Genomic DNA, 57,671 nt, shown 5'->3' with positions numbered 1-57,671 from the left:
GCAAGCGTAAGCGTCGAGATACGCATTGGCCGCGCAATAGCCGGCTTGGCCGACGCCGCCCAGCGCGGCGGTCAGAGAAGAGCACAACACAAGGAAATCAAGCCGCATGCCGGCCGGGCCCATCACCCGTTCGAGCACCCGGTCCAGCACCCGCGTGCCCTCCACCTTGGCCGCCAGCGCGCGTTCATCCATCTCCCGTGTGCGCCGCTGGATAAGCGCTCCGTCGGAAATTCCCGCCGCGTGGATGACGCCATGAATCGCGCCGAAGCGGGCCACGGCCTCGGCGGCGACCTGCTCCATCCGCGCCTCGTCGCACACATCCGCCTTGCAGACAAGCACCTCGGATCCGTGCCTCTCGAGTTCACCCAGTGCGCCGCGCTTGTCCGCCCCTGCGCTTTCCAGTCCCGAACGGCCAACCAGAATCAGCTTCGCCTGCACCGTCTTGGCCAAATGTTCCGCCAACGTCAAGCCGATGCCGCCAAGCCCTCCCGTGATCAAGTACACCCCGTGCTTGCGCAGGCCGGTATCGGCTGCGGGCTCCGGCAGCCGGGCGTATTTTTGCACCCAGCGGTGCGCCCCGCGGTAAGCGACGAACAGGTCGTCGGAAGGGGCGGCTAGCTCCGCATGCAAGCGCTCGACCAGGGCTTGCTGCCGTTCCGGCTCGCTCGGCCGGAACGAATCCGCGATATCGATGCTGCGGCAGCGCACATGGCCATACTCTTGCGGAATGACCAGACAAGCGCCGATCGCGGCCGCCTGTTCCGGCTGCAGCCGCTCGTCGCCTGTCACCTCCTGCATATGGGAGGTCACGACCGCAAGGCGAACTCCCTCCTGAAGGCCGCAAGACCCGATGGCCCGCGCCAACGCGAGGAGGCTGTAGTACCCTCTGTCAAGCGCCCGGTCTTCAGCCGAAGGGATGCGTGCTTCCGCTTTCCCGGTGTCTGCGGCTTCCGTGGTTTCCGCGGCTTCCGCCGTCAGCCACGCGTGTATGATTCGGTGCGGCGGTCTTCCGGCTTCGGTCAGCGTCCGCAGCAGACGCTCATAATGCTCCGGTTCCCCGGGATGAATCCGGTATGCCCCGTCGTTCAAGGGCGAGAATGAATCAGAAGGATGCACGGCGACGACATCGCGGCCAGCCTCCCGCATGCGGGCAACCAGCCGCGGGATGATCCCGTCCTCCGGCGAGAAGACAACCCAGAGGCTTCCAGGATGCTCAGAGCCCGCCGCTCCCGCTTCCTGCAAAAACGATCGTTCCCACACCGGAGCGTACAGCCACTCGCGGACCGAATTCTTTTTGGCGAACCCGGCGCTGTCCTGCGGGCGCGAATCCGGGTTCCGCTTGCGCGTCAGCCCCTGCTTCAGAATGTCGATCTCGAACGGCGGATCGACCCAATAGCGGCGGCGTTCGAACGGATAGGCCGGCAGGGCCGTCCGCTTGCGCCGCTCGCCCGCATGGAACGCTCTCCAATCCGGCCGGGCTCCTTCCAGCCACAGCCGTCCCACCTGCTGCAGCAAATATTCGTCGTCGCGGGCTTGCTCCTTCGGATGCCGGACGAGATTGACGGCCGCGTGGCGCGCCGTCTTGTCGGGATGCCGGCGCACGAATGCGCTTAACGCGTTGCCCGGACCCGCTTCCACGAACACGGCTTTGCCGTCCCGCAGCAGCTCGCGGAGACCGTCCGCAAAACGGACGGTGCCGCGCAAATGCCGGATCCAATACTCCGGCTCGATGGCTTCCTCCGCTTTAATCCAGGTTCCGGTTACATTTGAAATATAAGGAATGGATGGCGCACGGAGCGTCATTTCGCTGACCTTCCGGCGGAACGCCTCCATGATCGGCTCCATCATCGCCGAATGAAAGGCATGGGAGGTGTGCAGCCTCGAGCAGGCATGCCCCGCTTCGGCAAGCTGCCGTTCCAGCCGGTCAATCTCGTCATGCGGCCCCGATGCGACGCACAGCGCCGCTCCGTTCACCGCCGCGATCGAGACGCCGTCAGCCAGAAGCGGCTTCAGCTCCTGCTCCGGCAGCGGCACGCTGAGCATCGCTCCCGGCGGCATGCCGTGCATCAATCTCCCCCGCAGCGCGACCAGCTCCAGCGCTTCTTCCAGCGTCATCACTCCCGCCAGGCACGCGGCCACGTATTCGCCGGCGCTATGGCCGATCAAGGCGCTTGGCTTCAAGCCCCATTTCATCAGGAGCTGCGCCAGCGCGTAGGAGAAAATAAACATGAGCGGCTGGGTCACGTCGGTCTGCTTGATGCGCTCGGCGCAATCGGCGGCCGCGTCATTCCCGGCCGGATACAACAATTCCTTCAGATCCGCGTCCAGCAGCGGACGGACAATGCCGCAGCACCGGTCCACCGTCTCGCGGAAGTCCGGCTCCCGCATATAGAGGTCAAGCCCCATGTTGACGTACTGCGCGCCTTGACCGGGGAACATGAACACCAGCCGGGCCTGGTCGTTGTCGCAGCTCCGGGTGTGAACCCGTTCCGGGGGCAAGGTCTCCAGCAATTCCCGCGCTTCCTCCGCGGAGGAGCAGACGAACATGCGCCGATGCCGGAACGCCCGGCGGCCGATCTGCAGCGTGTAGGCCACATCGGGCAGCGGGAGGCCCGGATGCTCCCGCAAATGGGCGCGCAGGCGGGCCGTGGCCTGCTCCAGCCCGGATTCCGTCTTGGCGGACAACAGCACGAGCTGCGCCGCTCTCCCCTCGTCTCCGTCCGGCTGCGGCGGGGCTTCCTCAAGCACGATATGGATATTGGTTCCGCCGATGCCGAATGAGCTGACGCCGGCCCGCAGCGGATAGGGTTCGTTCGTCCACGGGATCAGCTCCGTATTGACGAGGAACGGGCTGTTCGCAAAATCGATTTTGGGATTGGGCGTCTCGAAATGCAGGCTCGGCGGAAGCTGCTTGTGATGCAGGGACAGCACGGTCTTGATGAACGCCGCGACACCGGCGGCGCTGTTCAGATGGCCGATGTTCGTCTTGACGGATCCGATGCGGCAAAACCCTGTTTTCTCCGTCTGAAAAGCCAGCTTCAACGCCTCGATCTCGACTGGATCGCCAAGCGCGGTGCCTGTGCCGTGAGCTTCCACATAGCTGATGCTCTCCGGCGCGATCCGGCCCATGCGCTGCGCCGCCCGAATGACCTCCGCCTGGCCCTCGATGCTGGGAGCGGAAAATCCCACCTTGCGCGTGCCGTCATTGTTGGACGCCGATCCCTTGATGACCGCGTAGATGCAGTCGCCGTCGGCGATGGCCTGCTTCAGCGGCTTGAGCACGACGATTCCCGCGCCTTCGCCCCCGACGGTCCCCTTCGCCTTGGCGTCAAACGCCCGGCAATGCCCGTCCGGCGAGCTGACCATCCCTTCTTCATACAGATAGCCTTCCGTGCGGGGAACCGTCACGGTCACTCCGCCGGCCAATGCCATCCTGCACTCGCCCGTCAGCAGCGCCCGGCAGGCCATATGGATCGCCAGCAGCGAGGTGGAGCAGGCGGAATCGACGTTCACGCTCGGCCCTTTCAAATTCAGCTTGTGAGAAATTCGCGTGCTCAAAAAATCTTTGTCCGATAAAGCCAGCGCCGCGAATTGCTCGGCCGTGCTCTCGCTGCGCGACAGCATGGCCACCAGCTGCCAGTAAATGCTTGCCGAAGCGCCGGCGAACAGCCCGATGGCGCCGTTCGTCTGCTCGGGATCATAGCCGGCATGCTCCAGCGCCTCCCAAGCGCATTCATGGAAGATGCGAAGCTGTGGATCAATGACCTCCGCTTCGCGCGGAGAATAATCGAAAAAGTCGGAATCAAACCACTCCGCATCGGGCACAACCGCCTTCGCTTTTACATAGCGCGGGTTGCGAATCAGCTCGGATTCGACCCCGGCCGCCTCAAGCTCTTCATCGGAAAAGAAGCGGACCGACTCTTTCCCGTTTTTCAGATTGTCCCAATATTCCTCTATATTCCGGGCGCCGGGAAACCGCCCCGCCATTCCGATCACGGCAATTTCGAGTCCGGTCGCCGCTTGGGTCTGTTGGCTCTTAGTCATCGTGCGCCCCCTCCAGTAGGAACATCGTCTGCTCCATCGTTGCGAATCCCGCATCTATTTCCTCGTTGTCCGCCATCTCCTGCGGCCTAGGCGCTTCGCCGCTGTCCAGCCGCTCTAGATAACCGCCGAGCGCCGCAATCGTCGTGTATTGGAACATCACCGGCACGGGGATTTCCCGGCCGAACGCTTCTGACAGCTTATTGACCGCCTGCACGAGCTGGAACGAGTTCCCGCCCAGATCGAAAAAGGTATCCTGCACGCCGACCTTGTCCTCGCGAATGGACAACACTTCGGCCCAGATTCGGACGAGCATGTTCTCGATGCCGCCCTGCGGGGCCACATATTTCTTGCCGGTATGAACGAGCTCCTTCGGATTGGGCAGAGCCTTCGCGTCCAGTTTCCCGTTCGCCGTCACGGGCAGCCGCTCCAGACGGACGAAATAGGATGGAATCATATAGGCCGGCAGCTGCGGGGCCAAATAGTCCCGCAGTTCGGCCGCGGACAAGCCGGCCGGGCCGGTGTAGTACGCGCAAAGCATGTTTTGGCCGTTCTCGTCCTCCCGGACCCGGATCACCGCCTCGCGGACTTCCTCATGCGCGCGCAGCAGCATTTCGATCTCCCCGGGCTCGATGCGGTACCCCCGCACCTTCACCTGGTCATCCTGGCGGCCGCAGTACTCCAGCATGCCGTCGGAGAGCCAGCGCCCCAGATCGCCCGTCCGGTACAGACGTTCCCCCGGAACGAGCGGATGGGGCACGAACCTCTCCGCCGTCAGCTCCGGCCGGCCGAGATAGCCGCGGGCCAAGCCGGCGCCCGCGACGCAGATTTCGCCCGGCACGCCCGGCGGGAGCAGCTGAAGATCGCGGTCGAGCACATATACTCGCGTATTGTCGATCGGGCGTCCGATCGGGATGCCGCCATCATCCGTCCTGATTTCCGCGCATGTGGTCACCACCGTATTCTCGGTCGGCCCGTAATTGTTGAAGAGCCGGAAGCTCCCCGGCGCGTATCGCTTCAAGCGGTCTCCGCCCGTTAACAATATCCGCAGCGTCTCCGCTTTCCGTTCCGGCAGCTCTATGAACTGCTCGCACATCATGGTCGGCAGGAAGGCGATCGTAATGCCCTGCTCCGCAAAAAAGCCGTTCAGCTTGCGCGCATCCAGCCGGATGTCCGCAGGCACGATATGAATGGCTGACCCTGCCAGCAGATACGGAAACACCTCCCATACCGAAGCGTCGAAGCCGAATCCGGCGTATTTGATGCTCCGGTCGGCTGGCGTTACGCCGAAGGCGCGAATATGCCAGAACGCCAGATTGACGAGCGAGCGATGCTCGATCATGACCCCCTTCGGCTGTCCGGTAGAGCCTGACGTGTAGATGACGTAAGCCAGCGCTTCGGGATCGGCCGCCGTCCCGTTCTCCGTCTCCCCTGCGAACGGCTCCGCCTCGTCGAAGCACAGCGCTTCGCGGCCGGCTGTCCTTCCCGCCAGAGGCCGCTGCGTCAGCACCACGCGCGCGCCGCTGTCCTCCAGCATGAAGGCGATGCGCTCGTCGGGGTAATCCGGATCTATCGGCAAAAAAGCGCCTCCGGCCTTCAATGCGGCCAGCATGCCGACCAGCATGTCGGCGGAAGGGGCGAGCAGCAAGCCGACGATCTCGCCCTTCTCCACTCCGGCCGCCCGCAGCCTCCACGCCAATTGGTTGGCCTTGGCGTTCAGCTCGCCATACGTCAACTGCCCTTCCCGGCTGATGACGGCCGGCGCGTCCGGCGTGCGCGCCGCCTGTTCCTCGAACAAGCGGTGCACGGCCTGTTCCCGCGGATAGTCGGACGAGCCTCCGGCCAATGGGCCGAGAAGCCGCTCCTTCTCCCCGGGCAGCAGGACGGGGATGCTCCGCAGCGGCTGATCGGGATTCGCCAGCGCCTCCCGCAGCAGGAGCATGTAACGGGAAGCGAGGCTTGCCATGGTGCCGCTGCGGTATAGCCGCGAATTATATTGGATTGCGCCGTCAATCCCGTCCTCTGTCCTGCGGAAGCGGAACAGTGTCTTCCATTTCACGTCCCGGAAGTACCGCTCATCGTGAATATTGTCGAGAAGCAATGCCGTCTCGAACAGCGGATGGGCGAGCGGATCGTCAGCCGGAAGGCCCAGTTGCTGCGCGGCGAGCTCCATCGGATAGCTCTGATGCTCCACCGCCCCCACAATCGTCTCCTGCATTTGAAGCAGACATTGCCTGAACGAGAGAGAGCCATCCAGCTTGGCCCGCAGCGGCAGCACGGCATTGATGAATTCGGCTTCCTCCCGCTGCCTGTAAATCGGAGTCCCGATGACGACGTCGTTCCGGTTCCCCAATCTGGCCAGCAAGGCCGCGAGCGCGGCGGATAACACCACATGCAGCTTCGCATCCGATCCGTTGCTTACTTGCAGCAAGCGGGCCGTCAGCTCCGGCGGAAGGCGGAAGGGGGCTTCTTCCGCCTGCAGTCCGGTTCCGCGCGCATCGTCGCAAGGAAAGCCGCTCTTGTCGTATTCTCCGGATAAGGCCGCCAGCCAATAGTCCCGCTCCTTGCTTTTTTGGGAAGCGGCCACCGCCAATCTGTCCAATCTACTTGCGAACCCCATTGCCATACCTCCCTTATTTCCGCGCAATTCACTCACAGGCCGAATTCCCCCTGGGCGCCGGCGAGGAACACAGCCTCCGGCTCGGCCAGATGATGCGCAATCTCAATCTCCCTTACCTTCTTGTCCGGATGGGCCAGTATGTCAGACACGATATCCTGCAGGTAAGAGGCAAAACGCTCGATCGTATCGCGCTGAAACAAGCGGGTGCTGTATTCGAACTTGAATGCCAGCCGGTCTCCGTCCTCTTCCGCGATGAGCGACAAATCGAAGTGAGAGGCGTCATGAATGAACGGGAATGGCTTCAGCATCAAGCCGGGAATGCTCATCTCCGGATTCTGCATGTTCTGCAAGGCGAACACGACATCGAAAATCGGATTCCGCCCCAGTTCGCGTTCCCTTCCCGCCTGCCGCACCATTTCCTCGAATTGGAAGTCCTGATGAGCGAAGGCGTCCAGTGTCGTCGAGCGCACGGCTTGAAGCAAATCGGTGAAGCTCATCTCTTCCTGCAGCCGGTTGCGCAGCGGAAGCATGTTGACGAACTTGCCGATAATAAGCTGCAACGCTTGCTGCTTGCGGCCGACAACCGGGGTCCCGACCACGATGTCGTCCTGTCCGCACACTTTGGCCAGCAGCAGATTGAAGATGGAGAGCAGGGCCATGAACAACGTCACGTCTTCCCTCAGGCAGAGCGACTTCAAGGCTTGGGTCCGCTCTGCATCCAGCTCGAACGGAACGAGGCTGCCGGCGAAGCTTCTCGTGTCCGGCCGAGGATAGTCCGTGGGCAAGGCCAGCCGCGGAGCGTCCTTCAGCCGCTCCAGCCAGAACGCCCCCTGCCGTCTCATCTCGTCCGTGTCCATCATCCGGTTTTGCCATTCCGAAAAATCTTTGTATTGCAGCGGAAGCCCGGGCAAGTCGCGTCCGGCATACAGAGCCAGGAAGTCGTTGACGAAAATGTCCTGCGACAAGCCATCGGAGACGATGTGGTGCATATCCACCATCAACACATGCCGGTCTTCCCCGAGCTTGATCAGTCCGGCCCGCATCAGCGGCGCCCGGGTCAAGTCAAAGGGGCGCACGAATGCCGCCACCGCGCCGCGAATCCGCTCATCCGCGTCCTCCTCGCCGTCAAGCGGCGTGACGGCGGCGCTGTAGTCCTCGTATTCCAGTTCGATCGCGACCGCTTCGTTGATTTTCTGCATCGGCTTGCCGTTCACGATCTCGAACGATGTGCGCAAGCTTTCATGGCGCTCCACCATCTGCCGCAGCGCCGCTTCCAGGCGCGCCCGGTCGAGCCGCCCCTCCAGCACGCCCGCGACGATTTCGTTGTACCCCGTATGCCCCTGTTCCATCTGCTGAATCAAATAGAGACGCTTCTGCGCCGAGGACAGCTCGTAATAGTCCTTCGCCTCGGCCGGCTCGATGTCGTGATAAGCGCTCCGTTCCGCCCCGTCGATATAAGCGGACAACTGCTGAATCGTCGGCATATTGAAAAAAACGGGCAGGCCAATCTCGACGCTCAGCTCTTTGTGAATCGCGGAGACGACCGTAATCGCTTTGAGCGAGTCGCCGCCCAGTTCGAAAAAGTCGTCCTGCACGCCGATCCGGTCGATGCGGAAAAACTGCTCCCACATTGCGCACAGCTTCCGTTCCGTCTCCGTGGCAGGAGCCTCATATTCGCCGGACAGCGCCGGCCGGGAGTAATAGGAGCCGTCTCCTTGCGGGAATGCTTCCGGTTCCCCATGCTGCCCCTCCCGTCTTACCCACTTGTCGATCCGCGCGCCCAGATCGCCGGTCGAGATGACGATCTGGCTCATGTCCCGCACCGACAGCAAGCGCCGCAGCAGCTCGACTCCCTCGGCGGGGGCAATGAGCAGTTCGGAAATCGAAGTGCCCGCTTGCCCGCGAATCGTCTGATCCGCCTCCAGCTGCCAGCCCTCCCAGTTGACGCTCGTCCACGGCACCGGCTGACGGCGGTTGCGATCATGCACAAAGGCATCCATGAAATGGTTCGCCGCCGCGTAGGCGGAAAAGCCCAAGCCGCCGAGCATCGGAGACAGCGATGATGCGAGCAGGCAGAAATCGAGCTCCTTGCCTTCCAGCACCTGCTCCAGAACGAGCAGACCATACAATTTGGCCCGGAAATGCTGCTCGCATAGCGCTTCATCCGTCTCCTCCAGCATCCGGAAGGCGGCATCTCCCGTCATCCCGGCAGCGTGAATGACCCCGTTCAACGGGCCGAACGCCGCCTCGGCTTGCCGGATAACCGTCTCCATTTGTCCCTGATCGGCCGCGTCCGCGGACAGCACGAGCACTTCCGCCCCTTGGGCTTCGAGCTGGCGCAGCTTGCCGATCTGGACGCTGACGGCATCTTCCCTCCCATGGGCAGACAACCATGCATCCCATTCCTCGCGAGGCGGAAACGGGGAGCGGCTGGTGAGCGCCAGCTTCGCCTGAACGCTTTCGGCGAGATAACCGCCAAGCGTATGGCCCATGTATCCTAACCCGCCCGTAATCAAATAGACGCCGCCTTGGCGCAGCCCCTGCGGCTGGGGCTCGGGCTCGCTTACTTTGAACGGCTCATAGTCGAGCACCCACCGCGCGTTGTCGCGATAGGCTACCGCCAATTCGGTTCCGGCAGCGCCGAATTCGTCCAGCAGGCGGCTGATTAGCCTTTCCCGCTGCCAGCTCCCCGCTTCCGGCAAGACGATATCAATGCTCCGGCACTGAATATGCGGAAGCTCCTGCGGAATAACCCGGCACGGGCCGAGCACCGTCGCCTTCTCCGGATACAGGACGGGCTCGCCCGCGATGGCATGCACGCTGTCGGTTACTACCCACATGCGCATTTCTTCCCGGACCTGCTGCCGCTTCAATGCTTTGGCCGTATAGAGCAGGCTGTAGAACCCAAGATCCTGCGCGGCCCGTGTCCATGGCAGATCCGAATGGGACGGAGCGGTTACGCCCCAGGCATGCAGCATTCGGTTCGGCAGCCGCCCGTGTGCTCGCAGCTCGGAGAACAGCTTCGCGTAATCCTCCTCGTTCCGCGGGTGAACCGTATACTGTGTCGTTCCTTCCTGCTCATATCGCTCTCCTGCCCGTACCGTGACGACATAGGCCCCCCGTTCGGAGAGATGCTTGGCGATGTCCGCGGCGAATCCCGTGCCGTCGGCGAAGACAAGCCAATTGCCGGAAGTGTCTCCCTTCAAGCTTGCGGGAGCGGCAGGCGCCTTTTTCCAGGTCGGCACATAGAACCAGTCGGACATGTCGGCCTGTTTGCCCATTTTTCCGCTTGCCGGCCGGTCCTTGCCCCGGCCCGTTCCCGGCGCCGCCGGCGCGCTTCCGGAACCTTGAGGCCAATAGCGCTCCCGGGCGAACGGATAGGACGGCAAGGAGACAATGGCGCGGGCTTCCCCGTGGAAGGCCTGCCAATCGATGGACTGGCCGTGCAGCCACAGTCTGCCGATCCGGTTGACCAGCAAGGCGCTGTCCGATCCGCCGCGCTGCGCCGGGCGAACCAGGTTAAGAGCCTGCCGTTCGCGGCCGCTGCCGAGGTGCCGGCGCGCGAGCAGCGTTAAATCCTGGCCGGGGCCGATCTCGACGAACAGCCTGCCCGGTTCTTGAACCAGCAGCGCCATGCCGTCGGCGAAACGGACCGTATCGGTCAAGTGCCGAATCCAATATTCCGGGTCAGCCGCTTCCTCCGCGGTGATCCACGTGCCCGTGGTCGTGGAGACATACGGAATGGAAGGGGGACGCAAACGCGCTTGGCGCACGGCGGCGGCGAACGGTTCCTTCACCGCGTGCAGCAGCGATGAATGCCCGGCCGTCGCCACCGGCAATCTCATGCACATGATTTTCTCCGCCTTCATCCGCTGCTCGAAAGCGGCGATATCTTCCTCCGAGCCCGACACAATGCACGACGGTCCGTTCACGACGGCCAGCGACAAGGTGCCGTTCAGACGGAGCCTCAACTCCCGCTCGGGCAGCGGCACGCTGAGCATCGCCCCCGCCGGCGCCTGCTGCATCAGTTCCCCGCGCAAGATGATGAGCCGCATCGCATCTTCGAGAGACAGTACATCCGCGAGGCAGGCGGCCGTAAATTCGCCGAAGCTGTACCCGATCATCGCTTCCGGCTTCACGCCCCACGCCATGACAAGCCGCGCCAGCGCATATTCAAACATGAACATGACCGGTTGGATATGCTTCGTCTGATTCAGCTGCAGGGCCGCCGCTTCCGCATCCGCGGACGGGTACAAGATTTCCTTCATGTCGCGGCCGGACATCTCGCGGTACAGACGGAAGCAGCGATCCATCTCCGCGCGGAACACCGGCTCGTTCCGGTACAAGTCCGCTCCCATATTGACGTATTGCGAGCCTTGCCCGGAGAACATGAACACGACGGAACTGCCCCCGTCGTCCATGGCGCAGGTGACGACTTTCCGTTCATCGAAGCTGTTCCTGCCTTCAGCCGGCGTCAACGCCTCAATCGCTTCCTCGATCGTCCCGCAGGACAGGATGCGCCGATGCTTGAAATGCCGGCGGCCGCTCTGCAGCGTGTACGCGACATCCGCGAGGCTGAGCTCGCGGCGCTCCTGAAGATAGGCGCCTAGATTGGCAGTCATCGCATCCAGCGCAGCCGGCGTCTTGGCCGACAGCGCCAGCAGTTGGCCCGGCCGCCCCGCTCCTGACGCTTCGCGCACGGGAGCCTCCTCCAAAATGACGTGGGCATTCGTCCCTCCGATGCCGAAGGAGCTCACTCCGGCCCGCAGCGGCCCCGCCTCGTTCCGCCATTCGGCGAGCTCCGTGTTCACGATGAACGGACTATTGGCGAAATCAATGTTCGGATTCGGCGTCTCAAAGTGAAGGCTCGGCGGAATCTGTTTGTGATGAAGGGCCAATGCCGTCTTCATCAACCCGGCCACGCCCGCCGCGGCATCCAGATGGCCGATGTTCGTCTTGATCGAGCCGATGCGGCAAAAGCCGGTTCTTGCCGGCCGGAACGCCTTCGTCAGCGCTTCGATCTCGATCGGATCGCCCAGCGGCGTTCCCGATCCGTGCGCCTCCACGTACGTGATACTGTCCGCCGGAACTTGCGCCGCGGCCAGCGCTCTCTTAATGACGTCCATCTGGCCCTCCACGCTCGGGGCCGTATAACCGACCTTGCGGCTGCCGTCATTGTTGATGGCCGTTCCCTTGATGACCGCATAGATCCGGTCTCCGTCCTTCTTCGCGGCCTGCAGCGGCTTGAGCACGACGAAGCCAACGCCGTCTCCGCCTATCGTCCCTTTCGCCTTGGCGTCGAAGGCGCGGCAATGTCCATCCGGCGACTTGATCATGCCTTCCTGATACACGTATCCCGATTTCTGAGGAAGCACGATCGATGCGCCGCCGGCCAGAGCCAGATCGCAATCGCCGCTGAGGATCGACTGGCACGCCAAATGGACGGCCACCAGCGAGGTAGAGCAAGCGGTTTGCAAACTGATCGCGGGCCCGGTCAAATTCAGCTTGTGCGCAATGCGAGTGCTGACGCTATAGGTATCATTGAGTGAATTCACCTCAAACATGTCCGACAAGTTCCCGTGCAGACGCTCGGTTAGCTGCGACAACCAATGGAAGTTGTTCATCACGCCGGCAAACAGCCCGATGGACCCGCCGTGGCGTTCCGGATCGCAGCCCGCGTCCTCCAGGGCATGCCAAGCGCATTCATGCAGCAGCCGTATTTGCGGATCCATAATGGCTGCCTGATCGGGAGTATAGCCGAAGAAGGCTGGATCGAAGTGTTCCATCTCATCCAGCACGCCCTTCGCCTTAACGAAATCGGGCCGCTTCAAAAGATCGCGGTCAAACCCATACTCGGCCAACTCGTCATCCGTAAAGAACGAGATCGACTCCTGTCCCTGCTGCAGGTTGCTCCAGAATTCGGCGATATTGCGCGCGCCGGGAAATCTGCCGGCCATCCCGATCACCGCGATGTCGCGGCTGCCTTCATTGCCTGGCCTTGCCGAACCGGCGGCAGGTCGGGAATGCGGCTCGTCCTCACGGCTTGCCGCTGCCTGATCGCCGGCCCGGCTTTGCGTCCCGTCCGCTTCCCCCGCCAAATAGGCCGCCAATTCATGCACGGTCGGGTACTGGAACAGCGTGACGATAGGCACTTCGCGCTTCAACTGCCTTTGCAACTTGCTCTGGAGCTGAATCAGATTGATGGAATTGCCTCCTACTTCGAAATATTTATCGTGAATGCCTACGCTCTCCAGTTCGAGTACGTCCTGCCACGCTTCGGCGATGAGCCGCTCCAGCTCTGTCCGCGGCAATGCCGCATCCTGAACAGAACAGGCGCGCTCCGCAGGAGCAGGCAGCGCCCTGCGGTCAAGCTTCCCATTCGGCGTCATCGGAATGCGATCCAGTTGCACGAAATGCGACGGGATCATATAATCCGGCACTTTCGCGGCCAGGTAGGCCCGCAGTTCGGATACCGGCGCCTGCCGGGAAGGAACCACATACGCGCACAATTCTGTGTGACCGCCCCGCCGCAGCGCCGTTACCGCCGCTTGTTCAATTGATTGATGCTGGAGGAGCAGCGTCTCGATTTCACCAAGCTCGATCCGGTGGCCGCGAATCTTGACCTGCTGATCGATCCGCCCTAAAAATTCAATGCTTCCGTCCTCCTGCCAACAGGCCATATCCCCTGTCCGGTACATGACGCCCTCGGGACGGAACGGATCCGGCACGAATTTCTCCGCGGTCAGCTCGGGCTGGTTCAAATAGCCGAGCGCCACCCCGTCCCCGCCTACGATCAGTTCACCGGGAACGCCTATCGGCAGCAGGTTATCGTGGCGGTCGACAATATAAGCCGTGGAATTGCTGATCGGCGGACCAATGGGAATAGGATCGGCAAACTCGCGTTCGATTCGAAAACAGGTCGAAAAGACCGTGTTCTCTGTAGGACCGTATCCATTCCACAACGTCAACCCTGGGCATGCCTGGCGGACGGCTTCGATGTGCTTCGGCGACAATACATCACCGGCGACAATGAGATGCCGCAAGCCGGCAAACATCTGCGGCCGCTGCTGCGCCAACTGGTTGAATAGCGCCGGCGTCAGAATTGCGACCGAAATGCTCCGCGAGCGCAAAAAGGCATCCAGCCTGGTGCTGTCCAGCAGTGTATGCTTATCCGCAATGTGCAGGCTTCCTCCATTCAACAGCGCCCCGAACACCTCGAACGTGAGCGCATCGAAGCCGATGGCCCCTGCCTGGAGCATGCAATCTCCCGCTTCCACCTGCACGTAGTTCGTATTGCGGATTAGCCGCACAACATTGCGGTGGCTGACCACCACGCCCTTAGGCGTTCCGGTCGAGCCTGAAGTGTACATTACGTAGGCCGGATGCTCCGGCCCGTTCACCAGCGGCATGTCGGCGGCTTCGCCGCAACCAAGCAGCGCTTCGTTCAACAGCATTGCCTTCGTCTGTTCCGGCACGAGCGACTCAAGACCGGAAGAAGCCAGTACGATGTCTGCCTTCCCATCTTGCAGCATATAGGCGATCCGTTCGGCAGGATGAGCAGAATCCAGCGGCAAATAGACGCCTCCCGCTTTGAGAATCCCGACCATGCCAGCGATCATTTCAGTGGAGCGATTCGCCAGCAATCCGACAACTTGCCCGCATTCCAATCCATCCGCCTGCAGCGCGCGGGCAATCCGGTTGGCTTGTTCATTGAGCTCCCGGTAGGTGCAGGATCTCTGTTCATCCGTGACGGCCGTGCCTTCAGGCGCTAGCCGGACCTGTTCCTCGAACAATTCATGAATGGTCTTCTCACGGGGATAACTGGCGGTTGTCAGATTGAAATGCCGAATTTGTTCCCGCTCTTCCGCGGTAAGGATGCCGATATCCTGCAGTCTCGTCTCGTGGTAGGCCGTAACTTGGGTAGAGGTTTGAATGATTTGCTCGATGATGTAGAGGTAATGACAAGCCAGCCTGGCTACCGTGTCGGATCGATGCGCCTGCTCGTTATAAGCAAACGCCATCTCCAGTTCCTCGGCCGCCGTAATGCGGACTGTCAGATCGAACTCGGTTTCTTCTTCAATATGATGGGAAGCAATCGCAAGCGGCCCCTCGGAGCTGGTGACCGCCTTATCCAAAGGATAGTTCTCCACCACCAACAGCGAATCGAACGGGACGCCTTCCGCCCGCATCCCGCCATATCCCTTAATGTCCGTCAGGGAAGTGCATGCATGCTCCTCATGCGCTTGAACGGAACGGTTCACATCGGCCAGGAGAGCGGGCAGGCCATGTTCGGGACCGGCCTTCATGCGGAGCGGCAGCGTGTTGATGAACAAGCCGACCATATCCTCCATGCCGGAAATGCTGGTGCTGCGCCCGGATACGGTAATCCCGAACAAGACATCGTCGCTGTTCGTATAATGCTGGAGCAAAATGCCCCAAGCGGTATAGAAAAGCGCCGCTTGCGTCACTTGCGCCGTCCGCACAAACCGGTGCAGATCCGCAACATATGTCCCGCTTCGCTTTTCCGTATGGACGGCAATAGACGCCTTTTCCAGGCTTGCTCCGCCTCTGGATACCGGAATCGGCTTGGCCTCCAGCTCATGCAAATACCGGCTCCAGTAGCTCGCTTGCTTCTTCTTGTCCTGCTGCTGAAGCAAGGCGACGAACTGCTTGAACGGCGGCTTGCGCCGCAGCTCCGGCTTCATCCCTTGCGCCAGCATGCGATAAGCGCTCAGCCACTCCTTCAACAGAATGCCGGTGCTCCATCCGTCCAACAAAATATGGTGGAAGCTGATGAGCAGCGTATGCTTCCGTCCGCTCTGCTTGCATAGCGTCAGCCGGAACGGCACCTGATCCAGCTGGAACTTCTCCTGTCTGTCGGCGGCAATCCGCGCCGCGATCCGGCGGGCCCGGGCCTCCTCGTCCAGTTCGGAATAGTTCTCGTAACGAATGACGGGCCGATGCTGCTTCAGCACAATTTGTACGGGCTGATTCACCTCTTCCCACCGGAACAAGGTACGCAGCGCCTCGTTCGCCTGAACGACGCATGTCCATGATTGTTCGAACAGCGAGAAGTCGATCTCGCCGCTGATGTCCAATTGAATCAGCTCTACATACTGCGTCGTATCCGGGTTCTTCAAATATTGGAGCAGCATGCCCGACTGCATCGGGGTTAAGGCCAAAATATCTTCCACATTGCTTTTGTCCAGTTTTTGCGGCTCCTTCACGCCGTCACGCCTCCCTTCCCGCTTGAACTGTCCCCTGCTTCTTGACCGCGTACTTCCGCAGGCCGTATTGGGCAATGACCTGTTGTTGAATCTGGCTCGTGCCCTCGATAATCTCCAGCACCTTGGCTTCCCGGAACAACCGCTCCGCCGGGTAGTCGCTGCGGCAGCCGTTGCCGCCATGAATTTGCACGGTATCGTTCGTCACTTCCACCGCGGCTTTCGATGTAAAATACTTGGCGATCGCCGTTTGGTGGATGGCGTCCTCCGCTCCGTCGCGGCGCATCTCCCCTGCGCTGAGACAGAGCGATCGCGCGGCGTGAACCTTGGCGACCGCATCCCCGATCATCCCTTTGACCAGCTGGAAATGATGCAGTTTCTCGCCGAATTGCGAGCGCGACCGCGCATACGCCACCATCGCCTCCAGCGCTTCGGCCGCGATGGCCGCCCCCGCCCATGCAATGCTGTAACGGCCATGATCAAGAGCCGTGGAGACGATGTAGGTGAAGCCTCCCCCCACGTTGCCGAGCACGTTGTCAGCCGGAATCTCCACTTCATCGAAGCGAATCTCGGCGATATGGACCCCGCGGTTGCCAAGCATGCCGCCCATCGGGATAGTGCGCACGCCTTCGCGTTCGCGTTCAACGAGGAATGACGTGATTTGTCCGGCCGCATCTGCGGCGACGACGACAAAAAAATCAGCGATGGCCGCAAACGATATCCACTTCTTGCTGCCGTTCAATATGTACCGCGCGCCCTCTTTCCGGTAAGTCGTCTGCACGCTTTTGGCATCCGAGCCCACGTTCGGCTCGGACAGGGCAAACGCCCCCAGCTTCTCCGCCCTCGCCATCTGCGGCAGCCAGAGCCGCTTTTGCGCCTCGGTGCCGAATCTCAGCATCGTCTCTCCCAGCAGCGAGGTTTGCACGGTCAGCAGCGCCCTGGTGTTGCTGCACGCCTTGCCGATCTGCTCCGTAAGCAGTCCATATGCCACCGGATCCAGCCCCAGGCCGCCGTACTCCTCCGGCCAACTTGCCGCCAAATACCCGCGCTCGCCCAGCTTGGCGATCAGGCTGCGGGGGAGTTCCCCGTTGGCGTCGATCTCTCCGGCCAGCGGCCGAATCTCCCGGGCGGCGAACTGTCTTGCCTCCTCCACGATCTGAGCGCCAGAAGAGCATGTGTGAGCATTCATCCTCTATACCTCCTGCATATGCTTTTCGATGAGCCGGACGATATTGTTGAGCGTGCTGAAATTGGCGATATCCAGATCCTCGTTCCCGACCGTGATCCCGAACTCCTGCTCGATATAACCCAGCAGCTTCATTGCGAACAAGGAATTGACAAAGCCCATTTGAAAAATATGATCGTCGTCGGAGAACACGGCTTCATCCTCGAACACAACCAGATTGCTCTCAATGAATTCGCGAATTTTTTGTTTGATTTCCATCGCGTTTACCCCTTTCTCCCGGCAACCGTCACCTTTACCTCAATATAAGGCGGGAACGGTTGAATTTGATTCAAATCATTTCGGAACAGAATATTTCCCTCGCCGTCATTGGAGACTTCGACAAAATTGGCGAACCGGTACGTGACATACATCATCTTGTTGCGATCCGTCTGTTTAAAGTCGGCCAGCAGCGTTTTCCCTTCCAATTTGGCCTGCTGCATAATATAGGTCAGCATCACGGTGCCCACCCCGCGCGACATCACTCTGCAGGACATCAGCAGCAGCTTCAAATGCCAGCAGTTCTCCTTCAATTCGATGAGAGCGAGACCGATCTTGCCATACGATCCGTATTTATCCGTCAACTCGCACACCAGGAGCTTATAGTCCGGAGACTGTCTGATTCTGTCCAGCTCCTCGTAGCTGTAGGTATAACCCGTCGCATTCAACTGATTGGTGCGGACGGTCAGTTCCTCCGCCCGTTTCAAGTCCTCCTCTCTGGCCTCGCTGATGACGAAGCGCATGCCGAGCGATTTCAGGAACGCTTCCTGAGGCCCTGAAAACGCCTCTTCTTCCTGCTTGCGCTGCATGTCCTCGATATACATGGCGCGGCGGCGCTTCGAGTCCTCCGTGATGAAGCGCGGGTTGAGACGCGGATGCTCAAGCAGCGTGCCATAGTCGGCCGCATCCATGCAGGCCACTTCTGGATGGACGCTCTGCACCTCGTCGCGTTCGAAGGGCTGATCGTCAATGAACAGAATCGTGTCTTTGCCGATGTTCAAGCTGCCGCATATTTTCTCTATCGATGCCGACTTGGCGTTCCAGTTAATCTCCGGATACAGGAAATACGATTCAAGGCCGAATTCGCGCAGCTTGCCCATCGCGTGCTCCGCATCGTTCCTGCTCGCAATCGAATGCAGGATGCCCCGCGAGTCCAGCTCCTCGAGAATCTCCCGGATGCCCGGCTTCAGCGCGACCTCGCCCGACTCCAGCAAAATGCCGTCCCACATCGTATGGTCGAGATCCCATACGACGCACTTCACTTCCTTGACCTTTTCCGCGGCTTTATCCATCGCTTTTTCCTCCCTGCTTGGCCTTAATCGAAAAATCCTTTAGCGAGTTCAGACTCGTATCCATGCCTCCGGTTCCTCCCATGGTTCGTAGCATGGTTCACGGTTCCTTTGTGGCGGACATCTGCAACCGGCGATTGCGTAATGCAGCATTGATGACCGATACCACCTGCGCGACATGCTCATTAATAAAAAAGTGGCCTCCCTCGAATTCATAAAAACGGCAATCCCGGCTGCCGTACCTGGACCACTCCGACAGGTCGTAGCCGGCGGTGGCCCTATCTTTTTTCCCGCTCAGCACGGACAAATCGCAGGGAATCCGGTCCGGCTTATCCGCAAAGCGGTGCGTCTCGACCAACTGCAAATCTGCGCGCAGCACCGGCAAAAACAGCCGGAGCAGATCTTCCCGCTCGAGGAGCTCGCCCTCGGTTCCTCCCAGCCGTTTGATTTCCTCACACAGTCTGTCGTCGGACAGCGAATGAAGGATGTTGAGCTTCTTGGCATGGGGAGGATAGGTTCCCGATACGAAAAGATGAACCGGCTCCCGCCCCATTCTCCGTGTAACGGCATGCGTCAGTTCGTAAGCGACCAGCGCTCCCATGCTGTGGCCGAAGAACGCGAAGTCGGAGCCGTCCAACTGCTGCTCCAGGCATCCGCATAAATCGTCGATCATTTCATCCATGCTGCGGTAATGGGGTTCAGCCAGCCTTTTTCCCCGGCCGGCCGGCTCAAGAGGATGCAATTCGATCCCCTCGCTCAGGTAACGTTTCCACCGCATGTAGACGGTAGCGGAGCCGCCGGCATGGGGCAGGCAGAACAGCTTGCATTTCATTTACTTCACCTCCTCGGCGGGAATAGGCAGGGGCGGACGCCTCACCTTAGGCAGCAGCCAGACCGCGCCAAAGAACAGGAAGGCGGTTCCTGCGGCAAAGCAGAACGCATAGATGAACCAGATGACGCTGACGGGACACCATACCGCGGCCACATCGAGCGGCAAGCCCGCAAAAACCTTGTCAAGCAGCGTGCCGATTCCCCAAAAAAATGCGCCGGCGGTCAGAATAGCGGCGACGAAGATGGCGAGCCGCCTTCCCCGCGGCGGGACGAAGGCGCGCCGCTTGCGGCGCAACTGGAGGGGGATGCGAGCCGCAGCCGCCGCCAGAACGATCAGGCTGACGGCAATGATCGCCAGCCCAATCATGGCCATCCGGTCGAGCTGCGGGTAGAAGTCGGCCTGGGCAGGCGGCGGCTCCCGGTCCTGCAGCAGGCTCATCAAGCCGGCGCCGATGTGGAACGTATATGCGGAATTGATATTGGCGAGCACGCCTACGCCAAGCCGATCCTGCGGCCGGAGGATGATATACGACGAGAAGTTGGGGTTGGAGCCTTGATGCGATATTTCCTTCCCGTCGGCTGACACGAACCACCCCGCGGCATAGTAAGCGCCGTTCTCGTCCGGCCCCGCGGCCGTATCGGGCCGGTGCGAGCGTTCGATGATCGCCCGGTCGCTTGCGGATATGTCGGCCGTTCCCAACTGGAGCAAGAGCCACCGCCCGATATCGTCCGCATTGGAGAGCAAATAGCCGGCCGGCGTGTTCCCCCTGTAATCGGGAGCCTGATACAGCCGCGGCGAGCCGAACCCGATTTTGTATCCGGCGGCCAGCCGCCGCCGCTCGTTCAGCTGCGCCATCGGCATGGTGTCGTGCAGTCCGAGCCGCTGCAGCATTCGGGACATATATGCCTCATAGGACATGCCCGATACTTCCTGGATAACCAGCCCCAGCACGTCATAATTAATGGTAGCGTATTGATACTTGCTTCCGGGAACGGCATCCAGCTCTGTTCCCGACAGAGCCCGCACCGTCCGTTCCAGCGCCTGCTCGCCCGAATCCTCCGGAATCGACGCGATCGAGTCGAACGGCACCCCGCTCGTATGATGCAGCAGATGGGCGAGCGTCACCTGGGCCGCCTGCCCTTCATCATTCAGTCGGAGCCACGGAAGGTAGCGGGCGACCGGGTCGTCGAGGCGAAGCGCTCCCTGCTGCTCCAGCTCCAGCAAGGCCAAGCCGGTAAACGCTTTGGAGGTCGAGCCCAATTGAAACAACGTAGAGCTTGTTGCCGGAATTCCGGCCTCCCGATCGGCCAGCCCGAAGCCGTTCGCATAGACCACCCGATCTCCGCTCACGACGACGACCGCGGCGCCGGGACTTCGCGCCTTCTCCAGCTCGGCCTGCACGAACCGTTCGATAGCGGCTTCGTCTACCTTCGGCCGCCCTTGCGGGGAAGCGGCTCCCTCATCGGCGGCTATCGCTGCCGGACTGACAAGCAGCGCCGCGGTAAACAGATAAATAGCAAGCTTCTTCAGCACGTTCCTTCTCCCCCTCATGATCGGAAGAGAACGTCCAGTTCGTCTTGGCTGAGCTTCACCGTCTCGAAGTCGGATGGCGTAAAGTCGGATTGCCCCATCTCCGCGCACAGGTTGATGACTTCCATCAGCCGCTGCATCACAGCAGCCATGAACGCCTCCATCGACTTCGGCTTGAACTTGGCCGTGCTGTATGACATCCGGACCTGAAGCTTCTTGTCAATCACGATGGCCACGACATCGACCAGGCAGGACAGCCGGTTGCTCGCACAGATGTCGCTTCCCGTGTCCTCGTCGGCCATGTCCAGCACGGAGCTCTGCAGATGATTGTCGATCTCTCCCATATAATTGAAACGAAGCAAGCTCCTGCCCGTCTCCGGGATGCGGCCGGCGGTGTATGACAATATGCCATAGTCAATCCCCTTGTTCGGAATGGAGCGAAGCTGTTCCTTGACGCTCTTGATGATGCCGGCAGGCTCTGAGTCAGGCAGGCGGAGGTTGACCGGATACATCGAAGTGAACCAGCCGACCGTTCTGGATACGTCCAGGCTGTCGAACAACTCCTCGCGCCCGTGCCCCTCCAGCTCGATCGTGATTGCCTCCTTGCCGGTGAAGGAGCCAAGCGCCATAGCCAGGGAAGCGACGAGCAGCTCGCTCGTCTGCGTCCGGAACGGCACATTCGCCTCCCGCAGGAGCCTGTGCGTGTCTACCTTGGACAGCTCCCTGACCAGCGTGCCGCATCCTTCATGCCGCTCGTCGGCGGCGGGGAAGTCGGCTTGCAAGCTGTCTTCCGCCTCGGCGGAGACCGACTGCCAATATGCCAAATGCTCCAGCGCCCGATCGCGGCTGTACGCTTCGATCGCGTCCGCCCAAGCCTGGACGGAATGCGTTCTGGCCGGCAATGGCAAGCGCGGGCCGCCCAGCATCGATTGCAGCAGCCGATCGAGGTCTTCCAGCAAAATACGCCAGGAGACTCCATCGATAACCAAATGATGCGCCGTCAGCAAAAGGCGCTGATCCTGCGTGCCTTCCTCAAATAAAAGCGATTTAAATAGCAAACCTTGCCCGAGCCGCATACTCGCTTTGAACGACTCGGCACGCTTCTTCATCTCCGCGGACCGCTCCCCCTCCGAATGGCAGGCCAGATCGCAGCAAGCAATCTCCACGTCCTCCCGCTCGACAGGCCGGTATTCCAGACTTCCGGCGGCTTCGTCGAGCTGCAGCCTCAATGCGTCATGATGCTCGATTAGCCTGTATAACGCTTCTTGCAGTTGGGGCGCCGTGACCCTCTGCTTCAAGCGCACGAGAACAGATTGGACATAGTGGTGCGGATTGCTCCACTGTTGGCGGAAAAACCAGGACATAATCGGCAGGGGCTTGACCGCCCCTATGCACGGGCCTTGCGCAACCGGTTCCGAATGATTCATTTCGATCATCGCCGCCAGCTCGTGGATAACCGGGTAACTCAAAATCTGCTGCACCTTTAGCCTGAAGCCGGCCGCGGTCACGCGCGACGCAATCTGGATCGCTTTGATCGAATCGCCGCCCATATGATAAAAATTGTCGCGAACGCCAATGCTCTCCGCCTGCAGCACTTCCTTGAAAATATCCGTCAGCAAGGCCGCAATATGACCCGATGCCTCGGCATCGTTCGGTTCAGGCGCCCGTTCCGGAGCGGGCAAAAGCCGGCGATCGACTTTGCCGTTCGGCGTAAGCGGCAGGTGATCGAGCCGGACAAAATAGGCCGGAATCATGTAGGAAGGGAGCACCTCCGCCAGCTTCATCCGCAGTTCCAAATCGGCCATCCGCCCCGCCGCAACGAAATAAGCGACCAGATGCTGCTGCCCGTCATCCCCGGTCCGATCCACCACGACCGCTTCTTCAACCGGGGCCAGAGCAAGCAGCTGATGCTCGATCTCCCCCATTTCAATGCGATACCCTTTGATTTTCACTTGGTGATCGATTCGTCCCAGGTACACGATATCCCCATGATGATGGCGCATGGCCAAATCGCCGCTCCGGTACATTCTCTTGCCGGGCAGGAACGGGTTGTCCATAAAACGCTCCCGCGTCAGTTCCGGTCTATGCAAGTAGCCGCGGGCGACGCCGTCCCCGGAAATATACAGTTCGCCAACCGATCCATCCGGGACCGGCTCCAGCCTCTGATCAAGCAAATAAATTTGCACATTGTCGATCGGCTTCCCTATCGGCACCGACGATCCCTTGTCCCGTTCCGGATCGAACCGGTAAATCATGCACCCGACCACCGTCTCGGTCGGTCCGTACTCGTTGTAGATAGCAATTCGGCCGGAGGCCTGTTCGTGAATGTGACGGGCGAGGGCGCACTTCAAATCCTCGCCGCCCACGATGAATGTCCGGACGGCGGATGCGCTCAAATCAATGTCTTTGATCAGCGCCAGATGCGCCGGCGTCAGCTTGATGACCGTGGCCTTGTTGTCGCGTAAAATGCGGTGAATAATGAACTCGTTCCCGTCATCCTCATAGATCTCGATGCGGTTGCCGCTAATTAACGGCGTAAAGATGGAGGTTACCGTCAAATCGAATGCAATCGAAGAATAAAGGGCAAAAACTTCGCCGGGGGCCTGAAGATACGTCTTGCCGGCCCACCAAATATAGTTCACCAAGCCGCGGTGTTCGATCATCGTCCCTTTCGGGTTGCCAGTGGAACCCGAGGTATAAATGATATAGGCCAGATCATCTGCCGCTCCCTTGACCGGCAGGTTGCTCTCGTCGGCTTCGTACATCCGTTCGTCATCGAGGTCAATAACGATGCCGTCATACGACAAGCGCTCCCATTCGCCGCCGTTCGTCAGCAGATGGGAAGCCCCGCTGTCCCGCAATATATATTCGATCCGTTCCTGCGGGTAATCGGGGTCAATCGGAAGATACGCGGCTCCCGCCTTGATGACCGCCCATATTCCCACCACGATGGAGAGCGAGTGCCGACCCATGACGGCTGCTGGCGTGTGCGGGCCAATTCCGCTCTTCCGCAGCGTGCGGGCCAGCCGATTGGCCCGGGCGTTCAGCTCGCTATACGTGAGCGCTTGCCCCCCGCAAGCGGCGGCGACGCGGCCCGGTGTCCGCTCGACTTGTTCTTCGAACAGCTGCAATATCGTTGCGGTCGCGGGATAGTCGCGGTCCGTCCTGTTGCAGGCGTACAGCAGCTCCTCTCGTTCTCCCGGCAGCAGCAGCTGAACATCGCGGATGGCGGCCTCCGGACGGCTCACGACTTGATCCGCTATATGATGCAGGCGGCGGAACATCTCATCGATTTGCGAATCCGTATAATCCCCCGTTTTATAATCGAAATACAGCTCCACCCCTTCCTTCGGCGACCATTCGGTGACGATAAGCTGCAAGGGATACAATTGGTTGCCGTTATGCGCTTCGATTTGCTGCATTTTCCACCCGGGGCCGAAGTTCTGATCGAATGCGGTATTATAATAGTTCACGCATACTTGAAATAATTGATCCAATCCCCGTTTGTGAAGCTGAAGGTCCTGTACGAGCAAGTTGTAAGGATATTTCTGATGAAAATAACATTGGATGAGTTCATGATTGATGTTATGCAGGAACGTGGAGAATGGCGTATCGCGCTCGATGTCAGCCAGGAACGGCATCGTGCTGGTAAACATGCCGAATGTGTTTTTTTCCTTGGCTCCGGTGCGATTCAATACAGGTGTGCCTATCATGATGCGGTCCTGATGAGTTGCTTGGTGGAGGTAAATAAGCATCGCTGCTATAAAAAAGGTATTCAGCGAAATTCGATGCGTATGTACAAAGGAGCGAATGGCTTCTGAAGTGTGCGGGTTAAGCAAAAATTTTTGGCGTTTCCCTGCCGTGCCGCTTGCCGTCGTGTGCAAGGCAACGTCATGGATGCTTTCGAATTTTTTCTGCCAATAGTGTTTATTTTTCGTGAAGCGGGAAGACGATAAATAGGCCCGCTCTTGTTCGATATAGTCTAAATAGCTTGGCCGGTCTTCCTGCTGAATCGCCTGCCCTTGCATCAACTGCGTATAAATTTGGTTGATTTGCGTCGTCATCAATTGAAAAGACCATCCGTCGGAAATCATATGGTGGACTTTCGTCAGATATGCGCTTTCCGTCTCGCTGATTTTTACAAGGGCAAACTCATACAGAAATTCCCCGTCCAAGGGCAGCGGCTTGGCAAACTCCTCGCTGACCCAGGCATCGACATCGGTACCTGAGGAACGGGCCGTGAAGTCGATGAACGGAAACGTTCTTCTTCGATACGCGGTCACGGTCTGCCACACCGTCTCGTCCCGTTCGATGAGCCGGATGCGGATGGCGTCGTTCTGTTTGACGAACAGATTGATGGATTCCTCCAGCAGCTGAAAATCAATGGGGCCGTAAATTTTGATGAGTCCTCCGATGTTGTGAATGCTCGTCCCCGGGTATATGTTTTCCACATACCAAATTCGCTTTTGCGGATGGGTCAACGGGTACAGGGTGGACGCTTCCAGAGAAATGACCTCCAATCGGTTAAGTTACGGATGGTTGGGGGGCAATGCGATGTTCCAGCGCTTCCGCCACGGCTTCCAAGGTCTGCTTTTCGCTGTCCATCAAAGAAGTGATCTCATTGATCCCTTGGTCCAGAATGGCGTCGTCTCCGGTCAAGGCGTACTTCATCAGCATATGCCGCAGAGCAAAGGCCCGCTCCTCTATCGGCCGGAAGCACCCCGTAAATGCCTGCGGAAGAAGCTCGCGCCCGCATAAATAATCGATGCGCATTCCCATCGTTTTTTTATGCTCCCACAAAATGTGGATGGGCCGGATATCGCGCTTGCGCACCAGCGCCGGCATATTGCGAATTAAGGCGGGATATACGTTGACGCCGAATGCCAGTTCCAGCGGATCGGCCGTCGCCCGGTGACGCCGGGAGACGTCGCAGCCGGAAAGATATTGTTCGAGCGACTCTTTGATGAATACAGGATCGAGGCTGTAGCTTCCCGTTTTATTGAATTTGTACAAATAGATTTGTTCCTCGTAGCGGTCCGTCCATTCGAGATGCCGGAAGCCTTGCTCCATTTCATGGAACGGCACGAGCGTCTTGCGGAACTGCATCTCCTCGTCGTAGCCGAGCACGAAGAACACCCTCTTGCCGTCGTCGTAACCGTACACCAGAATATCGTGGGCGTAGTGCATCTGGCGATACACCCGTCTGCGGGGGATATAGAACTCGTCGACATAGAGAGAAACCGTGTAGCCCGAATTGATACTATTTACCAAAAATTCGACAACTCCCGGCTGTGAATCCAGGACGAATTCCCGCTCCAGTTTTTGCGTAATCAGCCACGGACATCGCATGAAATCCTCTCCGTAAAATGTCAGCGGCACCGATCGGGAAGCACGCTCTCCTTCAAGATCCTGATGGCAGTAAAGGTGAATGAAATTGCTGTAGAACCACGGCAGGGCCTCTTGGCGGGCGAGTGCCGTGCATAGGGGGTAGGCCACATACTGATACCCAACAATGGGCGGAATGACGAGTTCCAGTTCTTTGAGACCCAACCGGCAAGTCACCTCTCTCTTGAATTGAATATTATGTAAAAACATGAAGCATAATATAATTTTCTTTAATATCGTCCGTTTTCTACTTTTTGTTATATGCAGAAACAATATTCCCATAGATGTTTATTCTTGTCAATATGGACTGAATATTTTAATATTTTTTTCACATCATCTCTTGTCGTTATTGTGTCCATTGGCGATAAACAAAAAGCCGGCGTCCTTGGCGGCACCGGCTTCACCTCGTCGTGTCAAAATATCTTCTTCGCATCCCGCTGTTCCTTCAAAATCTCCACCGCTTCCCTGAATCGAAGCGAATGGATGACTTCCCGTTCCCGCAAAAATTTGAGGCCGTCCTGCAAATCGACATCATCCGTCATATCGATCAGCCATTGGTACGTCGCGCGCGCCTTCTCCTCGGCGGCGATATCCTCGTACAAGTCGGCGATCGGATCGCCCTTCGCTTGAATATAGGCCGCCGTCCATGGGACCCCGCCCGCATTTTCATAGAACAGCGCGCTGTCATGGGAGACATAATGCGCCCCGAGTCCGGCCGCTTCCAATTCCTGCGGCGTCGCGTCCTTGGTCAGCTTGTATACCATGGTGGCAATCATTTCCAGGTGGGCGAATTCCTCCGTCCCGATGTCGGTAAGCAAGCCGATAACCTTATCCGGAATCGAATATCGCTGATTCAAATAGCGAAGCGCCGCCGCCAGCTCCCCGTCGGCTCCGCCGTACTGCTCCAGCAGCAGCTTAGCCATGCGCGGATCGCATTTGCTGACGCGAACCGGATATTGAAGCTTTTTCTCATATACCCACAATGCCGCTTCCCTCCTCACGTTGGTTCCCCTTCTTCCCCGGGGCTTCCGCTACACCTGCCACGGCCACGGCGTGTCTATCCAGGACCAAGGGCATTTCGAATAGAAGCCGGCCGCCTGAAGGGGGCCGAACTTCTCCTGGAACTGCCTCGCCACCTTCATTCGTTCATGAACATAATGATTGAACTGCTGGATCGCCTGATTGTCTTCGGGATGCGTATCCAGATACAGATTCAGCTCGATCAGCACAAAATCGATTTCCTGCAGCTGCAGCAGGCTGTCATAGTACTCCCGAGTGCAGAACGGGTGCGTGCCATGTGTGCTCAAGCCGTTCCCTCCTCCCGTCTGCCCTTCGGCCGATAAGGGCTGAATAATGCCGGCCACAGCGTTCCGCACCGCAGCGCCTGCGGCGGCGGGAATTGCGGCAAATTCGGGGGTTGAAACGTAATGAACAGATTCGGCGGCAGGATATAGGTCTTGTAGGGCAGCGGCGGGCAAGGATCGAACGGACCGCGGTACGGAATATGGATCCGCTCCTGGGAATACGGTCCCGTCCCGCATGCGGATGGCCTCGCTGCCGGTTCGGCCCAGCCAAGCGCTTGCTCGTTGTCCATGATGCTCGGTACCTCCTTTATCAAGCGAAATAAATAACGCTTCACTTCCTACTCATATGAGCTTCCCGGAATGTCCCATGACATGAAAAAGCCGTTCAGCAGCAATAGGTCTGCTGAACGGCTTGCCCGTTCATCGCTTCGTCATGGAATTGGCGCCCTGCCGGAGCAGACGATTGACCGTCTCGCGCCGCACTCCGATCAGCTGCCCGATCTCCTCCTGCGTCAGCATGTCCGTAAGCGGGGTCTTGTTCGTCATGGTGTCCAGCCACCGGGTCAGCAGCGCCAGCCGCTCGGCAGGCGATCCGATCGTCAGATGATCGAGCCGCTGCTGCATGAAGCGGAGCTTCTCTTGCAGCAGCTTGGCCACTTCGAGCGCCTTGCCGGAATTGTTCCGCAGCTCCTCATACCACGCCTCCGCTTCAATCCGCTCTACCGTGCTGGTTACCATGGCCGTCGCCGTCCCATGGCAGTCCTTCGGAGAGATAAGGGAATGATGCGGTACCATCTCGCCCGGATACAATATATTGAACAGCACGATGTTCCCGTTCTCGTGCAGCCGGGTCACTTTGAACACGCCGCTCATGATCCGGTACAGGTACGTGCCCGGATCGCCTTGGCGGAACAATATCTCCCCCCGATGCAGCGTAATCTTCATTCCTGCTCACTCCTTCTTCCATCCCGGCTCTTTCCTTTTCCTCTGTTCTTATTGTAAACCATTTCGCTCCCTTCCACCATCATTTACCCATTGAAAACAGAATGTTTGTTCGCTATATTAGTTATAAAATAGAACACAAGTTCGTATAATGAGGTTATCAACCTTTCCGCGGGCCCCCGCGATGTCAAGCGGGGCGCCGCGTGAATGGAGTTACGCAAGGAGGAACCCGGTATGACTGTATTGTCCGCGACAAGCGGGCCTCCGCCTCATGACGGGGAAGACGCTCTGCTGGTGAAGCAGTATATCCTTCAGACCCTCGTCCTCGACGTGCTCGAGCGCGATATCGGCCGCATTGCCGTCTCGGGGCTGAAGATGGCAGAAATTTATATCCAGGGGCTTCGCCAGGCGCAGGACGACGCCGCCTCCGATCTGTTCCGCATCCGGAAGCAGTTCCGGCACCGCGGGATTAAGATCGTGTCCGAGGAACGGCTGGATCACGGCGTGCGCGTGCAGTACGTGTGCCGGGGGTACCACCGCTCCTTCTACATGCTGCGCGGCCTCATCCGAGCCGAGGTCAAGAGCCTGCTGCAGCGCTATCTGCATATCTCCGGCGGCCCGGAGGAACCGGAAGGGACCGCAGACAGCTAAGCCGTCATCCCGAGGGGCGGAACAGCATCCGCTCCGGCCCGCCGGCACGGCATACCGCCGGTTACCGGAACGAAGCACCGCCAACCGGCGGTATTCAGGCTCATCCGCCATCCGATTCCATAAACTTCATTTGCATAGAGAATGTATGTTCGGTATATAATAAACACGAATACACGTTCTCATTTTAAGACTCGATTGGTTGAGGTGGTTACATTGAGCGGAAGCAAGGAACGGATTATCTTTTTGGCGGACTGCCAAAGCTTCTATGCCAGCGTGGAAAAAGCGGAGCACCCGGAATATCAGCATATGCCGCTCGTTGTATCCGGGGATCCCGCGCGCCGATCGGGGATCATTCTGGCCGCTTGCCCGATAGCCAAAAGCTATGGCGTAACAACGGCGGAGCGGCTTGGGGAAGCCCTGAACAAGTGCCCCCGCCTGATCGTGATGCGCCCCCGCATGCAGCATTATATCGATGTCTCGCTGCTCATTACGCAAATTTATGAACAATTCACCGATCTCGTCGAGACGTTCAGCGTCGATGAGCAATTTCTCGATGTGACCGGAAGCCGGACGCTGTTCGGAGACCCGGTCACCATGGCGAGAGAGATTCAGCGCAGCGTGCTCGAGCAGACCGGAGTATGGGTCCGGATCGGGATCAGCTCCAATAAAATTTTGGCCAAAATGGCCACGGACATATGGGCCAAGAAAAACAAAGAGGGCATCTTCGCCCTGGCTCCGTCCGACATCGCGACGCTGCTGTGGCCTCAGCCGGTCAGCAAAATGTTCGGTGTCGGCTCCCGCATGACGGCCCATTTTGCCCGCCTGGGCATGACGACTATCGGAGATATCGCCAGAACCCCGCTGCCGCAGCTCAAGGATAAATTCCGCGCCCGCTTCGGCAAGCAGTCGGACATTCATGCCGAAGTGATGTGGCGCACCGCCAACGGCCTCGATGACAGCCCCGTCTCCCCGGATACGTTCCGCACGCCGCCACAATCGGTCGGCCATATGATGACCTTGCCCCGGGACTACGCCACGGAATCGGAAGTGGATACGATTCTTCTCGAGCTTACGGAGGAAGTGTGCCGGGATTGCCGGCGCAAAGGATATATGGGCTCGGTGGTTACCGTCAGCTGCATGTGCAGCCCCTACGAAGCGCCGACCGGGTTCTCCCGCCAAATGACGATGCCGGATCCGACGAATAATACGAACAAAGTATTTGCCGCGGCCAAGCAGCTTTTCTATACGTTTTGGAACCGCAGGCCGGTCCGCCGCGCCGGCATCATGCTAAGCAAGCTGGTGGACGATCAGCTGTATCAGCTTACCCTGTTCGAGGATCAGGAAAAAGCGAGAGCGTTGGAGAGAGCGACGGACGGCATCAAAGAACGGTACGGCAATGCGGCGATCGTCCGCGCCTCTTCCTTGACCGCCGCCGGTCAGGCGGCAGACCGGGCAGCCAAAATCGGGGGGCATTATAAATGAGCAAAAAACTCCAAAAAAACGGCCTGTGGGAATCGAGCAGAATGATGCTTCCCCAGCATAAAGAAGCGCTGTTGAACCGGCGCCTCAACCCCGATAAGCCCGCCGAGCCCGCTCGGCCTGCTCCTCCTCCGAAGCGGGAAGAGCTGGAGCTGATGAAAAACTATGTCATGCTCTCCCATTTGCAGACGATGGTGACCAAGAAAATCCGCGAGATCGAGCGCTCCTCCGAAACGCTGAAGCCCCTGTATGCCCAGGCCGCCCAGGTTCTGGCGCAGCATATTGACCGGGATTTATCCAAGGCCGGACGCGCCATGCTGGACAAGAACATCCATCTGTTCCCGGGGGAGCACGACGGGCAGGCGATTACGTACCCTTATACCTGCCGCGGCCATGAGGGCAGCTTCCTCATTACGCGGGAATATATGCGGGCCGACATGAGCAAGAGGCTGGGGATCTATACCGATCATCTGGTGGCGGCTCTCCGCAGGTCCTCCATCCGGGCGTGATCGGAGGGAGGCTGCCGGGCGCCGGCGGGCCGATCCGGGCGCGGCATTGGAGACGGCGGCATCCATCGGGTATAATGAAGTCGTTCCCTAATCTATAAAAAAGGAAGTTTGCTGATGAATCCACTGCACATACAGCCCGAGCGAACGGCGTTCGTAGCCATCGATTTGCAGCAGGGGATTGTCGGTATGCCCGGCGTTCCCCACTCGACCTCGACGGTCGTCCGCCATGCGGCCCGGCTCGCGGACGCGCTGCGCCGGGCAGGCGCGTTTATCGTCTTCGTCCATGTCGACTTTGTTGACGGCAAGGATGCGCTCCAGCCGGTAGCCGAGAAGCAGCTCCCGGCCAAGCCGGTGGACAACTGGGCCGAACTGGTCCCCGATCTGCATGTTCAGCCCGGAGATCATATTGTGGTCAAGCGGGGCTTCGGGGCGTTTTTCGGCACGGATCTCGATCTGCAGCTCCGCAGACGCGGCATCGACACCATCCTGCTATGCGGGATCTCGACCCATATCGGCGTAGATACGACGGCCAGGGAAGCGTACCAGTTGAACTATAATCAAATTTTTGTCACCGATGCGATGACGGCTCCCTTCAAAGAAGCCCATGAATTCCCATGCGAGCATGTTTTTCCGCTTATGGGGCGGCTGCATACGACCGCCGAAGTGCTGGCCGCGCTTGAATAAGCTTCTGTGCCGCGGGCCGGATGGCCGCGCTTGAGTCAGCTTCGGCCGCGGGCCGGATGGCGGCGCTTGAATCAGCTTCGGCCGCGGACCGGATGGCGGCGCTTGAATCAGCTTCGGCCGCGGACCGGATGGCGGCGCCGATGGAAGCAAGCGATCAGACGCGCATACGGCCCTGACCGCCGCCGCGTCACAGACACAAAGGGAGGGAGCAGCATGTGCGGGAGATATTCATTGACGGTGAGCTTGGAGGAACTGCTCGCCTATTATGCGCTGGAGGAGGATGCGGCTGCGGCCCTGTTCTCTTATGGGCCCCGCTTCAATATCGCTCCGGGGCAGCCCATCCCAGCCGTCATTCACGACGGGGCGAAGCTGAGAATCGGCCCGCTCCGCTGGGGCCTGATCCCCTCCTGGGCCAAGGACGAGAAGATCGGCTGGCGGACCGTGAACGCCCGCGCCGAGACGCTGCGAAGCAAGCCGGCGTTCCGCCTTCCGTTCGAGCGCAAGCGCTGCCTCATTCCGGCGGACGGCTTCTACGAATGGAGAACGGAGCCGGACGGCACGAAGCAGCCGATCCGGATCGTAAGGCGGGACGGCAGCCTCTTCCAGTTCGCCGGCCTGTACGACACCTGGGTCGATGGCGAAGGACGCAGAGTAAGCACCTGCACGATAATCACCACCGAACCGAACGAACTGATGGCTCCGATACATGACCGGATGCCCGTCATCGTGCCGCCCGAGCAGATCACAATCTGGCTGGACCGCGGCACGACCGACACGCTGCGGCTGGAGCCGCTTCTCCGGCCCTGTCCCGCCGGTGAGCTTCACGCCTATCCGGTGCACAAGCGGGTCGGCAATGCGAAGACAGACGATCCCGCTTGCATTGAACCGCTCTTCTAACCCGATACCCGCTCCGACAGAAGGCTGCCCATAGGCAGTGCACAAGGATGCGAGGCAAGACGGGATGTGCGGATCATATATGCGGCAGGAAGACGGCCGTGGGAAAAGCGGCGGAATATGCACGGGTCGAGACGCGGCAGTGATACCGAGGCTGTTGTGAGGCTAGACTATGCTACGAGGCTGTTGTTGTGAGACGCGGTTGTCAGGCTAGGCTGTGATACGAGCCTTTGTTGTGCGACGAGGTTGTGAAGCTAGGCTGTGATACGAGGCTGTTGTTGTGAGACGAGGTTGTGAAGCTAGGCTGTGATACGAGGCTGTGAGATGGAATTGGTGAAAAAATCCTGCATGAATGCAGGATTTTACGCTATTTGTGCCCGTATTTGATTAAATTCCTGCAAAAGTGCATTATTTTGCTTGATTCTTGCGTTCTATCTATGGCACAGCCTGAAATTGCTGCACTTTTGCAGGAATCCCTGTAACGGGCGAAAACCTCATAATGGAAAGCTGCATTTTTGCATTATTTCGGCAAGCCGAGCTTGGAGAATGGGGGCTGTCTCACTGCAGTTGCATACTGCTGATGGGACAGCCTCTCTTGCGTTCAGGCCAGGCCCTCCCTGCCCGGCCTGTCCTGCCTGTCGGCCGCCCGCCTGCCCCGCCTGTCCGCCTATCCGGCCGCCCCCCTGTTCGTCGGCGGAGGCAGAGGCGGCACGCTCGTCGCGCCGTCAAGAACTGCGCCGGCCGCTGCCTTGGCGCGGGCTCCGGTCCTCGCCGAGCGGCGGGGCGTCCGGCTTCCGCTGCGGGCACTCGTCCGGCTTCCGCTGCGGACACTCGTCCGGCTTCCGCTGCGGGCACTCGTTCGGCTTCCGCTGCGGCGCGGCCGCCGGGCGGCGATCCGCCAGCTCGGCGTAGAGCATGCCGCCGAGAATGAGCGCGCAGCCCAGCACGGCGGCCCAGCCGAGCCGCTCGCCGGCGAAGATGACGCCGGTCAAGGCCGCGAACACCGGCTCGGTGGCGAAGATAATCGCCACCCGCGCCGCGGAAGTATGCTGCTGGCACCAGGTCTGCGCCCAGTACGCGAAGCCCGTCGAGAGCAGGACGGACACGAGCAGGGCGAACAGCACCTCCGGCTTCGCGAAGCCGGCCAGCCGTTCGCCGATCGGGGCCGCCGTCTCGGTCAGGCCCGAGAGCAGCGCGGCGAGCACGCCCACCGTGGCGAACTGGACGGTGACGAGCGGCATCGTCTCATGCCGGGGCGCATACAAGGCCGTCACCGCGATATGAAGCGCGAAGCAGACCGCCCCGAAGAAGACCAGGATATCCCCGCGGTTCAAAGAGAGGCTCCCGCCGTCCACCGCGAGCAGATACAATCCGGCGAAGGCCGCCCCCGCCGCCATCCAGGTGGCGGCCGACAGGCGCTGCTTCGCGATCAGCAGCGAAGCGAAGGGCACGAAGACGACCGACATGCCGGTGATGAAGCCCGTATTCGTCGAGGTCGTATACTGGAGGCCGGCCGTCTGCAGCGAGAAGGCGCCGAACAGCCACAGGCCGAGCACGCCTCCGTGAAGCATCAGTCCCCGGTTCCACCGCGCCTTGCGCAGGCGGCCGCTCGCCAGCATCATCAGCAGGAACAGCAGAGCCGCTCCGGCGAAGCGGGCCGCGTTGAACGCCTGGGAAGATACATCCTCCAGCGCCCGCTGCACGATAAGGAAGGTCGATCCCCAGATAAGAGCCGTAATCAATAAGCATAGCTCGGATAGCCGCGCCCGATTCACACCGAATGTCCCCCTTTAATGTTCATATCCCGCCATGACTCAGCCTTTGATGCCGGTCGTCGCGATGCCTTCAACGATGTAGCGCTGCGCCAGGAAAAAGGCGGCGAGCGGCGGCAGGCAGATGAGGAAGGTGACGGCCATGATGGAGACCATATCGACGCCGAACATGCCCCGGAATTGCGACAGCCCGAGCGTCAGCGTATACTTGGTCTGATCGTTCAGGAAGATAAGCGGGCCCAGATAGTCGTTCCAGCTGCTCAAGATGTGGAATACTCCGACGAGAATGAGCGCCGGCCGCAGCAGCGGAACGATCAGCCGCAGGAAAATCTGCACCGGGTTGGCGCCGTCGATGCGGGCCGCCTCCTCCAGTTCGGTCGGGATGCCCATAATAAATTGCCGCAGCAGAAAAATAAAGAACGGCGACCCGAACCAGGCCGGAACGATGAGCGGCTTCAGCGTGTTGATCCAGCCGAGCGCATTGAATTCCATATAGAGCGGAATCATCGTAACCTCCCACGGAATCATCATCGAGGCAAGCAGTATCAGGAACAACGCATTTTTGCCGCGGAAGTGAAAGCGCGCGAACCCGTAGGCGACCAGCGACGAAGAGAGCAACTGCCCGATAAGCGACAGCCCCGTCACGATAAGGGAATTGTTCAGGTAGGTGCCGAACGGCTGCGATTGCCACGCCTTGGCGAAATTATCCCATTGGAGGACGGACGGAATCCATTTCGGCGGAAACAGATACAGCTCTTCGGGCGTCTTGACCGCCGTCGTGATCATCCAATAGAAGGGCGCAAGGAACAGCAGCGAGAACAACAACAGCAGACTGTAGACGACAACCGATTTCATGCGCGTTTCTCTCATTTGTCTTTCCTCATTTCCCCTTCGTAATAGACCCAGGCCGATGAAGAGCGGAAGACAAGCGCCGTCAGCGCCAGCACGATGATGAACATGAACCATGCGTTGGCGGAGGCGTACCCCATTTTCGAATATTTGAAGGCGTTCTCATACATGTACATGGCATAGAAATAAGTGGAATTCAACGGTCCCCCGCCCGTCATGACCAACGCCAGCGTCAATTGCTGGAAGGCCGCGATAATGGTCGTAATGAGATTGAACAAGATCGTCGGGCTGAGCATCGGCAGCGTAATGCGCACGAATTGCGTCCAGCGTCCCGCGCCGTCAATGGAAGACACCTCGTACAGATCCTTCGGGATGTTTTTGAGCCCGGCGAGGAAGAGTAGCATCATCGTGCCTTGTCCCCACAGGCTGGCGATGACCATCGCCACCGGAGCCCACGCCGGATCATTCAGCCAATTCGGCCCTTCGATCCCGAAGACGGACAGCAAATAATTCAAAATGCCGTATTCCCCATCGAACACCCACGACCAGATCATGGCCAGCGCCACGCCGGAGATGACCGACGGCAAATAGAAGGCGGAACGGAAAAACCCGCTTCCCCGGACCCGCTGGTTCAGCAGAATCGCCAGCAGCAGCGCCACCCCGATATTGAGAGGCACGAACAGCGCCGCGAACTTGAGCGTCACCCCGAGCGAGGTCCAGAAGAGAGGGTCGCCCCGGAACATCTCGACATAGTTGGCAATGCCTACGAAGGTCTTCTCCCCGACAATCGGCCATTCATAGAAGCTGATGACAAGCGAGAACACGAGCGGTCCTAATGTAAAAGCGAGAAACCCGATAATCCACGGCATTATGAACAAATAAGGAATGGCTGCCTGCCGCGGAAGGGCGGTCATCCGCCGGGTCGATCGTTGCATCGTTCATCGTCCTTTCCGCTGAAGAGAAGCGGGAGGCCCCGGAGATCGGTCATCTGCCGGGGCCCCGCCTGTCTTATTGATTGACATATTTCGAGGCATCCTCCACCGCCCGGTCGAGCACCGTCTTCGCATCCTGGCCGAGCATGACCGAGTCAATGGCCGTCGACAAATAGCGGTTGACCAGCTTCCAGTTCTTGTTGAGCAGGAAGGACGGGGTCGTGTCGGACCGTTCCAGCATCGCGTAGAACGGCGCATACAGCGGATCCTGGTCGAATTTCTTCTCCTGGACGATGCTCTTGCGGATCGGCAGGTCCGAATTGCTGCGCATATGAATCGCTTCATTCGAGATGAAGTATTTGGTGAACTCCCAGGCAAGCTCCTTCTGCTTCGACTGCTTCGCGACCGAGACGGCGCTCAGGGCGACGATGCCCTTGACCGGCTTGCCCGGAAATGCCGGCATCTCGACCGTGCCGAAATCGACCTGCGCTTCCTTGAACCCGTCCAGCGGCCAGACGCCGCTTTCCCACATGGCGATTTTGCCGGCCTTGAACACATCTTCCCCGCTCATCTGATTTTTGCCGCCGACCAGCGTAGCCGCCTTCTCCTTCAGCAGGTCGCCGAACAGCTGAATCGCGCCCGCCGTCTCGGGCCCGTTCATGAACCCTTCGATCCGGCTGCCGTCCTCGCTCACGAAGCTGCCGCCGTTGCTCCAGACGATCCCCTGCAGATCGTAAGGGTCATTCGTCGCCCGCAGGCCGAAGCCATACTGCTTCTTCTCCGGGTGGGACAGCTGCTTCGCGATGTCCTTGAACTCGTCCCAGGTCCATCCGTCCTTCGGATACGGAATGCCCGCCTCGTCGAACAGCTTCTTGTTGTAGTACATCGCTCTCGTCGTGAAGCCGCTCGGCAGCCCATACGTCTGGCCGTCGACCTTCACATAGTGGAACAGGCTGTCGTAGATGTCATCGAGTCCGAGATTCTCATCCTTCTTCATATACTCGTCCAGCGGCTCCAGATTGGCATGGTAGGTGGGGAAATCCCACATCAGCATCACGTCGGGGGGATTGCCCGCGCCGAACGAGGCCGCCAGCTTCTGATCGAAGCCGTCGGCGTAAGGCTCCACCTGCACCTTCACGCCGGGATGCGCCTTCTCGAACGCCTTGGCGATATCCTCCTGGACCTTCAGGCTGTCTCCGGTATCCCAGGTCGCGAAGCGAAGCACCTTCTGTCCGCCGGCCTCCCCGCCCTCGCCGGAGCCCGAAGCGCCGCATCCCCCCAGCGCAATGGCCAGCGCCGCGGCCAGCACCGCTGTCAACAAGCGTTTTTTTGTCATGTGCTCTCCCCCTGATTCGATAATGTCATCCACTGACTAGAGGCAGTTCAAAAAGTCCGCTATTGATCACGAAGTGAGACCGGTCTCTTTGAACACGTATTTAACGCTATCTTCACTTTAGAAAAAATAAAGCGTTTTCAAAACCGCTTGCTGTCAGGCGCCAGGGGGCATTTTGTTCGGGTTGCGCCCTTTTCGCCCGTTCATGGGTCAAGATGACCTGCGCGATTCGCCTTTCTGTTCGGCCCGGTATTGCGACGGCGTGACTCCGCAGCAGCGTTTGAACCATTTGCTGACATACTTTCCGTCGATCATGCCGATGCGCTCCGCGATGTCCTGCAGCGTCAGATCGGTCGATGCGAGCAGATCCATCGCGGCATCGAGCCGCATCCGGTATAGAAAGGACAGAAAGCTCTCGCCGACGGTCTTTTTGAACAGCATGCTGAAATGGCTGCGGCTCAAGCCTACGCGGCGGGCGATGTCGCTGGCCGACCACGGCTCGCTCAGGTCGCCGGCGACGAGGCGGACCGCCTGGCCGATTGTCTCCGGCCAAGTATGCGGCTGCAGGCCATAGCGCCGCTCCAACTCTGCCTCGCGGTGCAGCTTCACGAGCGCCTCCAGCCAATCGTCCATCCCCTGGAGCGGTCCGAGACGATGCCAATGAAGCGAGGCGTGCCGCTGCTTCTCTTCATTCAATATCCGCTCCATCCGTTCCCCGGTCTCGGCGCAGACCGTATAGTAGCGCCGGTCCGCTCCGCACGGCAGCGCGGCGGATGGCTGCGGCAGCCGCGCCTCCAGCCCGCTCCACGGATACTCGGCTTCCTCCGCCTTCGCGGCATAGACCGTGCACGGCAGGCGAAGCCCCCAGGCGGCCCATCGCCGCTCCAGCTCGGCGCGGAAGCCGCAATCGAAGCCGGACAGCCACGCATAGAAGGCGGCCTCCCAGCCGGCGGCGCCGCTCTCGGGCTGCGGCTCCGGGTGCGCTTCCAGCTCCGTCTGGAATTTGCGCAAATAGTAGTCGAGCTCGCTGTCCTCGAACGCCGTCTTCAACAAATAGCCGGAAGCGCCAATCCGAAGGCCCTGCTGGGCGTATTCGAAATCGCGATGGCAGCTCAAGAGCAGGATTTTGGTCTGGGGCGCCTCCGCCTTAATCCGCTCGGCCAAGGCAATGCCGTCCATTTCCGGCATGACGATATCGGTAATGACGACCTCCGGCCTATGCTGCAGGAAGGCTTCCCACCCCCGCGCTCCATTCGGCACATCCGCGACGACCGCCATATGGTACCTGGCCCAATCCACAGTCGCGATCAATCCTTTGCGGACAATGCTTTCGTCGTCGGCAATCAGCACTTTAATCGGCATCATCGGTTCCATGAAGATTCTCCTCCTGTCGTTTCGGCCAGCGCAGGATCATATCGGTTCCGCGGCCAGGCTCCGAATGCACAGCCAAGCCGTATTGCGGGCCAAAATGCAGCTTGAACTTGCGATCGACGTTGTAGACGCCAATGCCCCGCTTCTTCCGCCGATCCGGCGCTTCGCCGAGCAGAGCCAGCCTGCGCTCCTCGCTTATGCCCTTGCCGTCGTCGGACAGCGCCAGTACGAGATCGTCCCCCTGCTCCGCGATCGTCAAGCGAATGTTTCCCCGCCCGTCCTCGAACGCGTGGAAAAAAATATTTTCGAACAGCGGCTGCAGCGTCATGCGGGGCATCACATAATCGAGCAGGGACGCGTCGATATCCGTCTCATAACGGAACTCATGCTCGTAGCGAAGGCGCTGGATCTCCAGGAAATGCCCGATGACGGCCAGTTCCCGCCGCACCGGCACCAGCTCCTGGGCGAGATCGAGCCCGCCCTCCAGCACCATCGTCAGATGATACAGCATGCGGCGAATCTCCTCATTGCCCTGCAGCCGGGCCTTCCATTGAATCGAATTCAAGGTATTGAACAGCAGATGCGGATGGATCTGATAGTGGAACGCCCGCAGCTCCGCTTCTTTTTTCAGCCTCTCCTTGACCGTAATCTGCTCGACCAGCTCTTCGAGCTGCCCGGCCATCCGGTTGAAGCTGTGGGCGAGCACGCTCAGCTCGTCCTCGCCGCGCACGGGCAGACGCGTGCCGAACTTGCCGCTGCCGGCCAGCAGCATCGATTCCTTCAACCGTTTGATTCGCTTCGTCACGGTCGAGGAGAACAAATAACCGAGCAGCAGGGCGAGCAGCACCGACAGCACGAACCCGATCGCCGTATACGATCGGATGACGTCGGTCGATTGATAGAACAAGCCATGCGGCATCCTGGCTTCAATCGTCCAGTCATTCGAAGCCAGCTTCGTCTTCCATACCATATCATCCGGCCTGTCGTCCTCCGCCGCCGCCGTGCGGTAGATCGTCCGTCCCTCCCCATTTGTAATCGTCAGCATGGCATGCGTATCTTTCTCGAAGGAAGAAAACAGGCCGAACAAGTTATCCGCTTTCATTTCCAGCAGGATGCGCCCGTTCCGCAGCGGCCCGCTCTGGTTGCGGATCGGGACGACGAGTCCGAGCACCCTCTCCTCCTTGTCCGCCTTCTTGTAATGGCGGGGCGTGTACAAGCCGGGCCAGTACTCGCCGTTGTAGTCCGGCGGCATGGCCTGCCACCACGGCTCCGCGAACAGCAGGCTCGTATCGATGCTGTTCTCGCCATAGAAATAGCCGGATTCGGTCACGATGAAAATGCCCTTATCCTTCACGGTCCTTAGCGCATTCAGCATATCTTCCAGCTCATATTGATCCTTCAGCTCCCCGTAAGTCGACGGGATCTCGGCATACAGCACGCGTCTCGCCGGGTTCAGCAAATAGGACTGAATGGAGCCGGCCATCAGCTGCAGATGGTTCAGCTCGGTGTCCAATTGATGCTGAAGCTGGGTGACCGAGTTCGAGCCGTAACGCCCGAATTGCTCCTGCAGCAGCTCGGAAGACTTGAAATAAGATAACAGGCCCAGCGTGAACAGCGGCAAGACGACTGCCCCAAGGAACAGCCCGACCAGCTTGACGCGCAGATTGCGCCGCGGCCAAGGGATGCGGGACAAGAACGGAACACGGGCCATAGGCAATCCTCCTTCTGCGGTGTCGCGGCGATGTTGTAATGCGTGTCATAACTATATCAAGGAAAGGACAAGAGAAAAAGACACACGATTTTCCTGGTGCAAAAGGCGTGTGTCCTTCCAAGTCAAAGCTTATCGAAACCGTGTCTCGGCTTTTCCGTCTATTCGCTCCGCGGCTGAGCATACTCGTGCGCCAGTATCAGGAAGACGCTCGATGTCCACGTAAAGGCCCGGTCGCGCAGCCCTTCCCCCGTCAGCGCATCGAAATTTTCTGCCATCCCGCTGCGGGCGGCCATATCGCAGAAGCGGCGCGCCGCCTCGGCGGCCAGCTCTTCCTCGCCGCAGCGAGCCAGGCCGTCGACGAGCAGCATCATGACCGGAGCCCAGATCGGGCCGCGCCAGTAGCCGTCCGGCTCATAGGCCGGGCTGCCGATGCTCTCCGTCGCGAAGCCGTGCGGCGTGAAGAAGCGCCGCTCATCGGCCAGCGCCTGCACGAGCGCCGCGCGGATCTCCTGCGGCAGCCGGCGCCCGAGCACGAGCGGCAGGCACGCGATCAGGCTGTCCTCGCCGACCGGCTCATGCGTGCCGGTACGGACGGCCGTCATGCGCCCGTCGCGCCAGCCATGCGCCAGCATCCGCTCCAGCGTGCCATCCGCCCGCCGGCTCCAGGCCGCCGCCTCCTCCGGCCGCTCCAGCCGGCGGGCGATCTCGGCCAGCGCATCGCATTGCAGCACGAGATAGGCCCCCAGATCGGGGCTCTCCACGGCGCCCGGCTCGTGGAAGATCGTGCTGTTGTCCCAGCCGCTGTCGTTGCCGTGGCTGTATTGCGGCATGCCGTCTCCGTCATCGTCGCAATACCGGAACCACCACTCGGTCCACCGCGCGAGCGGCCCGTATACCTCCTGGAGCTGGTCGGTGCCGATCCACCCGCTCCGCTCCATCATCCAGCTCAGCGTCCAGCCGTGGATCGGCGGCTTGCAGCAGTTCCAGAGGGCGTACTTGTCGTTCATGAAATCCGGCAGCGCCCCGCTCTGGTCCTGGCGATCGAAAAAGATCATGAACTGATCCCATGCCAGGGCCGGCTGCTCGCGAATGAGCGCCATCGCGTTGAAGCAATGATCCCAGCTCCAGATGTTGGTCATCCAGTTCTTGGACATATACATCGCCGGCCGCGGCAAATACCCGTCCGCCGGAACGACGCAGGACCAGGCAATATAAGCGGCCAGCAGACGGCCCTCCTCATAGGCGGGCGGGACCGCCGGCGTCTTGCCGAGCCAAGCGGCGAACTCCGCCTCCGTCCGCGCCGCGCTCTCGGCGAACGCCTCAAGTCCGGCCGGCTTCTCCCATACCGTCCGGTACTCCTGGATGAGCAGCTCGACCGTCTCCGTGCCGTCCGGCTCCATGGCAGCGGCGATATACTCGCAGCGGGTTCTGCGCCAGGGCGCATCCATCGACAGTCTCCCCTGCAGCGGAGTCAGCATAAAGCGAACCTCGTTGCGGAAGTCATTCACTTCCCAACGTCCCTCCGGCCGCTCCATCGCATAGTCGTAGTCTCCTCCCGCCAAGGTCAGCCGCAGGCCGACATGGCGCGCCCGCAGGCGAATCCGGTCGGCCGCATCGATGCACAGCTCCGCCCGGCCGCCGTCGCCGCTCTCCAGCTCCAGCAATCCCGGCGTGGCGCGGGACGTGAAGGCCAGGCTCTCCCCTTCCCGCACCAGCTCGATGCGGAACGCCGCTCCCGCGGTCGTATCCCCGCCGCGCACGGTGCGGATATAGACGCCCTCCTCTTCTCCCGGGCGCGCCGGCAGCCAAGAGACCGCCAAAAAGGATCCGTATCGGCTGAACGGCACGGTACGGATATCGAATGCAAGCTTCATTCCTATAGCCCCCTTCCCTCTTCTCTTGCCTCCCGCAGCAAACGCTTTCACAAATAGAGGAGCTCTGCCTCTCCCCTCTTCTCTTCTATTGTAACGGGTACGGCCGGGCAAGACGGCGCCGGGTTGTGCGGATTCGGGGGGCGAGATGTGCGGCCGCGCGGCCCGCTTCGTACTTTTGTTCGGCGCGAGGGGGGGTTTTGTCTTGTCCCGCCTGCCCCCGCGAAATGCGGACGCAAAGAAACAAGCCGGCGCATCGGCGCCAGCTTGCGGTCAGTTCTTCATCGATGTTTTGCTTTCTACATACGCAACCAAATCCTGAACGGTAACATACTTGGCCGCGTCGATATCCTCGTTTGCAAACTCGAAATCAAATGCGCTCTCTATGGCAACGATCATTTTAATAAACGAGATGGAGTGAATGCCCAGATCGGATAGATGATGATGCGGGCCGATCTCTTCGAAGGGAGGCGCCACCTCCATATTCGCTCTGAGGATGGCCTTGATCTTGGAAATGATATCCGTCTCCTCACCCGCCTCATCCGGCAAAAGCCCCCCGTGTGCAATCTGTATTTTTTCAGGAAAAGGCAGCGCCTTTCTGTCTATTTTCCCGTTCAGCGTGTACGGCATATGCTCAAGCCGAATGAAGTAGGAAGGGATCATGGATTCGGGCAGGCTGCGGCTCAAAAACTCCCGCAAACCTCCCGGAGACAGGTCATGATCGGCGATGAAATAGGCGCATAAATAGTTATTGCCGTCTTTGTCCTGCGAGGAGGCGACAGCGGCCTGTTGGATGGACGGGTGTTCCATCAAGGCGCTTTCCACTTCCTCCAATTCGATGCGGTGCCCTCTTATTTTCACCTGAGTATCGATTCTTCCAAGATATTGCAGGTTCCCGTCAGGCAGCAGCTTCGCCCGATCTCCAGTCTTGTACACTCGCTCGCCGGGAACCAATGGATTCGGAACAAACCGCTCCGCCGTAAGCTCCGGACGATGCAAATATCCTCTGGCCAGGCCGCTTCCTCCGATGCATAGCTCCCCCTCCTCGCCGGCGGGAACCATATGATTGCGGTCATCCATAACATAGACTTGCGTGTTCAGGATAGGCTTGCCGATATCCATCTTGTTTTTCCGGGTGACGTCGCTCACTGTAGACCAGATTGTCGTTTCGGTCGGTCCATACAGATTATAAATTTTGGCGCTTGTCTTCCTTCTCATATGGTCCAATAAGGCTTGGGGAAAAGCTTCCCCGCCGATCATGATTTCCTTCAAGCCGCGAAGACATTCGAACTGCTCTTTATTTTGGCCTGCTAATAGCCGCATCATGGATGGGGTGGTTTGCAGCATGTCAATTTCGTGATGCCGTATAAACTCAGCGAGCAATCTCGGATTTTTTTGCATCTCTTCATCGGCCATAACGACCGTCAATCCTCTGGTCAAGGGAAGCAGCGCTTCCAGCACAAAAATATCAAATGAGATTGTCGTTAAGGCGAGGATCTTCTTCCCTTCCGAAAAATCAATGCATTCGGCCATCCCGTCAAAAAAATTGACAACCGACTTGTGCTCGATCATGACGCCTTTCGCCCGGCCGGTCGACCCCGATGTATAAATGATATAAGCCAGATCATCCGCGGCCGGTTCCTCGTATCCCTCTTCATGTTCCTGAGGGGCGGGCGAGCATAGCGCATCAACGTATAATACTTTGGCATGCTCCGCTGCAGCCTCCATCCCTGAATGGGTCAATAAGAAGGAGGCACGGCTGTCGGCCAGCATATCCTGCTGCCGCCGTTCCGGGTATTCCGGATCAATGGGAAGATAGGCGGCCCCAACCTTGAGCACGGCCAGCAGGCCGGCTATCACGTCAATGGATCTCCTCATCCTAAGGGCAACGATGTCCTGCTTTTTCACCTTTTCCCTTCGTAAACCGGCGGCAAGCGAATTCACTTTCGTCCTTAATTCAGCATATGTAATCTTTTCTTCCTTGCACGCAATGGCGGTAGAGTGAGGGACTTTACGGGCCATTTCCTCGAACAATCGGTATATGGTTCTATGCATCGCGCCATTATGGGTATCTTCTGTTTTTTCGATTAACAAGACATCCACCTCACTTCCATAATGCTTAAGCCACGGGCCCAACCGGGATTAGCCCGCGCGTAAAAACACCGTCTGCTCTCTCGTAATTCCCAGCGTATCTCTGGCCATTCGGCACAGCACGCTTCGCAGCCCGCATTCCACATATTGTTCCACGCCGGCCCTATGCATATTTTCCAGTGTATTCACCCACAAGACGGGCGAATATAGCTGTTTTACTACATTCTCTTTGATTTGAGCGGCATCGGCCTCAATTTGGCCGGTCACATTCATATAGACGGGAATGATCGGATCAGCGAACGGGACGCTTTGGATTTCTTCCTTATAAATGGCCGCGGCAGGCTCCATCAGCTTGCAATGAAAGGGCCGGTTGACGTTAATCGGCATCACCTTGGCTCCGACTTCGTCGGCAATCTGACGGAAAGCCTCGAGCCCTTTCCGGTTGCCGGCTAAAGTCACTTGCTTATGGGAACTGTAATTCGCCACTCTGATGTAGCCGCTGTGTATATTGGCGCAGATCATATCGCACATCTCGGCCGGGAGATTGACCGCCGCCATAGTGTAAGAGCCTTCCCGCAGCACGGAATGGGAGGCTGCGACCAATTGCTTGACCATCTCGAACGAATCGCGCACAGAGACCACTTGCGCCGCCGCCAAGGCGGCATATTCGCCGAGCGAGAAGCCGGCCAGAGCCTGAAAAGAAAATCCTCTCTTGACGGCCAGCGTGAATGCGCATAAATCAATCGTGAGCATGCTCGGGAGAGAATAGATTTCATGCCGAAATGTCTCTTCTTCTCCGTAAAAACATAATTCCGCCATATCGTAGCCCATCACTTCGCTGGCTATGTTAAATAAATGGCGGCAATCTTCATCTTCATCATAAAACTCCTTGCCCATCCCGATATATTGGGACCCCTGCCCGCCAAAGAGACATGCGGTCTTCCTTCTCTCGCTCATCGCGCTCTCACCTCTTATTCATGAAGGTTGGCTTTCCAAGCTCCGGTAAAATTCAGCTTGCGTCGTATACAATTTATAATATTCGCCCTGCTCCCGCATTAATTGCTCGTGATTCCCCAATTCGACCAGTTCTCCCGCTCTCATGACCGCAATCCGATGGCAGAACCGGCAGCTGGACATCCGATGCGAAATATAAACCGTTGTTTTGTCCTTGGTTAGACCGGCAAAATTAGAATAGATTTCATATTCGGCCTTCGGCGATAACATCGCCGTGGGTTCATCCAAAATAATAAACGGAGAATTTTTATACAGCGCCCGGGCGATGGCAAGCTTTTGCTGCTGCCCGCCCGATAACTCGATTCCTTCCTGGCTGAACAGACGGCCCAGCTCGGTATGGATGCCCTTAGGAAGCTGTCCGATGGTTTTGCCAAGACTCAGATCGTTTATGATCCCGGAAATGTCGGCTTCCTTCGCCTCGCGGTCAAACACGATATTTTCTCGCAATGAAAATTGTAAAATATTGAAATCCTGAAACACGGCGGTGACTAAGTTCATATAAGCGTCAAAGGGGATTCGGTTGATGTCTGTTCCATTGATCAAGATTTTTCCTTTTGTCGGCTTATACAACCGCAGCAGCAGCTTGATCAGCGTTGTTTTGCCGGCGCCATTTTCACCGACGATGGCTAATTTTTCATGGGGGAAGATGGTGAGATTCAAATTTTTAATCGTATAGTGCTCTTGCTGCGGATATTTAAACCATACATTGATAAATTCGATGTCGAGCTGTTCCGCGTCGAGTTCGAGCTCCGCAGCCTCCGTTGCCGCCGGATCCGGTTCATGGGAAGAAGCGGTATGCAAATAATGAAAGTAGGTGGATAGATGCATGCCGGCTTTTTGCAGGGAAATGATGCAGGATGAGATGCCGGACAAAGCGGATGCAAAGACGCCCAAGCTGGTGATGTACACGACAACCTCCGCCAACGAAATGGCTTCTTTAAAAGCGAGCCAGCCGATAAACAAATAGACCGATCCGTTCACGAGAACCTGCAATGTATTTGCAATCATGCCCATCGCCGTAAATGCGTTGACTGCTTTCGTTACATCCTTTTTCATGTGGTTGAAATAGTAATTCATCTTATCCACGATCCACGGACCCAATTGGTTGATTCTCATTTCCTTGGCGTACGCGAAATCGGTGGAGAGCTCTTGAAAGTAACCGATGCGGCGTCCGATATTGACGAGAGAATGGCTCCACACGTTGAATTCCTGATCTGCCGCAATCGTATGCAAGATCACGCTAAGCAGATAGGTCAGAAGCAGGATGACGAAAATAGAGGGTTCGAGCGTGACCAGGATGCCGATGACGCCAAGAAACTGAATGGTGTTGGAGATGAGCTGTTTGGAATCGATAATCGTGTTTTTTAAATCCATGAATTGGGCTTGCCCGGGATAAAAAATTTCCATCGCCTTTTGTCTGTCGTCCATGATTTGGGAGTCTTCGATTTGGTGGAAGGATAAAGACATCGTTTTTCGATTGATTTCTTGCAGGAACATCGTTTTAAATTGGAGTATTTTCTTCTGCTCGTATGTCCAAAAGACGCCATCTATGGCGCGCAGCGTCAATTCAATGAAGCACATCAGAAGAATATACAGAAGCGCGTGCGTCCATCTTGCGCTCGCCGTTAACTCATCAACAATAAGTTTTAAGAAAAGGATGCTGTTAAAGGGATGCAGCGCTTTGACCGCGATGATGAACACCGTATTCACAATGTAAATTTTGTCGAATCTCCATATCTTGCTGTAGAGACGTAAAATGTTATGGAAATACATGATTAGCTCTGTGGCTCTATCCCGTAATGTTCCCAATCCGCTTCCCTCCGTCTTAGGCAGCCTTTCATTCTCTACACTGATTCCTTATAGTACTGCGACTGTAAGTCATACATCCCTTTATATAGACCGCTGCGTTGAATCAGTTCATGGTGGGTTCCGTATTCTGCGATTTCTCCGTCGTCCAGCACGCAAATTTTATCGCTGATCGAGGAACTGCTCAGACGATGGGATATAAAAATGGCGGTCTTGTTTTTAATCATTTTGGCAAAGTGAATATACATCTCATTTTCCGCAATCGGAGACAAGCTGGCGCTTGGTTCATCCAAAATGATGACAGGGCTTTGCTTATACATGGCCCGGCAAAAGGCGATTCGCTGCGCTTGTCCTCCCGAGAGCTCCATCCCGTCCCGGTCGAACCGTCTGGACAAGACCGTTCTTTCTTTCTGAGGAAGCGATTGAATTTTGGCTGCTAGATGATTTTGCTCCAATAAGGAATGGACCAAGACATCGTTTTCTTCCGCAGCCTTGAAGGTAATATTTTCGTACACGCTGACGGCAAATATTTTATAGTCCTGAAATACAGTGGCCAGGATATTCATATAGCTGTCATAATCATAATCTTTGATATTCACGCCGTTATACAGGATGGCCCCGGATGTTACATCATACAGACGCATCAGCAGTTTGATGAGCGTTGTCTTGCCTGCTCCGTTTTCGCCTACGATAACGAGACATTCGCCCGGTTCTATCGTCAAATTTATATTTTTCAAAATGTACCTCGGATCGTTGGGGTAGTGAAAAGAAACGTTGACGAATTCAAATCTGCCCGGCGTGTCTCCCGCTTCGATCGCAATTCGTTTTGAATTGCCCCGCAGTTCGCTGCCGCGCCGGAGAAACATAAAGAAATCATTGATATAATTGTTGATCGTGTACAGATTGATAATATGGTCAAATAAGGCGCGAAAGCTGTCGCTGAATTGTCTGACGGCATTCATCAGCACCACAAAGTTGCCTATCGTGAGGCCCCTGAAAATGACGGAATACACGAGCGTGACCAGGATGGCGATTTCTTGGGCCACGTTGATGCCTATATTCAGCAGCAGCCCTTTTCTTTCATTTTTATTGATTCTAGTAAATAACGAAAAATATTCTTTTCTGTTTTCATCCCCTTTTCGGAGAACGAAGTTGGCCAGGCTGAATAATCGAACCTCTTTCGCGAATTTCAATTCGGTAGCGAGCTGGATAATATAGCGCCACTTCCTGTCCACGGGCAATGACTCTCTATGAATTTGATAGTTTTTGTTCTGAACGCGGATACTGATCGCGGTATTCAGAATCGAGACAGCCAGCACAATGACAATGAGGAGCGGATTCGACAAGGTTGCCAAATAAGTAATGAAGGTCAATTGCAGGAGAGCCACAAAAATGCCGTTGACCGCCGCCAAATATTTTTCTAGATTATCGCCATTCGCCAGCACAAAGGAAGCTCGATTCATTTCCCGGATAATGGATTGATCCTCCGTATATTTATAATCCATTTCGATTGATTTTTTGCAGAACATGGCCGTCAAAGGAACGAGCAGCCACTTGGAATGCAGTGTCGTCGCGCTTTTGGCATAGATTTGCGCATTCGTGATGATCAATTGGCAAGCCAGCATCAATAACGTAATGTTCACGATGTACGGCAATCCATAGTGGAACTGAATCGCGTCGAACAAATATTTAAAGTAAATAATGGTGATAAACGGGGCTGCCGCATGACTGATAATGTACGATACGGAGATCAGAATATAAACTTTATGGTTCAGCCAAATGATTGTAAACAAATCGATCAGATTTTTGAACATATTGATTTGCACTACTGTGGCCTCCTACGTCGCAGGTGCAGCAACCGAACGAGAGCGAAGCTTCCGTGCGGGCCGCCCGGGCGGATAATGCAGGGACTTCCCGATCCCTGCATTATCTCCGTTCGTGCGGGCAGACCTGCCTAGACGCTGCCCGTCTGCACCTCGCCACCTTTGAACTGCTCGATGAATTCGTCCAGCGTATAATGCAGCTTGGCATTCGTAAAAATCTCCGATAAATTTTTCATCAACGAATGAAGAATATCGGTCACTTCTTCATCGCTTAGATAGCTCTTTTTATACGAGGCGGAAATATGGTACATCTGATTCAGGTTTTTAACCTCCAGATCCAAGATGAACTTCGGAATATGGACCGCATAAGGGATATCCTCCGTCTCTCTGAACCTCTTCAATGAATTATCTTCAAAGTCCATATAGAAGTGGAATTGAGCTCCGGCCTCTTTGAAATCTCTTATGATATGGTTATACTGATAAAATTGGTTTTTAATTCCTCCTATTGTTTTCATCGTTACATGCTTGATATGTTCGTCGAGGGTGAGCTGCGGCTTCATCTCGACTCGAAGCGGTATCAAATTCGTAAACACGCCGATGCAATTTCTAAATTCCGGCTCATATCGGTTCAGCATAGGCGTTACTATCGAAATGTCGCTTCGCTTCGTAAACATGCGAAGGGCAAGAGCATAGGCACTGAGGAAAATCGTAAACATCGTCGTATTTCTTGACTTGGCGAACTCCAGCAGAGCACGAGCCAAGCCGGAACTTACTTGGACGGAAGCATGGCCATATGACGTATCCTTTGCCTCTTTGCGTTCAAGAGGATTCGTGAAATCAAACCCATGCAGCTCATGTTTCCAGTAATCCTCCATTTCGGCATATTCTTTTCCAGCGTAAAATGTTTTTTCGAACTCGACATACTTGGAGTACGGGCACAGAGGCTTCTCCTTAGCGTCCAGCTTCCCGAAGGCCTCCATCTGTTCCTGCAGGAGCGTTGTCGAGTAGCCGTCGAGCAGGATATGGTGGATATCAAAGAATAACAGCTTTTTATCAGGAGCTTCAAACAGCGTTAAATGAAACAGCGGGTATTCGCTGAGCTTGAACGTTTTGACATGCTTGGCGAAATCGATATCGTCTGCGGAATCGACTTGGACACGTTGAATCTCGATGGGCTTCATTGGGTTGACGCATTGCACCAACTTATTGTTCACCGTGGTAAACGTCGTTCTCAGCATATCGAACTGCTCCACAAACTTATTCACGTTCGCAGCCAGATCTTCGTAGTCATCGCCGGATTTGTCTGAGACAAAGCCTATATTATAGACATTTTTATGACTACTGAGCCGGTAATCAAAGTAGATTCTTTCCTGCGGACCGCTCATATCACAATAAACCATATCCGTTTGTTCTTTTGGATTCTGGACTGCAGCCTCTTTCCCCTTGTTCTTCTCCGCGCTGTCCATCCTTGCCATTCGCGAGGAAATATACTCGGACAGGCTCTGTATCGAATCAAATTCAAACAGATCCGCGATTTTGACGATGTTCGGATACAGCTTGTTGATCGTGTCGTGCATTTCGGTAAGCAGAATGGAGTCGCCGCCCATTTCAAAAAAGCCTTCATAAATATCAACTTCATCGTAACCCAAAATCTCGCCGTAAACCTGGCCGATTTGTTTCTCGACAGGGGTATAAACGCCTTCCACATTGCCTTTTAGCCGTATGTTCGCGGCCTCGGCCATTTCGACACTCTCTACGGCTTCATCGCTCTGGATTCGCGGCGTGATGTACTCGGACAGACTGTGTATGGAATCAAATTCAAACAAATCCGCGATTTTGACGATATTGGGATAGAGTTTATCAATCGTATCATGCATCTCGGTAAGCAATATGGAGTCGCCGCCCATTTCAAAAAAGCCCTCATAAATATCCGCTTCTTCATATCCCAAAATGTCGCAATACATTTTTCCGATTTGCTTCTCGACAGGTGTATAAATCCCTTCCAGCTTCCCGGTCAATTTGATTTGCTTGCCGGAAGGAGCTGCCGGATTCGCCTCTTGTACGGCGCGGGAAGGCGCTGACTCGTTAATGATTGGCGGGGCAGCGTCCCCGATTTGCTTTTTATAAGCCTCTTTATAAACTTTGGCCGTGAAGCTGGGCGCCACCGCATTGCGGCTACTCTTCAGCAGCGGGACCAAGTCCACCTTTTCATTGAACTGACCGATCACGGCCCGCTGCGGCTTGCTCCGGAGCAGCTCGTTCAGCGCATTTGCGGCCTCGCGATTGGTGATGGCTTTGGTCACCGTATCTACATTGGTGCCCTGTTTATGCGCCATGCCCGTTTCTTTCCAGGCAACCCAGTTCACCGTGTACGTATTTCTTCCCTGCGCATTCAAATAATCGGTGAACGCATCCAAAAATGCGTTGGCCGCCATATAACAGCTTTGCCCCGGTTCGCCCGCATCGGTCACATTGGATGAATGCAGAAGCATGAAATCCAAATGATCGTGTTGCGTAAAATTCGCCAAGTTCCAGGTCCCCGCTATTTTGGGCGCAAAGACAGACAAGTAGCTCTCCTTTTCCTTTCTCAACATGAAGCTCGGTTCAATGACGCCGGCACAATGCGCGATCCCGTTTATTTTTTTATACTTGCTCCGCACGGACTCAAGCATGGCTTGCACATCATCCGCCTTGCTCACATCGCACGCGATAAATTCCAGCGTAGAACCGTTCTTCTTTATTTGTCTGAACTCTTTAATCTGTTCACGGTAGCCTTCCTTCGTCTCATAGGCTTCCCACACCGATTCATCCGGAAATCCTTTTCTGCTCAACAGGATAAGATGGCAATTGGCCTGCTCGCTGAACAGTTTTGCATTTTGAATGCCAATGCCGGAAGTGCCGCCCGTAATAATATAGGTGCCCCCATCTACAATCCGGTTCGCCGTCTCCGGTTGCATCTCCGCTTCATCGAACTCCTCGACATAGCTTTTGTCTTGGCGCAAGCCAATCAAATACATCTGATGATCCGCAAACAGTTGGCCGATGATTTGCTTCACGTCGGTCTCCATATCCGCATCGATGGCGCGGCAGCTTATATTCGGTATCTCCTGCTCAATCACTTTGCCGAGGCTTAGCACCGTGGCATGATGAGGCAGCAGCCGTTGTTCTCCTCCCGAAATTCGATACGCGTTACATGCGACAAGAACGAGCTGGACAGGTTGATCCAGACGCGCTTTCACCAAGCCTTTGACCAAATGAACCACATTGAAGAAGCCATGCTCCAGTTCCTCATATATGTCATGAACGCGGCGCGCTTCCTCATCCCGATAAGCGCCGGCATGGACGATCTTGCGGAACGGGATATCCGACAGCTGCACAAACAGCTCCTTAAAATCGTCCGCATTATTCCCGATGCGGTACGTATCCTGATCGACTTTGGCAAAGCCGTCATGACACGCAAACACCTCAATCACTCTTACTCCCTTTTCCCGCAACGCGCGGGCAAGAAGAGGGGGGCCATCGCTCTTGCCGTGAACCAGTACATAAGTCTCCTCTTCCGGCGGCAAGGTAACCGTACTTTCTTCCTGTACCACCCAGCGCTTATGATGGAAGAAATGATCATATATCGTATTCTCGCGCGGCGCCGGTGTTTCTTTGACCGGTATCGGATACCAAGCATGGTTCCTTGCATACGGGTAAGTCGGCAAATGGAGCTTCTGAAACGGTTCGTTATACAAAGCGCTCCATCTGACGGTTGCGCCTTTGATATAGCAGTCGATAATGAGCTGCAACTGTGCGGCATTATGCTTATCCGCCGTCGCGCAATACGAATTCGCCTCATCGCTGAGCTTTTGCTGTTCCTTCGAAGTGATCTCATGCGGATATTTCTCTTGCTTGCTCTCCGGAACTATCGAGTAATGGCCGCTGCGGCACCAGTCATGCGCGATGCGGGCAAAGGAGTCAAATTGGGCCAATTCCGTCAGCTTCGCCAGCAGCTCATGATGATAATAGATAAAAGCCAAACGGTGCGAATAATGCTTTCTTCCCCGATTGAGCGTGCAGGCGAGATCCATCGGATCGACGGTCGTGTTTTCCCGCAAATAAGCCCGATAGCGGCGGATTAATTGAAATACGGCTTTTTCCGTTCGGGCCGATACCGTAAAGATGAACGGGTGCTTGCGGCGGGTTTTGACGCGGCTCGCCGCCTTCGGCGCCTCTTCCAAAATAATGTGCGCATTCGTTCCGCTCATGCCAAATCCGCTTATCCCGAGGATCGCCTTTTCTCCTTTTGCCTTAAGCGGAGTAGCTTTGTCGACAACATATAAAGGAGAATGAATAAAGTCGATATTTTGGTTCGGCGCCTGAAAATGCAGTGTAGGCGGAATAAGCTTATGCTGCAGCGCGAGGATGCATTTGAATAAGCCGCACATCCCCGCCGCTTCGTTCGCATGGCCTAGATTGGTTTTCACCGAACCGATGCCGCATATTTGTTTGTGGTCGGTAAATGCTTCGAATGCGTTATGAATTCCCCTGATCTCTATCGGATCTCCCAGCTGCGTGCCTGTGCCGTGCGCTTCGATATAACTGATGTCGTGAGCCGTTACGCCCGCATTGTGCCAGGCCTTTTGGATAGCTTCCGATTGCGCCAAATAGTTCGGAGCGGCAATGCCAAAAGAGCTGCCATCTTGATTAATCGCGCTTCCTTTAATGACGGCATAGATGGAGTCCCCATCCTTTTGCGCCTGCTTCAACGATTTGAGCAGCACCACCCCGACTCCCTCGGCGATGGCCGATCCGCTTGCATTGTCGGCAAAGGCCCTTGTTTTTTCTTCCGGGGATTCAAAGCCGATTCCGGTTCCATCCGCCAGAGGAATGGCCATAATGGAGGCTCCGCCAGCTAGCGCCATCTGGCATTTGCCGAACCGGATCTGCTCGCACGCCATATGCAGGGCAACCAGGGAGGACGAGCAGGCCGTATCGATGACCATGCTGGGTCCCTTGAGATCGAACACATAGGCGGCTCTGCTGGCGGTCATGCTCACCTGCCCGATCGGCAAAGCGTCATTGAACAGCTTCGGATCCATTTCGTATAAAAGCCGGTTATACGCATTGCCAATATTGGCCGTATACCCAAGAAATACGCCGGTATTCGTGCCCTTCACGCCGTCCGCGCCATAGCCGGCATCATCGATTGCATTGGAGCAGCATTGCAGGAAGAGCCGCATGACGGGGTCAAGCAAGGCCGCATCGCGCGGAGAAATTCCGAAAAACGCATGATCGAATTTATTCACTTCGTCCAGATAGCCGCATCTTCTAAATTTGATTTGCTCTTCACTGAAATTGCGCGCCCGCAGGTGCTTCGTAATGTCGGCCGATCTCTCCGGCGGGATATCCCTGACTGCGTTGATGCCATGGATAAGAACTTCCCAATAACTGCGCAAATCGCGGCAAGCGGGAAGATCCAGTCCGACACCGATAATGGCGACGCCGTCATCCTGCTCCATCGTTCTGGCTTCAACCGGCGGGAACTCGGCCGGGAACTCGGCGCCCGGCAGAGCGGTATCGCCAGGTGCAGCGGAAGCGGAAAGAGTCGCTTCAACAGAGGCTGGTTCAACCGGGACCGGCGCAACAGCTATAGTGTCCCTGCTTATTCGTCGAGCAGCTTCGGCTTCCGGCTCCGGGCGGGATGGAGAGACTGATGATGCCATTTGATTGCTTATATGCTCTGCCAACAAGCTGATTGTCGGGTAGGAGAACAGATCGGTTACTTGCAATACTCCGGGAAACACCTCGTTCAGATCCTTGTAAATAATGGACAATAGTATCGAGTTGGCGCCCAGCTCAAAGAAATTATGATGGACATTCATCTCCTCGTAGCCGAGATTTTTGCAGCATACTTTGATGAGCGCTGCTTCCACATCCCCGTACGGTTCCCGTTGGCCGGCCTCGTGCGAGCTGCCGCGATGGCGGCCGGCCTCCGCATTCTCGTTCAGAGCTTCGACAATTTTCGGGGATAGCTCCATCGGATACGTCTTTAACAGCATCGAAATTTTATCCTTGAGATTCAACCTCGCCACGACGACAGAACCGCTGCCCTGCTGCAGCACGGAAAATAAAGCCTGGATTGCCTCTTTCGTCTTGATCGTCTGAAATAGGGTGTCAATGGTAAACTTTGATTTTACCGCCATGCCAATTTCGGACCAAGTGGCCCAGTTGACCGTAATGCTCTTGCTTCCGCATGCTCTGCTGCGGTATTCGCTATAGCTGTCCAAATAGATATTGCCTGCGATATATCCGGGCAGATCGGCGCTGCTAAAAATGGTCGAAATGCTGGAGAACATCAGAAAGAAATCCAGGTTCTGATCCCTCGTGAAATGATCCAGCATATACGTTCCGATCACTTTCGGCATCAGGATGCTCGCGAGATGCTCCTCATTGAGCTGATCGAAGGTAATGCCCCCGCTGATTCCTGCGCCATGGATGACACCGTTAATCTTCCCGTACTTCGTCTTGATGTATTGCAGGACGAATTGCAGCGCATCCGCATCGGCGATATCGACCGCATGATACTCCACTTGTTTCGTTTTCGCCTGGAGCATGCGGAGACGCCCGATCTTCTCGGCCAAGTCGCTCTCCGGATGGGCTCGCAGTATCGCATCCCATTCCGATGGCTCTGGGAGCCGGGTGCGCCCGACAAGGATCAGGGATACATCTTTTGCGCGATGCGCCATTTCCATCGCGGTCTCAAAGCCTATCCCGCCCAAGCCGCCGCTTATGAAATACACCCCGTCATCTTGTATGACGGCCCGCTGGGTATCCGCTGCGAGCTCGGCTTCATGCAAGCCTTCATAATAGCGTTGATTGTCGCGGTAAGCGACAATATCCTTATCGGACATGCCGCAAATCTCATCGGCGATCTTGCCCCAATCGGTTGTATCATCCATATCGATGCAGCATGAAGTCATATTTTTGAACATGCGGTTCAACGACTTGCACAGCCCGAACACAGAGGAGTGGTTCGGGTTCACATCCGGTTCGTCCCCGGTCACTGGAAAGCAAACGTTCAGAAGAGGCGTAATTTTCAAGCGGTTCTCGTAGTTCGCAAATTCACGATAGATGCTTGCCACGCTCAGCAACTGTGCCTTTTGCCTGTCGAGCAATTGCTCAGCGGACCAGCTCTCTTTTTGGCCATGCAAATCGGCGATGACAAGATGAGAAATGTCCTTATGCGGGATCTCGCCGAATAATTGGCTGAAGTACTTTTCAATCCCCGTTCTTTTCGCTTCGTCTATATCGATGCCTATCATGTCGACGGCAAAAAATCTTTGTTGCAAACTAGCCCGCAGCGCTTCAACCGGATCCTCTTGCCGATGGATGACCAAGCATCTTCCAAGGTCATGGTTTTTGACGATGGAACCGGCTTGGACAAATACTCTTTTATAGAACAAATCAGAGGAAACGGGAACGGATTCCTCCTCTTTTTTCGGATGCTGCAATCGGCTGGCCAGTTCGGTCCAGTTCTTTTTTTTCTCTTTTTTCGGCAGCCAGCAGCGAGTTCGTTTGAAGGGGTAATAAGGCAGTGGAATATGCTTGGGCTCTATCCCTTGATAGAGTGCGCTCCAATCGAGTTTGGCGCCGCAGCTGTACATTCTGGCCAAATAATGGAAATCAGCATGCAGGCTGCCGTCTGACTCCCTCTTTAAGCTGGCATTGCATCGTTTTGACGCGGAGCGGATTTGAGTATAATCCATCTCTTGGGACTCATTGGGCTGGTCTAAGTAGTATACGCCCTCGATATCCGCCCATTCGCTTGGATCGGCCGCGGCTAAGCGGTTCAAAATCGCAAGCAAATGATCGCGGTTCGAAAACATGACGGCTGCCCTTTTGGCATAATGAGCCCGGTACAGATTGGCATTGGCGGCAAACAGGCTCGCATCGGCTTCCGTTTTTTCGAGATAGTCTTTATAGTTATGAACTAAGGTAATCATGCTGTCCAATGACTTGGCCGATATGCCAAGCAGATTGATAGCCGGCGCCGGCAAATGTTCAACTTGATTCTCATATTCCTGCACAATGACATGACAGTTCGTCCCGCTGATGCCGAAAGCGCTTATGCCGCAAACTCGCAAGCCATCCTTTTTCCATTCTTGGGTCGTATTGCTGATATAGAAAGGAGAATCACAAAAATCGATTTTCAAATTCGGTATATTGAAATGACTTGCTCCCGGTATCTTTTTATACTTGATCGCCGCAAGCGCCTTGATAAAGGAAGCTACGCCTGCCGCTTCATAGAGATGCCCAATATTGCTTTTGGATGAACTCAATCCGCAGAATTGCTTTTTGTCGGTAAATTTCTCAAATGCGCTGGTTAACCCTCTAAATTCAATCGGATCTCCGAGCGCGGTCGCTGTCCCATGGGTCTCAATATAATCGATTTCTTCAACGGCCACGCCGGATAATGCCAATGCGTCCAATATGACATTCGCTTGCGC

Annotated in this window: 31 protein-coding genes (2 of these 31 cut by a window edge); 5 read left to right on the top strand and 26 right to left on the bottom strand. The window is 57.2% G+C overall.

What is annotated here, in order from left to right:
• The 14 genes from L6439_RS09545 to L6439_RS09480 form a co-directional block, all read right to left on the bottom strand.
• Positions 1–4,044: the 5' portion of a type I polyketide synthase gene (locus L6439_RS09545; protein WP_213470250.1), read on the bottom strand. The gene continues 678 nt to the left of window position 1, outside the view; only the first 4,044 of its 4,722 coding nucleotides appear in the window; it begins with the start codon at positions 4,042–4,044; the stop codon falls past the left edge of the window.
• Positions 4,037–6,661 carry a non-ribosomal peptide synthetase gene (locus tag L6439_RS09540; RefSeq protein WP_213470248.1) on the bottom strand — a complete coding sequence of 875 codons (2,625 nt, stop codon included), beginning with the start codon at positions 6,659–6,661 and terminating at the stop codon, positions 4,037–4,039. The genes L6439_RS09545 and L6439_RS09540 overlap by 8 nt, the downstream gene beginning before the upstream one ends.
• Before the next feature lie 32 nt (positions 6,662–6,693).
• Positions 6,694–15,888: a non-ribosomal peptide synthetase/type I polyketide synthase gene (locus tag L6439_RS09535; RefSeq protein ID WP_213470246.1), complete on the bottom strand. Its 9,195-nt coding sequence runs from the start codon at positions 15,886–15,888 to the stop codon at positions 6,694–6,696.
• 4 nt (positions 15,889–15,892) lie between these two features.
• The gene (locus L6439_RS09530) at positions 15,893–17,074 is read right to left on the bottom strand and encodes an acyl-CoA dehydrogenase family protein (protein ID WP_213470244.1); all 1,182 of its coding nucleotides are present in this window, start codon (positions 17,072–17,074) and stop codon (positions 15,893–15,895) included.
• 3 nt (positions 17,075–17,077) lie between these two features.
• Positions 17,078–17,329, bottom strand: coding sequence for an acyl carrier protein (locus tag L6439_RS09525; RefSeq protein WP_168182430.1), 252 nt, complete (start codon positions 17,327–17,329; stop codon positions 17,078–17,080).
• A gap of 5 nt (positions 17,330–17,334) precedes the next feature.
• Positions 17,335–18,399 (bottom strand): HAD-IIIC family phosphatase, encoded by a 1,065-nt coding sequence (locus L6439_RS09520; RefSeq protein WP_213470242.1) that lies wholly within the window; start codon positions 18,397–18,399, stop codon positions 17,335–17,337.
• Between the two features lie 97 nt (positions 18,400–18,496).
• A complete protein-coding gene (locus L6439_RS09515) occupies positions 18,497–19,228 on the bottom strand; it encodes a thioesterase II family protein (protein ID WP_168182431.1) in 732 nt (243 codons plus the stop codon).
• Entirely contained in the window at positions 19,229–20,761 is a 1,533-nt protein-coding gene (locus tag L6439_RS09510; RefSeq protein WP_237096801.1) for a serine hydrolase domain-containing protein, read from the bottom strand. It abuts the gene before it with no gap.
• A 14-nt stretch (positions 20,762–20,775) separates the two neighbouring features.
• Entirely contained in the window at positions 20,776–25,209 is a 4,434-nt protein-coding gene (locus L6439_RS09505; RefSeq protein WP_237096800.1) for an amino acid adenylation domain-containing protein, read from the bottom strand.
• A gap of 73 nt (positions 25,210–25,282) precedes the next feature.
• Positions 25,283–26,308: a BtrH N-terminal domain-containing protein gene (locus tag L6439_RS09500; RefSeq protein WP_168182433.1), complete on the bottom strand. Its 1,026-nt coding sequence runs from the start codon at positions 26,306–26,308 to the stop codon at positions 25,283–25,285.
• 248 nt (positions 26,309–26,556) lie between these two features.
• Positions 26,557–27,126 (bottom strand): manganese catalase family protein, encoded by a 570-nt coding sequence (locus tag L6439_RS09495; protein WP_168182434.1) that lies wholly within the window; start codon positions 27,124–27,126, stop codon positions 26,557–26,559.
• Positions 27,127–27,174: 48 nt separating this feature from the next.
• Entirely contained in the window at positions 27,175–27,450 is a 276-nt protein-coding gene (locus tag L6439_RS09490; RefSeq protein ID WP_213470238.1) for a spore coat protein CotJB, read from the bottom strand.
• Complete coding sequence (locus L6439_RS09485; RefSeq protein ID WP_172879209.1) at positions 27,447–27,737, bottom strand: spore coat associated protein CotJA; 291 nt, start codon at positions 27,735–27,737, stop codon at positions 27,447–27,449. The genes L6439_RS09490 and L6439_RS09485 overlap by 4 nt, the downstream gene beginning before the upstream one ends.
• Before the next feature lie 130 nt (positions 27,738–27,867).
• Entirely contained in the window at positions 27,868–28,392 is a 525-nt protein-coding gene (locus L6439_RS09480) for a Crp/Fnr family transcriptional regulator (RefSeq protein WP_213470236.1), read from the bottom strand.
• Positions 28,393–28,623: 231 nt separating this feature from the next.
• Between L6439_RS09480 and L6439_RS09475 the strand changes: the two genes are divergently transcribed.
• The 5 genes from L6439_RS09475 to L6439_RS09455 all read left to right on the top strand — a co-directional run bounded on the left by L6439_RS09475 (position 28,624) and on the right by L6439_RS09455 (position 32,609).
• Complete coding sequence (locus L6439_RS09475; RefSeq protein WP_168182437.1) at positions 28,624–29,040, top strand: YhjD family protein; 417 nt, start codon at positions 28,624–28,626, stop codon at positions 29,038–29,040.
• Positions 29,041–29,253: 213 nt separating this feature from the next.
• The gene (locus L6439_RS09470; protein WP_168182438.1) at positions 29,254–30,522 is read left to right on the top strand and encodes a DNA polymerase IV; all 1,269 of its coding nucleotides are present in this window, start codon (positions 29,254–29,256) and stop codon (positions 30,520–30,522) included.
• Entirely contained in the window at positions 30,519–31,028 is a 510-nt protein-coding gene (locus tag L6439_RS09465) for a YhjD family protein (protein WP_213470234.1), read from the top strand. The genes L6439_RS09470 and L6439_RS09465 overlap by 4 nt, the downstream gene beginning before the upstream one ends.
• Before the next feature lie 111 nt (positions 31,029–31,139).
• Complete coding sequence (locus tag L6439_RS09460) at positions 31,140–31,712, top strand: isochorismatase family protein (protein ID WP_213470345.1); 573 nt, start codon at positions 31,140–31,142, stop codon at positions 31,710–31,712.
• A 30-nt stretch (positions 31,713–31,742) separates the two neighbouring features.
• On the top strand, positions 31,743–32,609 hold the full coding sequence (locus tag L6439_RS09455) for an SOS response-associated peptidase (RefSeq protein ID WP_306434364.1): 867 nt from the start codon (positions 31,743–31,745) through the stop codon (positions 32,607–32,609).
• A gap of 722 nt (positions 32,610–33,331) precedes the next feature.
• Here the strand turns inward: L6439_RS09455 and L6439_RS09450 are convergent.
• From L6439_RS09450 to L6439_RS09395, 12 genes are all read right to left on the bottom strand, one after another.
• Positions 33,332–34,381: a DMT family transporter gene (locus tag L6439_RS09450; protein WP_213470232.1), complete on the bottom strand. Its 1,050-nt coding sequence runs from the start codon at positions 34,379–34,381 to the stop codon at positions 33,332–33,334.
• 39 nt (positions 34,382–34,420) lie between these two features.
• Positions 34,421–35,248, bottom strand: a complete 828-nt coding sequence (locus tag L6439_RS09445) for a carbohydrate ABC transporter permease (protein WP_237096799.1) — start codon at positions 35,246–35,248, stop codon at positions 34,421–34,423.
• Entirely contained in the window at positions 35,245–36,162 is a 918-nt protein-coding gene (locus L6439_RS09440; RefSeq protein ID WP_213470230.1) for a carbohydrate ABC transporter permease, read from the bottom strand. The genes L6439_RS09445 and L6439_RS09440 overlap by 4 nt, the downstream gene beginning before the upstream one ends.
• 73 nt (positions 36,163–36,235) lie before the next feature.
• Positions 36,236–37,495, bottom strand: coding sequence for an ABC transporter substrate-binding protein (locus L6439_RS09435; protein WP_213470228.1), 1,260 nt, complete (start codon positions 37,493–37,495; stop codon positions 36,236–36,238).
• Between the two features lie 207 nt (positions 37,496–37,702).
• On the bottom strand, positions 37,703–38,866 hold the full coding sequence (locus tag L6439_RS09430) for a response regulator transcription factor (protein ID WP_213470226.1): 1,164 nt from the start codon (positions 38,864–38,866) through the stop codon (positions 37,703–37,705).
• Positions 38,844–40,574 (bottom strand): cache domain-containing sensor histidine kinase, encoded by a 1,731-nt coding sequence (locus L6439_RS09425; RefSeq protein WP_213470224.1) that lies wholly within the window; start codon positions 40,572–40,574, stop codon positions 38,844–38,846. The genes L6439_RS09430 and L6439_RS09425 overlap by 23 nt, the downstream gene beginning before the upstream one ends.
• Before the next feature lie 158 nt (positions 40,575–40,732).
• Positions 40,733–42,448 carry an amylo-alpha-1,6-glucosidase gene (locus tag L6439_RS09420; RefSeq protein ID WP_213470222.1) on the bottom strand — a complete coding sequence of 572 codons (1,716 nt, stop codon included), beginning with the start codon at positions 42,446–42,448 and terminating at the stop codon, positions 40,733–40,735.
• Positions 42,449–42,718: 270 nt separating this feature from the next.
• The gene (locus L6439_RS09415; RefSeq protein WP_237096901.1) at positions 42,719–44,467 is read right to left on the bottom strand and encodes a non-ribosomal peptide synthetase; all 1,749 of its coding nucleotides are present in this window, start codon (positions 44,465–44,467) and stop codon (positions 42,719–42,721) included.
• Between the two features lie 120 nt (positions 44,468–44,587).
• Entirely contained in the window at positions 44,588–45,493 is a 906-nt protein-coding gene (locus tag L6439_RS09410; protein WP_213470218.1) for an ACP S-malonyltransferase, read from the bottom strand.
• 18 nt (positions 45,494–45,511) lie between these two features.
• Positions 45,512–47,359, bottom strand: coding sequence for an ABC transporter ATP-binding protein (locus L6439_RS09405; protein ID WP_213470216.1), 1,848 nt, complete (start codon positions 47,357–47,359; stop codon positions 45,512–45,514).
• 35 nt (positions 47,360–47,394) lie between these two features.
• On the bottom strand, positions 47,395–49,182 hold the full coding sequence (locus L6439_RS09400) for an ABC transporter ATP-binding protein (protein WP_213470214.1): 1,788 nt from the start codon (positions 49,180–49,182) through the stop codon (positions 47,395–47,397).
• Between the two features lie 128 nt (positions 49,183–49,310).
• Positions 49,311–57,671: the 3' portion of an SDR family NAD(P)-dependent oxidoreductase gene (locus tag L6439_RS09395; protein ID WP_213470212.1), read on the bottom strand. 897 nt of this gene lie beyond the right edge of the window; only the last 8,361 of its 9,258 coding nucleotides appear in the window; the start codon falls outside the window, past its right edge; the stop codon is at positions 49,311–49,313.

The organism is Paenibacillus dendritiformis (assembly GCF_021654795.1).
Classification (GTDB): domain Bacteria; phylum Bacillota; class Bacilli; order Paenibacillales; family Paenibacillaceae; genus Paenibacillus_B.
The sequence above is the reverse complement of the archived record's forward strand: the minus strand, read 5'-3'. Positions and strand labels throughout refer to the sequence as shown.

What these genes read in the sequence shown, in the direction of transcription:
- L6439_RS09475 (WP_168182437.1), top strand. Translation starts at nt 28,624, where the DNA reads ATGACTGTATTGTCCGCGACAAGCGGGCCTCCGCCTCATGACGGGGAA.
- L6439_RS09520 (WP_213470242.1), bottom strand. Translation starts at nt 18,399, where the DNA reads ATGGATAAAGCCGCGGAAAAGGTCAAGGAAGTGAAGTGCGTCGTATGG.
- L6439_RS09410 (WP_213470218.1), bottom strand. Translation starts at nt 45,493, where the DNA reads ATGAGCGAGAGAAGGAAGACCGCATGTCTCTTTGGCGGGCAGGGGTCC.
- L6439_RS09465 (WP_213470234.1), top strand. Translation starts at nt 30,519, where the DNA reads ATGAGCAAAAAACTCCAAAAAAACGGCCTGTGGGAATCGAGCAGAATG.
- L6439_RS09415 (WP_237096901.1), bottom strand. Translation starts at nt 44,467, where the DNA reads ATGGCCCGTAAAGTCCCTCACTCTACCGCCATTGCGTGCAAGGAAGAA.
- L6439_RS09420 (WP_213470222.1), bottom strand. Translation starts at nt 42,448, where the DNA reads ATGAAGCTTGCATTCGATATCCGTACCGTGCCGTTCAGCCGATACGGA.
- L6439_RS09515 (WP_168182431.1), bottom strand. Translation starts at nt 19,228, where the DNA reads ATGAAATGCAAGCTGTTCTGCCTGCCCCATGCCGGCGGCTCCGCTACC.
- L6439_RS09445 (WP_237096799.1), bottom strand. Translation starts at nt 35,248, where the DNA reads ATGAGAGAAACGCGCATGAAATCGGTTGTCGTCTACAGTCTGCTGTTG.
- L6439_RS09440 (WP_213470230.1), bottom strand. Translation starts at nt 36,162, where the DNA reads ATGCAACGATCGACCCGGCGGATGACCGCCCTTCCGCGGCAGGCAGCC.
- L6439_RS09530 (WP_213470244.1), bottom strand. Translation starts at nt 17,074, where the DNA reads ATGAATGCTCACACATGCTCTTCTGGCGCTCAGATCGTGGAGGAGGCA.
- L6439_RS09480 (WP_213470236.1), bottom strand. Translation starts at nt 28,392, where the DNA reads ATGAAGATTACGCTGCATCGGGGGGAGATATTGTTCCGCCAAGGCGAT.
- L6439_RS09485 (WP_172879209.1), bottom strand. Translation starts at nt 27,737, where the DNA reads ATGGACAACGAGCAAGCGCTTGGCTGGGCCGAACCGGCAGCGAGGCCA.
- L6439_RS09425 (WP_213470224.1), bottom strand. Translation starts at nt 40,574, where the DNA reads ATGGCCCGTGTTCCGTTCTTGTCCCGCATCCCTTGGCCGCGGCGCAAT.
- L6439_RS09540 (WP_213470248.1), bottom strand. Translation starts at nt 6,661, where the DNA reads ATGGGGTTCGCAAGTAGATTGGACAGATTGGCGGTGGCCGCTTCCCAA.
- L6439_RS09430 (WP_213470226.1), bottom strand. Translation starts at nt 38,866, where the DNA reads ATGGAACCGATGATGCCGATTAAAGTGCTGATTGCCGACGACGAAAGC.
- L6439_RS09525 (WP_168182430.1), bottom strand. Translation starts at nt 17,329, where the DNA reads ATGGAAATCAAACAAAAAATTCGCGAATTCATTGAGAGCAATCTGGTT.
- L6439_RS09435 (WP_213470228.1), bottom strand. Translation starts at nt 37,495, where the DNA reads ATGACAAAAAAACGCTTGTTGACAGCGGTGCTGGCCGCGGCGCTGGCC.